54 protein-coding genes (2 of these 54 cut by a window edge) are annotated in these 56,352 nt (G+C 62.7%); 37 read left to right on the forward strand and 17 right to left on the reverse strand.

Going from position 1 to position 56,352, the window contains the following annotated elements; translation table 11 throughout:
- The 3 genes in view from greB to HX851_RS34560 are tightly spaced (at most 35 nt apart) and all read right to left on the reverse strand, a layout consistent with a single transcriptional unit that may run on beyond the window.
- Window positions 1-170 carry the 5' end (the start) of a transcription elongation factor GreB gene (gene greB / locus HX851_RS34550; protein WP_177057605.1) on the reverse strand. 328 nt of this gene lie to the left of the window's left edge, so the window shows 170 of its 498 coding nt (coding positions 1-170); its start codon is at window positions 168-170; its stop codon lies off the left edge, out of view.
- Between the two features lie 35 nt (window positions 171-205).
- Window positions 206-2,710, reverse strand: coding sequence for an ABC transporter permease (locus tag HX851_RS34555; RefSeq protein ID WP_177057604.1), 2,505 nt, complete (start codon window positions 2,708-2,710; stop codon window positions 206-208).
- Complete coding sequence (locus HX851_RS34560; RefSeq protein WP_177057603.1) at window positions 2,710-3,393, reverse strand: ABC transporter ATP-binding protein; 684 nt, start codon at window positions 3,391-3,393, stop codon at window positions 2,710-2,712. The genes HX851_RS34555 and HX851_RS34560 overlap by 1 nt, the downstream gene beginning before the upstream one ends.
- Window positions 3,394-3,403: 10 nt before the next feature.
- Here HX851_RS34560 and HX851_RS34565 point away from each other — a divergent pair, with 10 nt between their 5' ends.
- The 3 genes from HX851_RS34565 (at window position 3,404) to HX851_RS34575 (ending at window position 5,448) form a co-directional block, all read left to right on the forward strand.
- A complete protein-coding gene (locus HX851_RS34565) occupies window positions 3,404-4,009 on the forward strand; it encodes an arylesterase (RefSeq protein ID WP_017128022.1) in 606 nt (201 codons plus the stop codon).
- Window positions 4,010-4,064: 55 nt separating this feature from the next.
- Window positions 4,065-4,358 (forward strand): hypothetical protein, encoded by a 294-nt coding sequence (locus HX851_RS34570; protein ID WP_017128023.1) that lies wholly within the window; start codon window positions 4,065-4,067, stop codon window positions 4,356-4,358.
- Between the two features lie 121 nt (window positions 4,359-4,479).
- A complete protein-coding gene (locus HX851_RS34575; protein ID WP_177057602.1) occupies window positions 4,480-5,448 on the forward strand; it encodes a L,D-transpeptidase family protein in 969 nt (322 codons plus the stop codon).
- 124 nt (window positions 5,449-5,572) lie between these two features.
- Here HX851_RS34575 and oprI read toward each other — a convergent pair whose 3' ends face one another.
- The gene (gene oprI / locus HX851_RS34580) at window positions 5,573-5,824 is read right to left on the reverse strand and encodes an outer membrane lipoprotei OprI (RefSeq protein WP_003172710.1); all 252 of its coding nucleotides are present in this window, start codon (window positions 5,822-5,824) and stop codon (window positions 5,573-5,575) included.
- Window positions 5,825-6,468: 644 nt separating this feature from the next.
- On the opposite strand from oprI, the gene HX851_RS34585 reads away from it, so the two are divergent.
- Window positions 6,469-6,750: a GNAT family N-acetyltransferase gene (locus HX851_RS34585; protein WP_017128025.1), complete on the forward strand. Its 282-nt coding sequence runs from the start codon at window positions 6,469-6,471 to the stop codon at window positions 6,748-6,750.
- Window positions 6,751-6,819: 69 nt separating this feature from the next.
- Here HX851_RS34585 and HX851_RS34590 read toward each other — a convergent pair whose 3' ends face one another.
- Both HX851_RS34590 and HX851_RS34595 read right to left on the reverse strand, forming a co-directional pair.
- On the reverse strand, window positions 6,820-7,896 hold the full coding sequence (locus HX851_RS34590) for a 3-deoxy-7-phosphoheptulonate synthase (RefSeq protein ID WP_177057601.1): 1,077 nt from the start codon (window positions 7,894-7,896) through the stop codon (window positions 6,820-6,822).
- Window positions 7,897-8,021: 125 nt separating this feature from the next.
- Window positions 8,022-8,468 (reverse strand): PilZ domain-containing protein, encoded by a 447-nt coding sequence (locus HX851_RS34595; protein WP_177057600.1) that lies wholly within the window; start codon window positions 8,466-8,468, stop codon window positions 8,022-8,024.
- Between HX851_RS34595 and HX851_RS34600 the strand changes: the two genes are divergently transcribed.
- From HX851_RS34600 to cysB, 6 genes are all read left to right on the forward strand, one after another.
- Entirely contained in the window at window positions 8,467-8,853 is a 387-nt protein-coding gene (locus HX851_RS34600) for a YbbN family protein (protein ID WP_177057599.1), read from the forward strand. The two genes, HX851_RS34595 and HX851_RS34600, sit on opposite strands and share 2 nt — an antisense overlap.
- Entirely contained in the window at window positions 8,850-9,824 is a 975-nt protein-coding gene (locus HX851_RS34605) for a putative 2-dehydropantoate 2-reductase (RefSeq protein ID WP_177057598.1), read from the forward strand. Before HX851_RS34600 ends, HX851_RS34605 begins: the two co-directional genes overlap by 4 nt.
- Window positions 9,821-10,780 (forward strand): putative 2-dehydropantoate 2-reductase, encoded by a 960-nt coding sequence (locus tag HX851_RS34610; protein WP_177057597.1) that lies wholly within the window; start codon window positions 9,821-9,823, stop codon window positions 10,778-10,780. The genes HX851_RS34605 and HX851_RS34610 overlap by 4 nt, the downstream gene beginning before the upstream one ends.
- A gap of 19 nt (window positions 10,781-10,799) precedes the next feature.
- Window positions 10,800-11,711 carry a 5'-nucleotidase gene (locus HX851_RS34615; RefSeq protein ID WP_177057596.1) on the forward strand — a complete coding sequence of 304 codons (912 nt, stop codon included), beginning with the start codon at window positions 10,800-10,802 and terminating at the stop codon, window positions 11,709-11,711.
- 82 nt (window positions 11,712-11,793) lie between these two features.
- Entirely contained in the window at window positions 11,794-12,294 is a 501-nt protein-coding gene (locus HX851_RS34620) for a universal stress protein (protein ID WP_177057595.1), read from the forward strand.
- A 112-nt stretch (window positions 12,295-12,406) separates the two neighbouring features.
- Window positions 12,407-13,381: an HTH-type transcriptional regulator CysB gene (cysB, locus tag HX851_RS34625; protein ID WP_017128033.1), complete on the forward strand. Its 975-nt coding sequence runs from the start codon at window positions 12,407-12,409 to the stop codon at window positions 13,379-13,381.
- A gap of 317 nt (window positions 13,382-13,698) precedes the next feature.
- Here cysB and HX851_RS34630 read toward each other — a convergent pair whose 3' ends face one another.
- Window positions 13,699-14,433: a phosphoadenylyl-sulfate reductase gene (locus HX851_RS34630; RefSeq protein ID WP_177057594.1), complete on the reverse strand. Its 735-nt coding sequence runs from the start codon at window positions 14,431-14,433 to the stop codon at window positions 13,699-13,701.
- Between the two features lie 174 nt (window positions 14,434-14,607).
- On the opposite strand from HX851_RS34630, the gene thrH reads away from it, so the two are divergent.
- Window positions 14,608-15,225 carry a bifunctional phosphoserine phosphatase/homoserine phosphotransferase ThrH gene (gene thrH, locus HX851_RS34635; protein WP_177064236.1) on the forward strand — a complete coding sequence of 206 codons (618 nt, stop codon included), beginning with the start codon at window positions 14,608-14,610 and terminating at the stop codon, window positions 15,223-15,225.
- Between the two features lie 132 nt (window positions 15,226-15,357).
- Here thrH and pabB read toward each other — a convergent pair whose 3' ends face one another.
- The 4 genes from pabB to rloA all read right to left on the reverse strand — a co-directional run bounded on the left by pabB (window position 15,358) and on the right by rloA (window position 20,007).
- Window positions 15,358-16,701, reverse strand: a complete 1,344-nt coding sequence (gene pabB, locus HX851_RS34640; protein ID WP_177064237.1) for an aminodeoxychorismate synthase component I — start codon at window positions 16,699-16,701, stop codon at window positions 15,358-15,360.
- Window positions 16,702-16,943: 242 nt separating this feature from the next.
- Window positions 16,944-17,930 carry an alpha-L-glutamate ligase-like protein gene (locus tag HX851_RS34645; protein ID WP_177064238.1) on the reverse strand — a complete coding sequence of 329 codons (987 nt, stop codon included), beginning with the start codon at window positions 17,928-17,930 and terminating at the stop codon, window positions 16,944-16,946.
- On the reverse strand, window positions 17,930-19,462 hold the full coding sequence (gene rloB / locus HX851_RS34650; protein WP_177057590.1) for an osmotic stress tolerance membrane protein RloB: 1,533 nt from the start codon (window positions 19,460-19,462) through the stop codon (window positions 17,930-17,932). Before rloB ends, HX851_RS34645 begins: the two co-directional genes overlap by 1 nt.
- Window positions 19,463-19,467: 5 nt before the next feature.
- On the reverse strand, window positions 19,468-20,007 hold the full coding sequence (gene rloA, locus HX851_RS34655) for a retropepsin-like aspartic peptidase RloA (RefSeq protein ID WP_177064239.1): 540 nt from the start codon (window positions 20,005-20,007) through the stop codon (window positions 19,468-19,470).
- A gap of 294 nt (window positions 20,008-20,301) precedes the next feature.
- Between rloA and HX851_RS34660 the strand changes: the two genes are divergently transcribed.
- From HX851_RS34660 to prpD, 6 genes are all read left to right on the forward strand, one after another.
- Window positions 20,302-21,024 carry a GntR family transcriptional regulator gene (locus HX851_RS34660; RefSeq protein WP_177057588.1) on the forward strand — a complete coding sequence of 241 codons (723 nt, stop codon included), beginning with the start codon at window positions 20,302-20,304 and terminating at the stop codon, window positions 21,022-21,024.
- A complete protein-coding gene (gene prpB / locus HX851_RS34665; protein ID WP_177057587.1) occupies window positions 21,021-21,920 on the forward strand; it encodes a methylisocitrate lyase in 900 nt (299 codons plus the stop codon). Before HX851_RS34660 ends, prpB begins: the two co-directional genes overlap by 4 nt.
- A 168-nt stretch (window positions 21,921-22,088) precedes the next feature.
- On the forward strand, window positions 22,089-23,216 hold the full coding sequence (prpC, locus tag HX851_RS34670; protein ID WP_177064240.1) for a bifunctional 2-methylcitrate synthase/citrate synthase: 1,128 nt from the start codon (window positions 22,089-22,091) through the stop codon (window positions 23,214-23,216).
- A 203-nt stretch (window positions 23,217-23,419) separates the two neighbouring features.
- Window positions 23,420-26,014, forward strand: coding sequence for a Fe/S-dependent 2-methylisocitrate dehydratase AcnD (gene acnD, locus HX851_RS34675; RefSeq protein WP_177064241.1), 2,595 nt, complete (start codon window positions 23,420-23,422; stop codon window positions 26,012-26,014).
- A gap of 160 nt (window positions 26,015-26,174) precedes the next feature.
- A complete protein-coding gene (gene prpF / locus HX851_RS34680) occupies window positions 26,175-27,365 on the forward strand; it encodes a 2-methylaconitate cis-trans isomerase PrpF (RefSeq protein ID WP_177057584.1) in 1,191 nt (396 codons plus the stop codon).
- A 220-nt stretch (window positions 27,366-27,585) separates the two neighbouring features.
- A complete protein-coding gene (prpD, locus tag HX851_RS34685; RefSeq protein ID WP_177064242.1) occupies window positions 27,586-29,070 on the forward strand; it encodes a 2-methylcitrate dehydratase in 1,485 nt (494 codons plus the stop codon).
- A gap of 159 nt (window positions 29,071-29,229) precedes the next feature.
- On the opposite strand, the gene HX851_RS34690 is transcribed toward prpD, so the two are convergent.
- Window positions 29,230-30,171: a DMT family transporter gene (locus tag HX851_RS34690; RefSeq protein WP_177064243.1), complete on the reverse strand. Its 942-nt coding sequence runs from the start codon at window positions 30,169-30,171 to the stop codon at window positions 29,230-29,232.
- 92 nt (window positions 30,172-30,263) lie between these two features.
- Here HX851_RS34690 and HX851_RS34695 point away from each other — a divergent pair, with 92 nt between their 5' ends.
- Window positions 30,264-31,691 carry an aminotransferase-like domain-containing protein gene (locus HX851_RS34695; RefSeq protein ID WP_501037608.1) on the forward strand — a complete coding sequence of 476 codons (1,428 nt, stop codon included), beginning with the start codon at window positions 30,264-30,266 and terminating at the stop codon, window positions 31,689-31,691.
- Here the strand turns inward: HX851_RS34695 and ppsR are convergent.
- Complete coding sequence (gene ppsR / locus HX851_RS34700) at window positions 31,684-32,502, reverse strand: posphoenolpyruvate synthetase regulatory kinase/phosphorylase PpsR (RefSeq protein ID WP_177057581.1); 819 nt, start codon at window positions 32,500-32,502, stop codon at window positions 31,684-31,686. The two genes, HX851_RS34695 and ppsR, sit on opposite strands and share 8 nt — an antisense overlap.
- A 176-nt stretch (window positions 32,503-32,678) precedes the next feature.
- On the opposite strand from ppsR, the gene ppsA reads away from it, so the two are divergent.
- The 8 genes from ppsA to HX851_RS34740 all read left to right on the forward strand — a co-directional run bounded on the left by ppsA (window position 32,679) and on the right by HX851_RS34740 (window position 40,729).
- A complete protein-coding gene (ppsA, locus tag HX851_RS34705; RefSeq protein WP_177057580.1) occupies window positions 32,679-35,054 on the forward strand; it encodes a phosphoenolpyruvate synthase in 2,376 nt (791 codons plus the stop codon).
- A 104-nt stretch (window positions 35,055-35,158) separates the two neighbouring features.
- Window positions 35,159-36,148 carry an alpha/beta fold hydrolase gene (locus tag HX851_RS34710; protein ID WP_177057579.1) on the forward strand — a complete coding sequence of 330 codons (990 nt, stop codon included), beginning with the start codon at window positions 35,159-35,161 and terminating at the stop codon, window positions 36,146-36,148.
- A gap of 159 nt (window positions 36,149-36,307) precedes the next feature.
- Window positions 36,308-36,799, forward strand: a complete 492-nt coding sequence (rraA, locus tag HX851_RS34715; RefSeq protein ID WP_017128051.1) for a ribonuclease E activity regulator RraA — start codon at window positions 36,308-36,310, stop codon at window positions 36,797-36,799.
- Between the two features lie 29 nt (window positions 36,800-36,828).
- Window positions 36,829-37,824 carry a divalent cation transporter CmaX gene (cmaX, locus tag HX851_RS34720; protein ID WP_177057578.1) on the forward strand — a complete coding sequence of 332 codons (996 nt, stop codon included), beginning with the start codon at window positions 36,829-36,831 and terminating at the stop codon, window positions 37,822-37,824.
- 58 nt (window positions 37,825-37,882) lie between these two features.
- On the forward strand, window positions 37,883-38,134 hold the full coding sequence (locus tag HX851_RS34725; protein WP_370590479.1) for a CrfX protein: 252 nt from the start codon (window positions 37,883-37,885) through the stop codon (window positions 38,132-38,134).
- Between the two features lie 2 nt (window positions 38,135-38,136).
- Window positions 38,137-38,961 carry a mechanosensitive ion channel family protein gene (locus HX851_RS34730; protein ID WP_042936161.1) on the forward strand — a complete coding sequence of 275 codons (825 nt, stop codon included), beginning with the start codon at window positions 38,137-38,139 and terminating at the stop codon, window positions 38,959-38,961.
- A gap of 90 nt (window positions 38,962-39,051) precedes the next feature.
- Window positions 39,052-39,642, forward strand: coding sequence for an RNA polymerase sigma factor SigX (gene sigX / locus HX851_RS34735; RefSeq protein ID WP_176987329.1), 591 nt, complete (start codon window positions 39,052-39,054; stop codon window positions 39,640-39,642).
- Window positions 39,643-39,748: 106 nt separating this feature from the next.
- Window positions 39,749-40,729 carry an OmpA family protein gene (locus HX851_RS34740; protein WP_177057576.1) on the forward strand — a complete coding sequence of 327 codons (981 nt, stop codon included), beginning with the start codon at window positions 39,749-39,751 and terminating at the stop codon, window positions 40,727-40,729.
- Between the two features lie 74 nt (window positions 40,730-40,803).
- On the opposite strand, the gene HX851_RS34745 is transcribed toward HX851_RS34740, so the two are convergent.
- From HX851_RS34745 to HX851_RS34760, 4 genes are all read right to left on the reverse strand, one after another.
- A complete protein-coding gene (locus tag HX851_RS34745; protein ID WP_177057575.1) occupies window positions 40,804-42,474 on the reverse strand; it encodes a bifunctional protein-serine/threonine kinase/phosphatase in 1,671 nt (556 codons plus the stop codon).
- A 6-nt stretch (window positions 42,475-42,480) separates the two neighbouring features.
- A complete protein-coding gene (locus HX851_RS34750) occupies window positions 42,481-43,692 on the reverse strand; it encodes a nitrate/nitrite transporter (RefSeq protein ID WP_177057574.1) in 1,212 nt (403 codons plus the stop codon).
- A gap of 242 nt (window positions 43,693-43,934) precedes the next feature.
- On the reverse strand, window positions 43,935-44,510 hold the full coding sequence (locus HX851_RS34755) for an ANTAR domain-containing response regulator (protein WP_177057573.1): 576 nt from the start codon (window positions 44,508-44,510) through the stop codon (window positions 43,935-43,937).
- A 14-nt stretch (window positions 44,511-44,524) separates the two neighbouring features.
- Window positions 44,525-45,736, reverse strand: coding sequence for a CmpA/NrtA family ABC transporter substrate-binding protein (locus HX851_RS34760; protein ID WP_177064244.1), 1,212 nt, complete (start codon window positions 45,734-45,736; stop codon window positions 44,525-44,527).
- Between the two features lie 297 nt (window positions 45,737-46,033).
- Between HX851_RS34760 and HX851_RS34765 the strand changes: the two genes are divergently transcribed.
- The 11 genes in view from HX851_RS34765 to HX851_RS34815 are tightly spaced (at most 32 nt apart) and all read left to right on the forward strand, a layout consistent with a single transcriptional unit that may run on beyond the window.
- Window positions 46,034-46,708 (forward strand): helix-turn-helix domain-containing protein, encoded by a 675-nt coding sequence (locus HX851_RS34765; protein WP_177064245.1) that lies wholly within the window; start codon window positions 46,034-46,036, stop codon window positions 46,706-46,708.
- Between the two features lie 32 nt (window positions 46,709-46,740).
- Window positions 46,741-48,360: a type III secretion system outer membrane ring subunit SctC gene (sctC, locus tag HX851_RS34770; protein WP_177064350.1), complete on the forward strand. Its 1,620-nt coding sequence runs from the start codon at window positions 46,741-46,743 to the stop codon at window positions 48,358-48,360.
- Window position 48,361: 1 nt separating this feature from the next.
- On the forward strand, window positions 48,362-49,474 hold the full coding sequence (gene sctW / locus HX851_RS34775; protein WP_177064246.1) for a type III secretion system gatekeeper subunit SctW: 1,113 nt from the start codon (window positions 48,362-48,364) through the stop codon (window positions 49,472-49,474).
- 3 nt (window positions 49,475-49,477) lie between these two features.
- The gene (locus tag HX851_RS34780; RefSeq protein WP_177064247.1) at window positions 49,478-51,532 is read left to right on the forward strand and encodes an EscV/YscV/HrcV family type III secretion system export apparatus protein; all 2,055 of its coding nucleotides are present in this window, start codon (window positions 49,478-49,480) and stop codon (window positions 51,530-51,532) included.
- A gap of 12 nt (window positions 51,533-51,544) precedes the next feature.
- Window positions 51,545-51,952 carry an InvB/SpaK family type III secretion system chaperone gene (locus HX851_RS34785; protein ID WP_177057569.1) on the forward strand — a complete coding sequence of 136 codons (408 nt, stop codon included), beginning with the start codon at window positions 51,545-51,547 and terminating at the stop codon, window positions 51,950-51,952.
- Window positions 51,949-53,238: a type III secretion system ATPase SctN gene (gene sctN / locus HX851_RS34790; protein WP_177064248.1), complete on the forward strand. Its 1,290-nt coding sequence runs from the start codon at window positions 51,949-51,951 to the stop codon at window positions 53,236-53,238. Before HX851_RS34785 ends, sctN begins: the two co-directional genes overlap by 4 nt.
- Complete coding sequence (locus tag HX851_RS34795; RefSeq protein WP_177064249.1) at window positions 53,222-53,677, forward strand: SpaM family type III secretion system protein; 456 nt, start codon at window positions 53,222-53,224, stop codon at window positions 53,675-53,677. The genes sctN and HX851_RS34795 overlap by 17 nt, the downstream gene beginning before the upstream one ends.
- Window positions 53,674-54,552: a hypothetical protein gene (locus HX851_RS34800; RefSeq protein ID WP_177064250.1), complete on the forward strand. Its 879-nt coding sequence runs from the start codon at window positions 53,674-53,676 to the stop codon at window positions 54,550-54,552. The genes HX851_RS34795 and HX851_RS34800 overlap by 4 nt, the downstream gene beginning before the upstream one ends.
- Window positions 54,549-55,502, forward strand: a complete 954-nt coding sequence (locus HX851_RS34805; RefSeq protein WP_177064251.1) for a FliM/FliN family flagellar motor switch protein — start codon at window positions 54,549-54,551, stop codon at window positions 55,500-55,502. Before HX851_RS34800 ends, HX851_RS34805 begins: the two co-directional genes overlap by 4 nt.
- Window positions 55,492-56,151 (forward strand): EscR/YscR/HrcR family type III secretion system export apparatus protein, encoded by a 660-nt coding sequence (locus HX851_RS34810; protein WP_177057564.1) that lies wholly within the window; start codon window positions 55,492-55,494, stop codon window positions 56,149-56,151. The genes HX851_RS34805 and HX851_RS34810 overlap by 11 nt, the downstream gene beginning before the upstream one ends.
- Window positions 56,152-56,175: 24 nt before the next feature.
- A protein-coding gene (locus tag HX851_RS34815; RefSeq protein ID WP_177057563.1) for an EscS/YscS/HrcS family type III secretion system export apparatus protein crosses the window boundary here: on the forward strand, window positions 56,176-56,352 show its 5' portion. 78 nt of this gene lie beyond the right edge of the window; 177 of the gene's 255 nt are visible here — the first part of the coding sequence; it begins with the start codon at window positions 56,176-56,178; its stop codon lies off the right edge, out of view.

Consider the following 56,352-nt stretch of genomic DNA (forward strand, 5'->3'; position numbering starts at 1 on the left):
TATTCGGCGTTTTCCGAACGATCGCCCTGGGCGGCCGCCTCGCTGACCGACTGCGTGACCTGCGGCCGCCGCACGTGCCACAGTTCGTGCAGTTCGGCACGCATGCGGGCCTCGCCCTCGGGGGTGATCAGGGCGGTGCCGGCGGTGCGGGGCGGGCGATAACGGCTCATCGTCGATCCATCAGGTGAACAGGGGCGCGAGTCTATCAGCCCTCGCGCAGCACTGTCAGCGGGCTGGCATTCAGCGCCCGGCGGGTGCCGAAGACACCCGCGCCACCGACCATCAGCGCACCGATCAGCGGCAGTAGCAACAGCCACGGATGCGGGTGCCAGGGCAGGTCGAAGGCGAACCGGTACAACACCAGGCTCACCAGCTCTGCGCCCAGCGCCGCGAGCAGGCCGCTGACCGCGCCGAGCAGGCCGAACTCGATCCGCCGGGCCTTGACCAGCAAGCGCCGTTCCGCCCCCAGCGCGCGCAACAGCGCACCCTGGCGAATACGTTCGTCTAGGGTTGCCTGCAAGCCGGAGAACAGCACCGCCATACCCGCCGCCAGGACGAACAGCAGCACGTATTCGACCGCGATGGTGACCTGCGCCAGGATGCTGCGCAGCTGTTCGAGCAGGGCTTCGACCTGCAGGATGGTCACCGCCGGGAAGGCCCGGGACAGTTCGACGATAGCCTTGTCATGCCCCGGTGCCAGATAGAAGCTGGTCAGGTAGGTGGCCGGCAGGTCCTGCAGGGTACCGGGCTGGAAGATCATGAAGAAGTTCGGCTGGAAGTTGTCCCAGTTGATGCTGCGCAGGCTGGTGACCCGCGCCTCGCGGTTGGCGCCACCGACGGTGAACACCAGGTGATCGCCGAGTTTGAGTTTCAGGCTGTCGGCCACCTTGGCTTCCACCGAGACGCCGGGAATATCGCTGCCCGGTTGGCCCGACCACCAGCTGCCGGCCGTCAGGATATTGCCCGGCGGCAGGTCGGCGGCCCAGGTCAGGCTCAGGTCGCGCTGGATCGCACGATCACCGCTGGAGTCCTTGCTGACGATCTCCTGCACCGGTTCGCCGTTGATGCTGATCAGGCGACCCGGCACCACCGGATAAATCGGCGCCGATTGCGCCGACAGCTTGATCAGGTGGTCACGGAAGCCGTCCTTGTCCGCCGGCAGGATATTCAGGGCGAAATAGTTCGGCGCATCCTTGGGCAGCTGATTCTGCCAGGTGTCCAGCAGCTCGCCGCGCAGCAGCGCAATCAGCGCCATGGACAGCAGGATCAGGCCGAAGGCCAGGGACTGACCGGCGGCGGCCAGTGGATGGCGCAGCAACTGGCCCAGCCCCAGGCGCCAGGGCAGCGCCGCCCCGGCCAGTAGCCGACGCAGGCTTTGCAGACCGAGCAGCAGCAGGCCGCCGAGTACCAGCGCGGCAATCACGCCACCGCCGAGCAGGGCAAAGGTCAGTACCAGGTCGAGGCTCAGGCGCCACATGATCAGGCCGAGGGCCAGCAGCGCGGTGCCGTAGACCAGCCAGGTGCTGGCCGGGATCGGCAGCAGGTCGCGGCGCAATACCCGCAGCGGCGGGACCCGGCCCAGCGCGGCCAGTGGCGGCAGGGCGAAACCGGCCAGGGCAACCAGGCCGGTGCCGATTCCGGCGATGGCCGGCATCAGGCCGCCGGGTGGCACGTCGGCGGGCAACAGGTCGTGCAGCAGGTAGAACAGCCCCAATTGGGCCAGCCAGCCGAGCAGGGCGCCGCTGATACTGGCGAGCAGGCCGAGGATCGCCAGTTGCAGGCTGAACAGGGCCATGGTTTCCCGGCGCGACAACCCGAGGCAGCGCAGCAGCGCGCTGGCATCGAAGCGGCGGGCGGCGAAACGGGTCGCACTGAGGGCCACGGCAACCCCGGACAGCAACACTGCCACCAGGCTCGCCATGTTCAGGTAACGCTCGGCCTTGCCCAGGGCGCCGCCGATCTGCTGGTTGCCGTCGCGGGCATCCAGCAGGCGCTGGTTTGCCGCCAGTCCCGGTTTGATCAGGTCGCGATAGGTGGCCAGGGCACTGGCCGAACCGCGCCAGAGTTCCCTGTAGCTGACCCGGCTGCCAGGCTGCACCACGCCGGTGGCTTCCAGGTCGGCGAGGTTGATCAGTACCCGTGGAGTCAGGCTGTAGAAGTTGCCGGCGCGGTCCGGCTCATAGGTGAGCACCCGGGCCAGGCGCACGGTCTTCATGCCGACGTCGATACTGTCGCCGATCTTCAGGTCCAGCGCGGTCATCAGCCGGGCTTCGACCCAGGCCTCGCCGGGCCGTGGCCCACCGCCGGCGGTTTCGGCGCCAAACGGCTCGGCGGCGCTTTTCAGTTCGCCGCGCAGGGGATAGCGGTCATCGGCGGCCTTGATACTCGACAACTGGATGCCGTTGTCGGTGGCGATCACGCTGGAGAACTCGACGATCCGCGCATGTTCCAGGTCCAGGTCCCGGCCGCTCTGGATCTGTTCCGGACGCGCTGTCGAAGTGCCGTCGAGTACCAGGTCGGCGGCGAGGAATTCGGTGGCGCGCAGCATCATCGCGCCGTTCAGCCGGGCGCCGAAATAGCCGATGGCAGTGCTGGCCGCCACGGCGACCAGCAGGGCGAAGAACAATACCCGCAACTCGCCGGCACGGGCGTCGCGCAGGAGCTGGCGAATGGCGAGGCTGAACAGGCGTAACAGCGGCAGGCGTGCCATCAAGGCTCCAGGGGGCCGACCAACTGGCCGGCTTCAAGGCGGATCAGGCGCCGGCAACGGTGGGCCAGGCGTTCGTCATGGGTCACCAGGACCAGGGTGGTGCCGCGTTCCTTGTTCAATTCGAACAACAGGTCGCTGATGCGCTCGCCGGTGTGGCTGTCGAGGTTGCCGGTCGGTTCGTCGGCGAACAGCACATCCGGTTCGGCGGCAAAGGCCCGGGCGATGGCCACCCGTTGCTGCTCGCCACCGGACAGCTGGCGTGGCGAATGGGTCAGGCGCTGGCCCAGGCCGACCCGTTCCAGCAGGTGGCGGGCGCGTTCGCGGGCGTCGCTGCGGCCGTCCAGCTCCAGCGGTAGCATGACGTTTTCCAGGGCGTTGAGGCTGTCGAGCAACTGGAAGCTCTGGAACACGAAGCCGACGTGTTCGGCGCGCACGCGCGCGCGCTGGTCTTCATCCAGGCTGCTCAGGGCACGCCCGGCCAGAATCACTTCACCGCTGCTGGGCAGGTCGAGGCCGGCGAGCAGACCGAGCAGGGTGGATTTGCCGGAACCGGAGGCGCCGACGATGGCGAGGCTGTCGCCCTTGTTCAATGTCAGGCTCAAAGGGTGCAGGATGGTCAGTTCACCTTCCGCGCTGGGAACCACTTTGCTAAGGTTCTGCGCGGTGAGAATGCTTTCGCCCATGGAGAATCCGATGCGAGTGTGGTTTTTGAGTGCCGGCCTGGCCTTGATGTGCATGGCCCAGAACGCGGCGGCGGGTACAGTCCTGATCGTTGGCGATAGTATCAGCGCGGCTTTCGGCCTGGATACCCGTGTCGGTTGGGTGTCGCTGCTGGAAAAGCGCCTCAGGGACGAGGGTTTCCAGGACAAGGTGGTCAATGCCTCCATCAGCGGCGACACCAGTGCCGGAGGCCAGGCGCGGCTGCCGGCGCTGCTTGCAGAGCACAAGCCGGACCTGGTGATTCTCGAACTGGGGGGCAACGATGGCCTGCGCGGGCAACTGCCAACACAATTGAAACAAAATCTTGCATCGATGATCGACCAGTCCCGGGCCAGTGGTGCCAAGGTGCTGCTGCTGGGCATGCAGTTGCCGCCCAACTATGGCGCGCGTTACGTCAAGGCGTTTGCCGAGGTGTATCCGACCTTGGCCCAAGAGAAGAACATCCCGCTGGTGCCGTTTTTCCTCGACGGCGTGGGCGGTCATCCGGAACTGATGCAGGCCGACGGTATCCACCCGGCGCCCGCTGGTCAGGGCAAGTTGCTCGATAACGTCTGGCCGACCCTGAAACCGCTGCTTTGAGCTTTTTTAGCGGCGGTTTTTCGGCTAAGGTGGCGCCCCCGATCTGGAGCCCCCGATGCAGCGTCCCGCCTGGTCCCTATTTGCCTATCAACTGATCGAACCCGACGAACAGCTGGATCTGTTCGCCTGCCAGGAAGTGCGGGTGCATCTGGTCACGCGTCAGTTGGAACTGGGCGGCTCCGCCGATCGCACGCTGTGCGGCACCTTGTTGCCGGCGCAGCCACGCTGGTCGGGGGTGGACAAGTCGATCTTCCGCGACCAGCGCCTGTGCCCGTTGTGCCGGGCGATTCTCGAATCGCAGAAGCGCGGTACGCCGCCGATCTGGCCGGAATTGCGTTTCGAACTGTAAAACCTGCCTGTCTGCCAGCTGAAGCGCTGCTAATGTCCTCGGGGACGACCTCCCGCTGCGGGGCGGCGTCGGTGTACAATCGCCCTTTATTTCTCCGTTGATCATGCGAAGGATTTCCCGGATGTTGTCGCGCTTTCCTGCCTTCACCCGTTGCCTGTCCCTTGCCGCCCTGTGTGCGGCGGGTCCCGTTAGCGCGCTGGAATTGCCGCTGCCACCACCGGGCGAGGATATCGTCGGCCAGGTCCAGGTGATCAAGGCCAAGTATGAAGATACCTTTGCCGACCTGGGCACCACCTACGACCTGGGGTATTCGGAGATGGTCGCGGCCAACCCGGGTGTCGATGCCTGGTTGCCGGGAGCGGGCACTGATATCGTCCTGCCGACCCGATTCATCCTGCCGCCGGGCCCGCGCGAAGGCATCGTGATCAACCTGGCCGAGTATCGCCTGTACTACTTCCCGAAAGGCCGGGACGTGGTCTATACCTTCCCGCTGGGGATCGGGCGCGAGGGCTGGGGCTCGCCGATCGCCCACACCACTATCACCGCCAAGACGCCGAACCCGACCTGGACACCCCCGGCCTCGATCAAGGCCGAACACGCCGCCAACGGCGACCCGCTGCCCAATGTGGTACCGGCCGGTCCCGACAACCCCCTGGGGCCGTTCAAGTTCACCCTGGGCACGCCGGGCTACCTGATCCACGGGTCGAACATGAAGTTCGGTATCGGCACCCGGACCAGCCACGGCTGCTTCCGCATGTTCAACAACAACGTGCTGGAGATGGCCGGCATGGTGCCTGTCGGTACCTCGGTGCGGATCATCAACGAGGCCTACAAGTTCGGCATCAGTGGCGGCAAGGTCTACCTGGAGGCGCACACGCCGCTGGATGACAACGGCAACCCGTCGGTGGTCGACAAGCACACCGCGGTGATCAACGCCCTGCTCAAGCGTGATGATCTGGCGAAGAACCTGCGGGTGAACTGGGACGAGGTGCGTGACGTGGTTGCCGCCGAAGATGGCCTGCCGACCGAAATCGCCGTCCCGGGTGCGGCACCGCTGGTATCGAACGCACCGATCGACCTGCAGCAGTAACGGTTTCAATCGACCCGCCCCGGTGCTTGCGCCGAGGCGGGTTTTTTATGCGCGGTGGAAAACACACGGGCATAAAAAAGCCGATCCAAACAGGGATCGGCTTGATAACAGCCCCGAGGGACTATTACTTGCGGCTTGCTTTTTCAAGCATGCGCAGAGCGCGCTCGTTAGCTTCGTCAGCAGTCTGTTGTGCTTTTTGAGCAGCAGCCAGAGCTTCATCAGCTTTACGGTAGGCTTCGTCAGCACGAGCCTGGGAGCGAGCAGCGGCGTCTTCAGTAGCAGTCAGACGAGCTTCGGTTTCTTTGGATACGCTGCTGCAACCGGTAGCCAGAACAGCGGCCAGGGCCAGAGCCGAGAATTTCAGAACGTTGTTCATCGTGTTCCCCTTCAAGGACTTTCTATTAATGACCATAACCCCAGAGTGAGGAAATAGCCGGCGTACATACTACCCATTACTTGTAGTAAGTAAACTGACGTAACGCAAGAAGCAAAAAAAATTCTTGATGCTGAATATTTTTCAGCTAACTTTTCATGATCCTGTCTAAAAAGTATGCAGCTGTAGACCCCGTTCTGAGCGCTTTGTGCGATCTTCAAGTGCACTAGTGTGCCATCACCAGCGAGTGTCCAGTGTGCATCTAAGAGTCGTTCTAACTGTAGCGGATGACTCTTGCTCTCTACCGTCGGCGTGGCGGGGGAGGCTCTTTTGCTAAATGAAAAGTGACTTTAACCAAGGGCGCTCGTCATAACAGCACAACATTCCGGCAATCTTCAGCCCGTGTTCAGGTTTTCCACCAAAAGGGTGTGTTCGGCCGCGCTATCATCGAGACGGTGATAGACCACGTGACGAGCGTGTCTTGAGCATTTGGGCCAAGGGTGCCTACTATTTGATACGTGCTCGGTTTTTCAGGGAGCGGTCGGCTTTTCTCGTTGTCCAAATCGGCACGGGGTGGCGTAGTGGTTCCTTCGCCGGAAAAAGATCGGTAAGGTAGGGTCGAATACCAAGACCCGCGAGGAGTAGTGATGAGCGAGGCGTTGTCCATCCACCATGACCAGGCTGGTCATCAGTTCGAGACCAATGTGGACGGTCATCGTGCCTACCTGACCTATATGGACCTGGGTAAGCAGACCCTGGATATCTATCGTACGTTCGTGCCCAACGCGTTGCGTGGCCGTGGCATTGCGGCGGCCCTGACCGAACAGGCGCTCGAGTACGCCGATCGCATGGGTTATACGGTGATTCCTTCCTGCTCCTATGTAGAACGCTACATGGAACGTCATCAGCGGCACGCCGCGAAGATCTGAGTCAATCGAACACCTGCAAAAACGCCGGGCATTGCCCGGCGTTTTTGTGTGCGGGGGATTAACCCGCCATCAGGTGCGTACGCGCTTGGGCAGTACATCCTTGAGCTTGGCATGCATGCTGCGCAAGGTTTTCTCGGTGCTTTCCCAGTCGATGCAGGCATCGGTGATCGACACGCCGTACTGCAGATCGGCAAGGTCTTTCGGGATAGCCTGGCAGCCCCAGTTCAGGTGACTTTCGACCATGAGGCCGATGATCGACTGGTTGCCTTCGAGGATCTGGTTGGCGACGTTCTCCATGACCAGCGGCTGCAGGGCCGGGTCCTTGTTGGAGTTGGCATGGCTGCAGTCGACCATGATGTTGGCCTTGATCTTGGCCTTGGCCAGCGCCTGTTCGCAGACCGCGACACTCACCGAGTCATAGTTCGGCTTGCCGTTGCCGCCGCGCAGTACCACGTGGCCGTAGGCATTGCCCTTGGTGGTGACGATCGACACGCCACCTTCCTGGTTGATGCCAAGGAAACGGTGTGGGCTGGAAACCGACTGCAGGGCGTTGATCGCCACGGTCAGGCCGCCGTCGGTGCCGTTCTTGAAGCCGACCGCCGAGGACAGGCCGGAAGCCATTTCGCGGTGGGTCTGCGATTCGGTGGTACGCGCGCCGATGGCCGACCAGCTGATCAGGTCCTGCAGGTACTGCGGCGAGATCGGGTCAAGGGCCTCGGTGGCGGTGGGCAGGCCCATTTCAGCCAGGTCCAGGAGCAATTGGCGACCGATATGCAGGCCGTCCTGGATCTTGAAGGAGTCATCCAGGTATGGGTCGTTGATCAGGCCTTTCCAGCCGACCGTGGTCCGCGGCTTCTCGAAATAGACACGCATCACCAGGTACAGGCTGTCGGAGACTTCGGCGGCCAGCACCTTGAGGCGCTCGGCGTACTCGTGGGCGGCCTTGATATCGTGGATCGAGCAGGGCCCGATCACGACGAACAGGCGATGGTCCGTGCCATCGAGAATATTGCGAATCACCTCGCGGCCCTTGGTCACGGTGCGCAGGGCAGCCTCGCTCAAGGGAATGTCACGCTTGAGCTGATCAGGCGTGATCAGCGTCTCGTTGGAGGCGACGTTAAGGTCGTTGATCGGTAAATCAGCCATCGTGTTACTCGTCAGGTCACAGGTGCCGGCCGCCAGCCCCGCGCGGCGGAGCACAGCGATTGAGCGTGTCGGGGAGCGGAACCTTAGCGCGTTAGACCGTGGCCGGGCAATGGGCAGCGGCCTGTTTAATCCAGTAAAGCCCTTATAAATGGCTGTTCGAGGCTGGCGTGGGAAAAATCGTTGGCATGCTGCTGCACCCATTCCTGGGCAATCGCCTCGATATTCTGCGGCTGGGCATTCTGCTGTTCGCGTACCTTCCGGTAGCGTTCGATCTGGCAGAGCTGTTCGCTCATGCGGGCGCCGAACAGCGTCTGTTCGTCGACAAAGGCGATGCCCACCAGAAACGCATGCTTGCGTTTCAGGCACCAGGCCACGTAGCCGGAGTAACATGCGGCTTCGCCCAGGCTCGGAATGCACATTTCCAGGGCCGAGCCGTGCCGCCAGGCTCGCGGCGACGGGCAGGCAATGCCGCCGAGGCTGAGGGTTCGCAGCCGATGGCGGGAAATGCAGGAATGCTCGAGCAAGGTCAGTTTCACTGGAACGTCTACGGGATGAGGTAGAAAACGCACCATGACAAACGACTCCCTGTGTCGATCACCGCAAAAACCTTCCCCCAGTATAGTGAAGGGGCTGGAGTTGTCCGATTTTGACGCGGATCGGAATTTATTGGCCCTGCCAGGTGTTTCCCTGGTTATCTTCACCAGTGTCGGCTGCGCTTCCTGCCGTTTCGCCCGGGAGGTGTTGCCGGGCCTGGGACTGGCGGTGGAACGCCTGTGCTGGATCGATGCCGGTGACAACGGCGGGCTGGTCCAGCGCTATGAAGTGTTTCACCTGCCGGCACTGTTCGTGGTCAGGGATGGTGAGTTTTACGGAGCGCTACGTTCCCGGCTGATCTTGAACGAACTTGCCGAGGGCCTGGAACAGGCACTGGCAGGCATTCCAGAGGAGTTGCCATGACAGAGCAAGTGGCTTCCCCGCGCATCGGCATTATCGGTACGGGGGCCATCGGTACTTTTTACGGGGTGATGCTGGCTCGCGCCGGTTTCGATGTGCACTTTCTGTTGCGCAGTGAATTCCAGCAGGTGGCTGCCCATGGCCTGTTCCTCGACAGCCTGATCCACGGCCGCTTGATCCTCAATCCGGTCCAGGCCTATGTCGCCGCCCAGGACCTGCCGCCGTGCGACTGGCTGTTGATCTGTACGAAGGCACTGGACGATCCGCGCTTGCTGGCGTCGGTGGTCGAGATCGCCGCTCCCGGCGCGAGCATCCTGCTGATGCAGAACGGCCTGGAGGTCGAAGAGCAACTGCGCCAGGCGCTGCCCGACGAACTGCACCTGCTCGGCGGCCTCTGCCTGAACTGCGTGCACCGCGAATCCCCGGGGGTGGTGGTGCATCAGGCCATGGGCGGGGTCAACATTGCCTATCACAGTGGTCCGGCGGCGGATGAGCCGGCACGTCGAGCCGTCGTGGAAGCGGCCGCGGGGCTGTTCCGTCAGGCCGGGCTGGAATCTTGGGTCATCGATGACCTGCAGCAGGCGCGCTGGCAGAAACTGGTGCTCAATATCGCCACCAACGGCTTGTCGGTGCTGCTCGACAGCGGTACCGAACGGATGATGGCCGATCCCGACAGCCGGGCCCTGGTGCAGGGCCTGATGGAGGAAGTGGCCGAGGCCGCCGGCGCGTGCGGCTACCCGTTGCCGCCAGGCTTTATCGAGCAGTTGATGTACATGGCGGCCAGGGTCCCGGATTACTATCCGAGCATGTATCACGATTATCGGTGCCGTCGGCCCATGGAGCTGGAGGCGATCTACGCCCGCCCGCTGGCCGCCGCGCAACAAGCCAGGTGTGCAATGCCGAGGACGCAGACACTGCTCCAGGCATTGAGTTTTCTCGAATCACGACAGCTTTCCTCAAAGGAGTCGCCATGACAGTTTCAGTGACCAGGCCGCGTGTCGGCATTATCGGGACCGGCGCCATCGGCGGGTTCTACGGCGTGATGCTGGCGCGTGCCGGCTTCGACGTGCACTTTCTGTTGCGCAGCGAATTCTCGGCGGTGGCTGACGGTGGCCTGCACATCGACAGCGCCGTCCACGGCCAACTGCACCTGGATCCGGTCCAGGCCTACGCTTCGGCCGACGATATGCCGCCCTGCGACTGGTTGCTGGTGGGCGCCAAGACCACCAGCAATACCAGCCTCGCCCCGCTGATCGCCCAGGCCGCCGCGCCGGGCGCCAGGGTGTTGCTGCTGCAGAACGGCCTGGACGTCGAGGAAGACCTGCGGCCGTTATTGCCCGATTCGCTGCATCTGCTCGGCGGCCTGTGTTTCATCTGCGTACACCGCAGCGGTCCCGGGGCTGTCGTGCACCAGGCCCTCGGCGCGGTAAACATCGGTTATCACAGCGGTCCGTTGCACGATGATGAAAGCGCTCGCCAGGCGTTGGTCGAGGAGGGCGCGCAGCTGTTCCGCCAGGCCGGCATCGAGTCCCAGGCCATGGCCAACCTGCCGCAGGCGCGCTGGCAGAAGCTGGTATGGAACGTACCCTACAACGGCTTATCGGTGTTGCTGCGGGCCAGTACCACACCCTTGATGAACGATGCCAGCAGCCGCGAGCTGATCCAGGCGCTGATGGCGGAAGTGGTGCAGGGGGCAGAGGCCTGCGGTCATGTCCTGCCCGCCGGTTACGCCGAGCACCTGTTCAAGGTCACGGAGAAGATGCCGGATTACTGGCCGAGCATGTACCACGATTTCGTGCACAAACGCCCGCTGGAACTGGATGCGGTGTATGCCCGGCCACTGGCGGCGGCTCGTGAAGCCGGGTGCGAGCTGCCGAAGATCCGCGCGCTCTACCAGGCCCTGGATTTCATCGACGCGCACAACGGCTGAAACAGTCAGGAGGGACGACATGGCAAAGGGCTTGGGTGACAAGCTGGTGTTGGCGATTTCCTCGCGGGCGCTGTTCGACCTCAGTGAAAGTCACAAGGTCTATCTGGCGCAGGGGGTCGAGGCCTATCGCAAATACCAGATCGAGCATGAGGAAGAAATCCTCGAACCGGGCGATGCCTTTCCCCTGGTGAAGAAACTCCTGAGCCTGAATGCCAGCCTTGGTCGCGCCCGGGTCGAGGTGGTGCTGGTGTCGCGCAACAGCGCGGACACCGGCTTGCGGGTCTTCAACTCGATCCAGCACTACGCCCTGGATATTTCCCGGGCGGCGTTTGTCGGTGGCCGCAGTCCTTATCCGTACCTCGCGGCTTTTGGTTGCCACCTGTTCCTGTCGACCCATGCCGAGGATGTGCGCAGTGCCCTTGACGCCGGTTTCGCCGCGGCGACCATTCTTTCCGGCGGTGCCCGACGGGCCGCCAGCGGCGAACTGCGAATCGCCTTCGACGGCGATGCGGTGCTGTTTTCCGATGAGTCGGAGCGGGTCTATCAGTTGGGTGGGTTGGAGGCGTTCCAGGCCAGCGAGCGCGAATCGGCGCGTGAGCCGTTGCGCGGCGGTCCGTTCAAGGGCTTCCTGGCGGCGCTCAATCTGCTACAGCGCGAGTTCCCGGACGAGACCTGTCCGATCCGTACCGCCCTGGTCACGGCGCGTTCCGCACCCGCCCATGAACGAGTGATCCGCACGTTGCGCGAGTGGGATATCCGCCTCGACGAATCGCTGTTCCTCGGAGGCCTGGAAAAGTCCGCGTTCCTCGAAGCCTTCGCCGCCGATGTGTTTTTCGACGACCAGGCCGGGCATTGCGAGAAGGCCCGCGAAGTGGTCGCGACCGGGCATGTCCCCCATGGCATCAGCAACGAACAGCGGCTGCCGGAATAGCCCGACCAGCAGGGCGCCGAACTCTTCGGCGCGCTGCTAAGCTCAATCCATCTCCGCCACCCTGGCAATCGAGGAGGCCCCCATGATTCGTTCGATGCTGTATGCCACCGACCTCGGCCTGTATGCGCCTTATGTCATGCAGCATGCACTGGGGCTGGCACGAACGTTCAAGGCTGACTTATATGTAGTGCATGCTGTCGAACCCATGGGGTTGTTCGCGGAGTCGGTGTTGCAGAGTTACCTGGACGAGCAGGCATTGAACGAATTGCACAGCCAGGGTCTTAACACCGTGATGGCCAATATCGAGCAACGGGTATTGGACAGTTTTCGCGAGGAGTTGGGGGAAGGACAGCAGGACCTGGCGATGATCCAGTCGGTCCAGGTGATCCAGGGGGATCCTTCACACGTCATTCTTGCGCAGGCGCAAAAGCTGTCGGTCGATCTGTTGATTGTCGGCAGTCACAGCCATGGCACCGGAGCCGAGGCACACTTGGGGCGTACCGCCGCGCGGGTCCTGCAGTTGTCCCAGGTGCCGGTCTATCTCGTGCCGCTGTTGCAGCGTCGTCGGCACAGCGATAGCTGAGCCGGAAATTCGACGAATTGACAAAAAAGTTCTAGATTTATTCTTCAAACCATTCATATAGTTATATATCGCCGCTGCTGCCTGTGGCGTCTACCTGCTTTGAGGGATACATATGAAGCTTCAACAACTGCGCTACATCTGGGAAGTGGCGCACCACGACCTCAACGTCTCCGCGACTGCCCAAAGCCTCTACACCTCACAGCCGGGTATCAGCAAACAGATCCGCCTGCTCGAAGACGAGTTGGGCGTCGAGGTTTTCGCCCGCAGCGGCAAGCACCTGACCCGCGTCACGCCTGCCGGTGAACGTATCATCACCACCGCCGGCGAGATCCTGCGCAAGGTCGAGAGTATCAAGCAGATCGCCCAGGAATTCTCCAACGAGAAGAAGGGCACCCTGTCGATCGCCACCACCCACACCCAGGCGCGTTATGCCTTGCCGCCGGTGATCAGCAATTTCATCAAGCAGTACCCGGACGTTGCCCTGCACATGCACCAGGGGTCGCCGATGCAAATCGCCGAGATGGCCGCCGACGGCACCGTGGATTTCGCGATTGCCACCGAGGCGCTGGAACTGTTCGGTGACCTGGTGATGATGCCGTGCTACCGCTGGAACCGCTGCGTGGTGGTGCCCCAGGGACATCCGTTGACCAAGCTGCCGAAGCTGACCCTGGAAACCCTGGCCGAATACCCGATCGTCACCTATGTGTTCGGTTTCACCGGGCGCTCCAAGCTGGACGAGGCCTTCAGCCATCGCGGCCTGACCCCGAAGGTGGTGTTCACCGCCGCCGACGCCGACGTGATCAAGACTTATGTGCGCCTGGGCCTGGGTGTCGGAATCGTGGCGAAAATGGCGGTCGACACGGTGCTCGACAAGGACCTGGTGGTACTCGATGCCAGCGAACTGTTCGAGTCCAGCGTGACCAAGATCGGTTTCCGTCGCGGCACCTTCCTGCGCGGCTTCATGTGCGACTTCATCGAGAAGTTCGCACCGCACCTGACCCGTGAAGTCATGGCCAAGGCCATCCAGTGCCACAACAAGCAGGAACTCGAAGAGCTGTTCGACGGCGTCGAGTTGCCGGTGCACTGAGTCACCCGGATATGAAAAAGCCCCGACTGGTTCGGGGCTTTTTCATGGGTGCTGGATACGAACTTGAAAGCGACGCCTGACCTGTAGGAGCCTGGCTTGCCAGCGATGGCGATCTCGCGGACGTCATCGCTGGCAAGCCAGGCTCCTACAAGGATCGCGCAAGGATCATGTTCGGCCTTCAGTTTTTTGATCGTTCCCACGCGCTGCGTGGGAACGCCTCTCTGGACGCTCCGCGTCCGCTCTTGTGACGCAGTGCATCACGGGCTGCATGCCTTTGCTGCGCGTGGGAACGATCATCCAAGGATCATGTTCGACTTTCAGTTCTTGGCGATCAGGTTGCCGGCATGCAGGCCACATTCTTTCTGGGTGGCTTCTTCCCACCACCAGCGACCTTCGCGCTCGTGCTGGTTGGGCAGTACCGGGCGGGTGCAGGGTTCGCACCCGATGCTGATGAAGCCGCGCTCGTGCAGGCTGTTGTACGGCAGCTCGAGCATGCGGATGTAGCCCCAGATTTCCTCGCTGCTCATCTGCGCCAGCGGGTTGAATTTGTACAGGGTACGTTCCGGTGTCGAGAAGGCGCTGTCGATTTCCAGCACCGCCACCTGGCTGCGGGTGCCCGGGCTCTGGTCGCGACGCTGGCCGGTGGCCCAGGCCGTCACGCCGGACAGCTTGCGCCGCAGCGGCTCGATCTTGCGGATGCCGCAGCACTCGCCATGGCCGTCCTTGTAGAAGCTGAACAGGCCTTTCTCCTTGACGAAGGGTTCGAGCTTGCTGTGATCGGGGGACACCAGCTCGATATCGATCTTGTAGAACTCGCGGACCTGATCGATAAAGCGATAGGTCTCCGGATGCAGGCGACCGGTGTCGAGGCTGAAGACCTTGACGTTCTTGTTCAGCTTCCAGGCCATGTCCACCAGCACCACGTCCTCGGCACCGCTGAAAGATATCCACAGGTCGTCGCCAAACTGGGCGAAGGCCAGCTTGAGGATGTCCTGGGCGGATTTGTTGGCGTATGTCGCGGCGAGTTCAGCGACGTCGAACGGTTGGCTCATCAGGCGGTTCCTACAGTCAGTGGCGCTTTGCGCTCATATAGAAGGCAATAGTAACAAAATCCTGCGGACACGGTCCGCCCGCGCTGCGTTGCGGTGCCGGGAGCGAGTCGCTAGAGTGCCGGTTGCGTTGCCCTGCTCGCGCAACTGGCTCTTCGCCCAATCAAGGAGTGTGCTGTGGAAATTGCCTGTCTCGACCTGGAAGGTGTGCTGGTCCCGGAAATCTGGATCGCCTTTGCTGAACAAACCGGTATTGAATCGCTCAGGGCCACCACCCGGGATATTCCCGACTACGACGTCCTGATGAAGCAGCGCCTGCGGATCCTCGACGAGCACGGCCTCAAGCTTGCGGATATCCAGGAAGTGATCGGCACCCTCAAGCCGCTGGACGGCGCGGTGGAGTTCGTCAACTGGCTGCGCGAGCGGTTCCAGGTGGTGATCCTCTCGGACACCTTCTATGAGTTTTCCCAGCCGTTGATGCGCCAGCTGGGGTTCCCGACCTTGTTGTGCCACCGCTTGATCACCGATGACAGCGGGCGGGTGGTGAACTACCAGCTGCGCCAGAAAGACCCCAAGCGGCAGTCGGTGCTGGCATTCAAGAGCCTGTACTACCGGGTGATCGCCGCCGGTGATTCGTACAATGACACCAGCATGCTCGGCGAGGCGGACGTGGGTATCCTGTTCCATGCGCCGGACAATGTGATCCGCGAATTCCCGCAGTTCCCGGCGGTGCACAGTTTTGCCGATTTGAAGCAGGAGTTCCTCAAGGCGTCGAACCGCGCCCTGAATCTCTAGGATCGTTAGGATCGTTCCCACGCTCCGCGTGGTAACGCCTCTCTGGACGCTCTGCGTCCGCTCTTGTGACGCAGAGCGTCACGGACTGCATTCCCACGCGGAGCGTGGGAACGATCAATCAATCGGTGTGTGCTAGAGGTTTTGCAGGGTATCCAGCAACACCTTCACCTTGGTGATCGATTCCTGGTACTCGGCCTGCCAGTCGGAGTCGGCGACAATCCCGCCGCCGCCCCAGCAACAGACCTGGCCGTCCTTGACCAGCAGGCTGCGGATGGCGATCGAGCTGTCCATCTCGCCGCGTACGTCCAGGTACAGCAACGAGCCGCAGTACAGCGCGCGGCGTGTCGGCTCGAGTTCGTCGATGATCTGCATGGCGCGAATCTTCGGCGCGCCGGTGATCGAGCCGCCGGGGAAGCTGCCGGCAATCAGGTCCAGGGCATCCTGGCCGTCGGCCAGTTCAGCGGTCACGCTGCTGACCAGGTGGTGCACATTCGGGTAGCTCTCCAGGCTGAACAGCTCCGGCACCCGCACGCTGCCGATCCGACAGGTACGACCGAGGTCATTGCGCAGCAGGTCGACGATCATCAGGTTTTCCGCGCGGTCCTTGGCGCTGGCCAGCAGCTCGGCGGCATTGGCCGCGTCCTCGGCGGCGTCCTTGCCCCGTGGCCGCGTGCCCTTGATCGGCCGGGTCTCCACCTGGCCGGCACTGACCCGGACAAAACGCTCCGGTGACAGGCTCAGCACCGCGCCGTGGTCGGGCAGGCTCTGGAAGCCGGAGAACGGTGTCGGGCAGGCGGCACGCAGGGCCCTGTAGGCGACCCACGGATCGCCCTGGCAGGTGGCGCGAAAACGCTGGGCGAAATTCACCTGATAGCAGTCGCCCGCCTGGATGTACCGCTGGATACGCTCGAAGGCCTGGCGATAGGTCTCGGCGTCGAGGTCCGCGGCCATCGGTGTGGTCAGCTGGAAGCTGTCGTGCTCATCCGCCGGGGTGTGGCTGAACAGGTCGATCAGGCGTTCGCGCTCGGCCGCTGCCACGCTGGGGTGGAAGACCAGTTGGCTGCTGCCTTGCTGGTGGTCGCTGATCAGTGCCCAGGCGTACAGGCCAAAGCGCGCCTCGGGCAATTGCAGGTCGTCCCGGGCGTGGCTGGGCAGCGCTTCGAGATGACGACCGAAATCGTAGCTGAGATAACCGATCAGCCCGCCGACGAACGGCAACTCATAAGGCGCGGGCAGGGCCGCTTCGCCCAGGCGGTTCAGGTTGTCCCGCAGGCGGTGCAGGAAAGCCGCCCCCGGCTCATTCGGCAGCACCGCCAGTTGCTCCAGCGGCCAGGCACTGAGCAGGTCATAACGCCCGCGTTCGGCAGCCGGGCGGCCGCTGTCGAGCAGCACCGCGCCGGGGGCATGGCGAATCGCCGCGAAGTAACGGGCGGGATCGGCGGAATAGGGCAGCGGGTGTACGGAGCAGGTCAACATGCGGGGCGGATCAGCCTTTGGCGCGCGGACGGCGATTGTAGTCCCCTGCAGGCGTCGCTCCTAGAGGGGTGTCGGTGATGGGCATCTCGATGGCCACACATTTTTTGGGGAAGGGCTTATGTGGCTTTGTGGAAGGGCATGATGTGGCAATGCTGCTGGTGTAGGAGCGGGCTTGCCCGCGAAGCTCTTGGCGTCCTCAGGGACGCCTTCGCGGGCAAGCCCGCTCCCACAAAGTCATGGGTTCAGGCATCCTTCGGCGGCACATGGCCGAACATGTCCTGGACGAAACGCACCCGCTCTTGCGGGGTCTCGCTGATGCCGGCGGCGGCCAGCCGTTCCAGGTGCGCTTCCACGGCATGGGCGCGGGTGGTCAGGCCGCAGTCGTTGGCAATCTGGATATTCAGCCCCGGCCGGGCGTTGAGTTCGAGGATCAGCGGGCCCTTGTCCTGGTCCAGGACCATGTCCACGCCGATATAGCCCAGGCCACACAACTCGTAGCAACCGGCGGCCAGCTTCATGAAGCCGTCCCAGTTCGGCAGTTGCACGCCATCCACCGCGTTGGTGGTGTCCGGGTGCTTGCGGATGATGTTGTTCAGCCAGGTGCCACGCAGGGTCAGGCCGGTCGCCAGGTCCACGCCGACGCCGATGGCGCCCTGGTGCAGGTTGGCCTTGCCGTTGGACTGGCGGGTCGGCAGGCGCAGCATCGCCATCACCGGATAGCCCATCAGCACGATGATGCGGATGTCCGGCACGCCTTCGTAGCTGATGCTCTTGAAGATCTGGTCGGGGGTCACCCGGTATTCGATCAGCGCGCGATCGCGGTGGCCGCCCAGGGAATAGAGCCCGGTGAGGATGCTGGACACCTGGTGCTCGATTTCCTCATGGCTGATGATCCGCCCGGAAATCGTCCGGTAGCGTCCTTCGAAGCGATCGGCGATCACCAGGATGCCGTCGCCGCCGGCGCCCTGGGCCGGCTTGATGACGAAGTCGCTGCGCCCGCCGATGATCTCGCCGAGCTTGTCGATGTCCTTTTCCGTGGAGATCACGCCGTACATTTCCGGTACATGGATACCGGCCTTGATCGCCCGTTCCTTGGTGATGATCTTGTCATCGACGATCGGGTACAGGCTGCGCTTGTTGTACTTGAGCACATAGTCGGCGTTGCGCCGGTTGATCCCCATGATGCCCTTGGCTTCCAGGGCCTTCCAGGTTTTCCACAGGCCGAACATCAGGCGTCTTCCTTGAGGAAGGCCTTGAAGCGCACCAGTTCGGTCAGGCGATACCCGCGGTAGCGACCCATGGCCAGCATGAAGCCCACCAGGATCAGCAGGATCGCCGGGAAGGTGAAGACGAAGTACACCAGTTCCGGCACGCTCATGATCAGGTGTGCCAGGGAGGCGGCGAACAGAGTGCCGATCGCGACTTTCATCGCATGGCTACCGCCACGCTCTTCCCAGGTAATGGACAGGCGCTCGATGGTCATGGTCAGGATCACCATCGGGAACAGCGCCACCGACAGGCCGCGCTCCAGGCCGAGCTTGTGGCTGAACAGGCTGATGGCGGCGATCAGCACCACGACAAAGGTCAGCACCACCGACAGCCGCGGCAGCATCTGCAGCTTCAGGTGTTCCAGGTAGGAGCGCAGCGACAGGCCGAGGGCGGTGATGATGGTGAACAGAATGATGCCGAAGCCCAGTTGGGTTTCGCGGAAGGCCAGGGCGATCAGCACCGGGGTGAAGGTGCCGAGGGTCTGCAGGCCGATCAGGTTGCGCAGGATCAGGATCACCAGCACGCCGATCGGGATCATCACCATGATCATGAAGGTCTGCTGGGTTTGCAGCGGCAGGCCGTAGAGCGAGTATTCGAGGAAGTTGGCGTCGGAGTTCTCGTCGGTCAGCTTGGCCAGGCGGATGGCGTTCATCTCGCTGTTGTTCAGGCTGAAATTGACGCTGGCCTTCTTGCCGCCTTCGACGGTGATCAGGTTGTCGTCGCCGGTCCACCACAGCAGGCGGTCGCTGGGTAGGCCCTGTTCGCCGGTGTCCGGGTTGAAGTACAGCCAGTCGTTGCCGTTGAAGCTGCGCAACCACAGTTCCGGGGTCTGCGGCTGGTCGGCCACCAGGCGGATGGTGTGGACCTTTTCCAGTGGTACGTGGGCGATGGACAGCAGCAACTCGATGATCTGTGCCTTGTGCGGCGTCGACGGATCGCCCGCCAGCAGCAGCTTGACGTTGTCGTCGTTGAGGTTGTTGACCCGCTTGATGGTCTCGCCGATGAAGGTCTCGACATCCGCCGAGTGCTGGCGGATCGGCGCGAGCAGGGCTTCGGCGGCGATCTTTTCCGGGCCTTCGATGGCCATGCTGTCGCGGAAGGTCGGGCCTTTGACCTTGGGTTTTTCGCCGGTGTAGCGCTTGGTCAGCACCAGGCGGTAATACAGGGTCTGCTTGCCGCTGACCCGCCGTGCCGACCACGTGACCTTGCGGTTGCCGTCGGTACGATTGACGCTCACGCCATAGTTGTTGGAAATGAAGCTCTCATTGAGGCTGACGTAGTCGCGGCTCAGCGGCGGCACGAACATCTGGATCTTCACCGGGTCCTTGCTCGCGGCGACGAACTCGACCTTGGCGTCGATGTTCCACAGGTCGTCCGTGGCATCCTCGGTGACCGGAATCCCCAGCACGAAGATCTGATAGGCCGTGACTGAAATACCCAGCGCCACCAGGACGGCGATGAGGATTTTCAGATGGAGGGTAAGAGAACGCATGCGAATTACTCGGCGGTTTGAGCGTCGGCGATGCAGGCGGGTTTGCCGGCAGCGTATTTAAGGCTGGGATCGACCAGCGCGTCGAAGCGCTTGAGCGCCTCGGAGCCGATCAGAAGCGGGTATTGGAATGCACTTCGGTCGGTCAAGTTCACTTCAATACTGCGTAAAGCCGTGCCCATGCAAACATTCAGGGCAATCACCGGGCGGGCGGTATAGGCCTTGTCCTCGTCCGGGTCGTAGTCGCCGGAGCGACGCTTGATCTTGCTGACACGGGCCAGCGGCAGTTCGATGGGGTGCGAATGGGCGGCATCGATGGCCAGGTAGAAGCGTACCCAGCTTTCGCCGTCGCGCTTGAAGCGTTTGATGTCACGGGCGCTGAGAGAGGCGGTCTTGGCCCCGGTGTCGAGCTTGGCCGCGACTTCCAGGTCGATCCCGACCAGGTTGGCGTACTCGTTCAGGCCGTACACGGTCTTCTCGGTGGCGAGGCCGAGGCCGGGCAGACCGAGCAGGAACAGAAGCAGTAGGGGGAAAGGCTTGAGTCTCATAAATCCTGGCGCGTATCGGGCAATCTTGATTCAAGGTGACTGGCAATACAGCGCAAGCTTCCTCGTGCGTCTGTCAGATGAATATGACAGGCATGGCATCGTCTGATGCGCGCGGCATTCTAGCATGCTGGTTTCATGGCGCCAGCGCCGGGGGCGCTTGCTGTGGGCTGCCTCTGTTGTACCCCGCGGTTTACTGTCGGTCTTAGACTATTGTCGACAATACCAATTAATTCTTTGACTGATACGCCTGTATTGGCTAGTTTTGGCGTCATTGATTTCAAAGGTGTCGACAATATGCTGGATGAGCTGGAGCCAGTCGTGACTGTTCAGGAAGATTCGGAGACGCTGTCCGAGAACGTCTTCCGGCGCATCCAGGCGGCTATCGTCAAGGGCGATATCGCCCCCGGCAGCAAGATTTCCGAGCCGGAACTGGCGCGCACCTATGGCATCAGCCGTGGCCCGCTGCGCGAGGCCATCCATCGCCTGGAAGGCCAGCGCCTGCTGGTGCGCGTGCCCCATGTAGGGGCGCGGGTGGTGTCCCTGAGCCATGCCGAGCTGGTCGAACTCTATGAGATCCGCGAGTCCCTCGAAGGCATGGCCTGCCGCCTGGCGGCCGAGCGCATGACCAGCGAAGAGATCGAAGAACTGCGCCAGGTGCTGCACACCCACGAACGCGATGCGGCGTTCCAGGCGGGAGTCGGTTATTACCAACAGGAAGGCGACTTTGATTTCCATTACCGGATCATCCAGGGCGCCGGCAACCGTACCCTGACCCAGATGCTGTGCGGCGAGCTGTACCAGTTGGTGCGCATGTACCGCATCCAGTTTTCCGCGACGCCCAACCGGCCGCGCCAGGCCTTTGCCGAACACCACCGGATTCTCGATGCCATTGCCGATCGCGACGGCGAACTGGCCGAGTTGTTGATGCGTCGCCATATCGGCGCATCGAAACGCAATATTGCGCGTCACTACCAGGACAGCGCGAAACCGACAGCCACTCCACGAGGTGAGTCATGAGTCAGGGTTCCAACAAAAACACGCCCGGTCAGCGTTTCCGCGATGCGGTCGCCAGCGAGCATCCGTTGCAGGTGGTCGGTGCGATCAACGCCAACCATGCGCTGCTGGCCAGGCGCGCCGGTTTCAAGGCGATCTACCTGTCGGGCGGCGGCGTGGCCGCCGGTTCCCTCGGCGTGCCGGACCTGGGCATCACCGGCCTGGATGACGTGCTGACCGATGTCCGGCGCATCACCGATGTCTGCGACCTGCCGCTGCTGGTGGATGTCGACACCGGCTTCGGTTCCTCGGCGTTCAACGTCGCCCGTACCGTCAGGTCGATGAGCAAGTTCGGCGCGGCGGCGATCCATATCGAGGACCAGGTCGGCGCCAAGCGCTGCGGTCACCGGCCGAACAAGGAAATCGTCTCCCAGCAGGAAATGGTCGACCGCATCAAGGCCGCCGTCGATGCCCGCACCGATGACAGTTTCGTGATCATGGCGCGCACCGATGCGCTGGCCGTGGAAGGGCTGGAGTCTGCCCTGGATCGTGCTGCCGCCTGCATCGAGGCCGGCGCCGACATGATTTTCCCGGAAGCCATCACCGAGCTGGACATGTACAAGCTGTTCGCCAACCGGGTGAAAGCGCCGATCCTGGCCAATATCACCGAGTTCGGCGCGACGCCGCTGTACACCGTCGAGCAACTGGCGGGCGCCGATGTGTCTCTGGTGCTGTACCCGCTGTCGGCTTTCCGCGCCATGAACAAGGCGGCGGAAAACGTCTACACGGCGATTCGCCGCGACGGCACCCAGGCCAATGTGATCGATACCATGCAGACCCGCATGGAGCTCTATGATCGTATCGACTACCACACCTTCGAGCAGAAGCTCGATGCGCTGTTTGCCCAGAAGAAGGGCTGAGCCACCGCACTATTGGCGGTAGAACGCAGACCCGTGTAGGAGCCGGCTTGCCGGCGATGAGGCCTGTGAGTCTTGCATCGCCTGACCTGCCGCCATCGCCGGCAAGCCGGCTCCTACAGGATTAATGTGGTGCCAGGTTCCGAATAAATTCAAGAATTGGAGAGAGCAATGGCTGAAGCAAAAGTACTGAGTGGCGCCGGCCTGCGTGGCCAGGTGGCCGGGCAGACGGCCTTGTCCACCGTGGGCCAGGCCGGTGCCGGCCTGACCTATCGCGGTTATGACGTGCGTGAACTGGCCGCCGACGCGCGCTTTGAAGAAGTCGCCTACCTGCTGCTATACGGCGATCTGCCGAGCCAGGCCCAACTGAGCGCCTATATGGACAAGCTGCGCACCCTGCGCGACTTGCCCCAGGCCCTGAAGGAAGTGCTGGAGCGGATCCCCGCCGACGCCCATCCGATGGACGTGATGCGCACCGGCTGCTCGTTCCTCGGCAATATCGAGCCCGAAGGCGACTTCTCCCGCCAGCACGAAGCCACCGACCGGCTGCTGGCCGCGTTCCCGGCGATCATGTGCTACTGGTATCGTTTCAGCCACGAAGGCCTGCGCATCGACTGCGTGACCGACGAGGCTTCCATCGGCGGGCATTTCCTCCACCTGCTGCACGGCAAGGCGCCGAGCGAGCTGCACCGCAAGGTGATGGACGTGTCGTTGATCCTCTACGCGGAGCACGAGTTCAACGCCTCGACTTTCACCGCGCGGGTCTGTGCCTCGACCCTGTCCGACCTGTTCTCCTGTGTCACCGCGGCCATCGGTTCCCTGCGCGGGCCGCTGCACGGCGGCGCGAACGAGGCGGCCATGGAAATGATCGAGCGTTTCGGCTCGCCGCAGGAGGCCGTCGAAGGCACTCTCGGCATGTTGGCGCGCAAGGACAAGATCATGGGCTTCGGCCATGCGATCTACAAAGACAACGATCCGCGCAATGAGGTGATCAAGGGCTGGTCGAAAAAGCTTGCCGACGAGGTCGGCGACACCGTGCTGTTCCCGGTTTCCGAAGCCATCGACAAGACCATGTGGGAACAGAAGAAGCTGTTCCCCAACGCCGATTTCTACCATGCCTCGGCGTACCACTTCATGGGTATCCCGACCAAGCTGTTCACGCCGATCTTCGTCTGCTCGCGCCTGACCGGCTGGGCGGCGCACGTGTTCGAGCAGCGTGCCAACAACCGCATCATCCGTCCGAGCGCCGAATACACCGGCGTCGAGCAGCGCAAGTTCGTGCCAATCGAACAACGCTGAATGGCGAGGGCTGACACAGGGGTCTGAAGTTCACCAGGATTCCTGTGGGAGCGGGCTTGCCCGCGATGACCGAGTCACATCCGACAGTGATGTCGACTGACCTGGCGCTGTCGCGGGCGAGCCCGCTCCCACAGTGGGTTGTGTTCACTTCAGGTCTGGTGCCAGGCCCCACCCTTTGTAACTACCGTGATCGAGTCCTGACGATGAACACTCAATACCGTAAACCGCTGCCCGGCAGCCATCTGGATTTCTTCGACGCCCGTGCGGCAGTCGATGCCATCCAGCCCGGGGCCTACGACAGCCTGCCCTACACATCCCGGGTGCTCGCCGAAAACCTGGTGCGGCGCTGCGACCCGGCGACGCTCACCGATTCCCTCAGGCAACTGATCGAACGCAAGCGCGACCTGGATTTTCCCTGGTTCCCGGCCCGTGTGGTCTGCCATGACATTCTCGGCCAGACCGCCCTGGTGGACCTCGCCGGCCTGCGTGACGCCATCGCTTCCCAGGGGGGGGATCCGGCCCAGGTCAACCCGGTGGTGCCGACCCAACTGATCGTCGACCATTCCCTGGCCGTGGAGTGCGGCGGTTTCGATCCGGATGCCTTCACCAAGAACCGCGCCATCGAAGACCGTCGCAACGAAGACCGCTTCCACTTTATCGACTGGACCAAGAAGGCTTTCAAGAACGTCGATGTGATCCCGCCGGGCAACGGCATCATGCACCAGATCAACCTGGAGAAAATGTCCCCGGTGATCCAGGCGCGTGACGGCGTGGCCTTTCCCGATACCTGTGTCGGCACCGACAGTCACACGCCTCACGTCGATGCACTGGGGGTGATCGCCATCGGTGTCGGCGGCCTCGAAGCCGAGAGCGTGATGCTTGGCCGCGCGTCGTGGATGCGCCTGCCGGAAAGCGTCGGCGTCGAACTGACCGGCAAGCTGCAACCGGGCATCACCGCCACCGACATGGTGCTGGCGCTGACCGAGTTCCTGCGCAAGCAGAAAGTCGTCGGTGCGTGGCTGGAGTTCTTCGGCGAGGGCGCTTCGGCGCTGACCCTGGGCGACCGCGCGACCATCTCCAACATGGCTCCGGAGTACGGCGCCACGGCGGCGATGTTCTATATCGACCGGCAGACTATCGACTACCTGAAACTCACCGGTCGTGAAGACGCCCAGGTGCAACTGGTCGAGAGCTACGCCAAGCTGACCGGCCTGTGGGCCGACAGCCTCAAGGATGCGCGGTACGAGCGCGACCTGCAGTTCGACCTGTCTTCGGTGGTGCGCAACATGGCCGGTCCCAGCAACCCGCACGCCCGTGTCGCCACCAGCGACCTGGCGGCCAAGGGCATTGCCGGCCAGTGGAGCGATGTACCGGGGCAGATGCCCGACGGCGCGGTGATCATCGCCGCCATCACCAGTTGCACCAATACCAGCAACCCGCGCAACGTGATCGCCGCGGGCCTGCTGGCGCGCAACGCGAACAGACTCGGCCTGACCCGTAAACCATGGGTCAAGTCGTCGCTGGCGCCGGGCTCCAAGACCGTGGCGCTGTACCTGGACGAAGCCGGGTTGACCGACGAACTGGAGCAACTGGGCTTTGGCGTGGTGGCGTTTGCCTGTACCACCTGCAACGGCATGTCCGGTGCGCTGGACCCGGTGATCCAGCAGGAAATCATCGACCGCGATCTCTATGCCACCGCCGTGCTGTCCGGCAACCGCAACTTCGACGGTCGTATCCATCCGTACGCCAGGCAGGCTTTCCTCGCATCGCCGCCGCTGGTGGTGGCCTATGCGATTGCCGGCACCATCCGCTTCGATATCGAGAAGGACGTGCTCGGCCTGGACGCCGAAGGCAAGGAAATCCGCCTCAAGGACCTCTGGCCGAGCGACGAGGAAATCGACGCGGTGGTCAAGGCTTCGGTGAAGCCGGAGCAGTTCCGCCAGGTCTATATCCCGATGTTCGCCATCCACGAAGACACCGGGCCCAAGGTCACGCCGCTGTACGACTGGCGGCCGACGAGCACCTATATCCGCCGTCCGCCTTACTGGGAAGGCGCCCTGGCCGGTGCGCGGCCGCTCAAGGGCATGCGTCCTCTGGCGGTGCTGCCGGACAACATCACCACTGATCACCTGTCGCCGTCCAACGCCATCATGCGGGGCAGCGCGGCCGGCGAGTACCTGGCGAAAATGGGTTTGCCGGAAGAGGACTTCAACTCCTACGCCACCCATCGCGGCGACCATCTCACCGCGCAGCGCGCGACCTTCGCCAACCCGAAGCTGTTCAACGAAATGGTCGTGGAAAACGGCAAGGTCAAGCAGGGTTCCCTGGCGCGGGTCGAGCCTGAAGGCCAGGTCATGCGCATGTGGGAAGCCATCGAAACCTACCTGGAACGCAAGCAGCCGCTGATCATCATTGCCGGTGCCGACTACGGCCAGGGTTCGTCCCGTGACTGGGCGGCCAAGGGCGTGCGCCTGGCCGGGGTCGAGGCGATCGCCGCCGAAGGCTTCGAGCGCATTCATCGCACCAACCTGGTGGGCATGGGCGTGTTGCCGCTGGAGTTCCTGCCGGGCACCGATCGCAAGACCCTGGGTATCGACGGTACCGAGACCTTCGATGTGCTCGGCGAGCGCACACCGCGGGCGATCCTGACCCTGGTGATCCAGCGCCGGAACGGCGAGCGTGTCGACGTGCCGGTGACCTGCCGCCTGGATACCGCCGAAGAGGTCTCGATCTACGAGGCCGGCGGTGTCCTGCAGCGTTTTGCCCAGGACTTCCTCCAATCGGCCACGGCCGGCTAGACAAAACAGGGTGATCGTTCCCACGCTCTGCGTGGGAACGCAGCCCGTGACGCTCCGCGTCACTTGCAGAGCGGACGCGGAGCGTCCCATGAGGCGTTCCCACGCTGGAGCGTGGGAACGATCGATCAAGTATATGTATTCAGACTTCGCAGGAGCTTTCATGGCCCATGCAGCGCAAATCAGGATTCCCGCCACCTATATGCGTGGCGGTACCAGCAAAGGGGTGTTCTTCAACCTCGAGGACCTGCCAGAAGCGGCACAACTGCCCGGCGCGGCGCGGGATGCGTTGCTGCTGCGGGTGATCGGCAGCCCCGATCCCTATGAGAAACAGATCGACGGCATGGGCGGGGCGACCTCCAGCACCAGCAAGACGGTGATCCTGTCCAGGAGCATCAAGGCCGGCCACGATGTCGACTATCTGTTCGGCCAGGTCTCCATCGACAAGCCGTTTATCGACTGGAGCGGCAACTGCGGCAACCTGTCGGCGGCGGTCGGTTCGTTCGCCATCAGCACCGGCCTGGTGGATGCCGCGCGCATTCCGCGCAATGGCATGGCGGTGGTGCGGATCTGGCAGGTGAATATCGGCAAGACCATCATTGCCCATGTACCGATTACCGAGGGTCAGGTCCAGGAAACCGGCGATTTCGAACTCGACGGCGTGACCTTTCCCGCCGCTGAAGTGCAACTCGAGTTCATGGACCCGGCGGCCGAGGAAGAGGGCGCGGGCGGTTCGATGTTTCCCACCGGCAATCTGGTGGATGACCTCGAAGTACCGGGTGTCGGCACCTTCAAGGCGACCCTTATCAACGCCGGCATCCCGACCATCTTCGTCAACGCGGCGGATATCGGCTATACCGGCAGTGAACTACAGGGCGATATCAACGGCGACCCCAAGGCCCTGGCGATGTTCGAGACGATCCGCGCCTACGGTGCGTTGCGCATGGGCCTGATCGCCCATCTCGACGAGGCGGCCAAGCGTCAGCACACGCCGAAGGTGGCCTTTGTCGCGCCGCCGGCGAGCTATACCGCGTCAAGTGGCAAGCCGGTGGCGGCGGGTGACCTCGACCTGCTGGTGCGGGCGTTGTCCATGGGCAAGCTGCACCACGCGATGATGGGCACGGCGGCCGTGGCCATCGGCACGGCGGCGGCTATTCCCGGCACCCTGGTCAACCTGGCGGCGGGCGGTGGCGCGCGCGGTTCGGTGCGCTTCGGGCATCCGTCGGGCGCCCTGCGTGTCGGTGCCGAAGCGACCCTGGTCGACGGTGAGTGGAGCGTGGTCAAGGCCATCATGAGTCGCAGTGCGCGGGTGCTGATGGAAGGCTGGGTGCGTGTGCCCGGCGATGCCTTCTGAGGGCTCGGGATTTTGTGGTGAAGCACAAAACTTGTGGGAGCCGGCTTGCCGGCGATGATGGCCGATCAGGCAATGCAGGGCTCGCGGGCCCCATCGCCAGCAAGCCGGCTCCTACATGAAAGCGCACCGCCCGGAATAATAAATCGTTTGATAAACCGTTATCAGTCTTGAACCCGAGGCCCGAACCGACCCCATGCACCGCTAGCGGAGTGAATCGAAGATGAGCGCCAACGTTGATCTGAACAACCGTCCCGACTACGACCAGGTCCTGCAGGACATCGCCGACTACGTGCTCGATTACCGCATCGAGTCCGCGCAGGCGCTGGATACCGCACGCAACTGCCTGATGGATACCCTCGGCTGCGGCATGCTTGCCCTGCGCTTTCCCGAGTGCACCAAGCACCTGGGGCCGTTGGTGGAGGGCACGGTGGTGCCGTTCGGCGCCCGTGTGCCGGGAACCGGTTTTCGCCTGGACCCGGTCAAGGCCGCCTGGGATATCGGCTGTATCGTCCGCTGGCTCGACTATAACGACACCTGGCTGGCAGCCGAGTGGGGCCACCCTTCGGATAACCTCGGCGGGATTCTCGCGGTGGCCGATCATCTGTCACAGAAGCGCCTGGCCAACGGCGAGGCGCCGCTGACCGTGCGCACGGTGCTGGAAGCGATGATCATGGCCCACGAGATCCAGGGGGTGATCGCCCTGGAAAACTCGTTCAACCGGGTCGGTCTCGATCATGTGCTGCTGGTGAAAGTCGCTTCCACGGCGGTCACCGCCAGATTGATGGGCGCCAGTCGTGAGCAGTTGCTGGCGGCGCTGTCCCATGCCTTTGTCGATGGCCAGGCATTGCGTACCTATCGTCATGCGCCGAATGCCGGTTCACGCAAATCCTGGGCGGCAGGGGATGCCACCAGCCGAGGCGTACGCCTTGCGGATATCGCCCTGCGTGGGGAAATGGGCATTCCCGGGGTATTGAGCGCGCCGCAATGGGGTTTCTACGACGTGCTGTTCAGCCACACCAACAAGGACCTGGCGCTCAAGCCCGAGGACAAGCGCGCTTTCAGCCTGTCCCGGGAATACGGCAGCTATGTCATGGAAAACGTGCTGTTCAAGATCAGCTTCCCGGCCGAGTTCCATGCCCAGACCGCCTGCGAGGCGGCGGTGACCCTGCATCCGCTGGTCAGGAACCGCTTGCACGAGATCGACCGGATCGTCATCACCACCCATGAATCGGCGATCCGCATCATTTCCAAGGTCGGCCCGTTGGCCAATGCCGCGGACCGTGACCACTGCCTCCAGTACATGACGGCGGTGCCGCTGGCTTTCGGCAATCTGGTGGCCGAGCACTACGAGGATGATTTCCACGTGGCCCATCCGATCATCGATGTGCTGCGCGAGAAGATGCTGATAGTCGAAGAGCCGCGCTACACCCGCGAATATCTGGAGGCCGACAAACGCTCGATCGCCAATGCCGTGCAGGTGTTCTTCAAGGATGGCAGTGCCACCGAACAGGTGGTGGTGGAGTACCCGATCGGCCATCGCCGCCGCCGGGCCGAGGGCATCCCGTTGCTGGAGGACAAGTTCAGGGCCAACCTGGCGACGCGCTTCACCGCCCAGCGCAGCAACGAAATCCTTGCCCTGTGCAAGGACCCGGCACGCCTGGAGGCAACGCCGGTGCAGCGTTTTGTCGAGCTGTTCGTGATCTAGACGCCGGCTTGATCATGCGGTGTCCATACCGACCTCATCGCCGGCAAGCCAGCTCCCACAACGACCGTGTACGCCCTGGGAAGTCCGGGTGTACGCCGTACCGTAGGAGCCGGCTTGCCGGCGATGGGGCCCTGGAGAGCGCCGCAAGGCCCGAGGGCGTCACCGGGCCGCCAGGTATTTCTCCAGCGGCAACTTGGTGATCGCAAAGCCGACCAGCAGGGTCGCCGAATACAGCATCAGGTCCCGGGATACCGGCAGGTCTTCGTACCAGGCGCCGATCAGCACGGCGAACACCGGGAAGATGATGAAGACGAACGACAGGATCACCGGGCTCAGCCGCTTGAGCAGCAGGAAATAGACGAGAAAGCCGCCGACCGACGCCACCAGCCCCAGGTAGAACAGCGCACCCCACGAACGTGGGGTGATCTCGCTGAACTGCGGCGACTCGAGCCCCAGCCCCGCGACAAACAGCATCAGGCCGGCAATGCCGATGGGCAGGGTGTTGTAGGTGATCACGCTGATGGCCTGGCCCTTCTGCTTGGTGATCACGTAGCACAAGGCGTGCATCACCGCTGTCGCCAGGATCGCCAGCACCCCGAACAACTCGGCGTGATCCAGGCGCAGGCCCTGGCTGCGCAGGATCATGAACAGGCTGGCAAACCCCACGACAATTCCGAAGACCTGGGACAGATAGATCTTTTCCCGCAGGAACAGCGCCGAGAAAATCAGGATGAACACCGGCATGCAACTGAACAGCAGTGCGGTCAGACCCGAGGAAACATGCTGTTCACCGTAGTTCAGCAGGTAATACGGCAGGCTGAAGTAGCAGAGGGTGACGAACACGAAGAAGCCGCGGCGTTCCCGGGGAAAATACAGGGGCTCACGGCGCCAGGCGGCAAAGCCGAGGAACAGCGGGAAGGCGATCAGGAAGCGCAGTCCGGCGGCAGTCAACGGCGGCACGCTTTCCACGGCGATCTTGATCCCCAGCCAGGTGGTGCCCCAGCACAGACAGACAATCAGGAACAACACGCTGGTCAGCAGGGCGGTGAGATAGCGGCGCTGTTCGACCCGGGGCAAGGCAAGGTTGGCTGAAATTGACATGGTGTCATTCCTGCAAAAAATAGCGTGAATAAACCTTTCAATCGGCTAATATGGCCCATTGATTGGGTGAATTCACAGTATTGAGGTCGCCAGTGGCTGTCAAAAACTATAACGACATGGTGTCAATGTTGCGCTCCGGACTGCTGGACGGCCAGGGCCTCAAGTACAAGCGCATCAGTGATGTGATCGAGCGGGGCATCGAAGAAGGTGTCATTGCACCCGGCACCAAGCTGCCGCCCCATCGGCGCCTGTCCGACCAACTGGGTGTGACGGTGGCTACCGTCAGTCGCGCCTATGGTGAGCTGGAACGCCTGGGGCGGGTGGTGGCGCGGATCGGCGACGGCACCTTTGTCCGTGATCGTGCCCGCGAGCAGCAGCGCGACCGTGGTTTTCGCCATCCCAGCGAGGGCGTCCACGAGTATTTCGACATGAGCCGCAACACGCATATTCCCGGTGCCGAGGCGGAGTGCTTTGCCCGCAGCCTGCAGGCCCTGGCGAGTGATCCGCAGGTGATCGCCGCGTTGGCCAATTATGCACCGGAGGTCGGCTTCGAACGGCATCGCCAGGCGGGTGCCCAATGGTTGAGCCATGGCGGGTTTGTCGCCAGTGCGCAGCAGGTGGTTTGCGTCAACGGCGGCCAGCACGGCTTGCTCAGTGCGTTGCTCGGGTTGTTGAAGTCGGGGGACACGCTGGTCACGGAAAATCTGAGCTATCCGGGCCTGATCAGTGCGGCGCGGTTGCTGGGGATTCGCCTGATCGGCGCCGAAATGGATGCCGAGGGGCTGCTGCCGCAGGCGGTCGAAGAGGCATGCCGCGCTCATCGGATTTCAGCCTTGTACTGCACGCCGACCTTGCAGAACCCGATCGCCAGTGTGCAATCGTCCGAGCGACGCCAGGCGCTGGTCGAGGTCTGTCGTCGGCACAACCTGCTGATTATCGAAGATGAGACCCATGGTGTGCTGGTCCAGGACCGGCCGGAGCCGCTGAGCTTCTTCGCCCCGGAGCGCACTATCCTGATCGGCAGCCTGAGCAAGGCGGTGGCCGCCGGACTGCGGGTCGGCTATGTGCATGGGCCGCAGGCGCTGATCGGGCGACTGGCCGGTGGCCTGCGTGCCAGTTGCTGGATGGCGACGCCATTGATGCACGAACTGGCGGCACAATGGATCGAAGACGGCGATGCCCAGGCGCTGCTGGCGCGGCAGGTGCTGGAGGTCAGTCGGCGCAAGGCGCTGGTCGAGGGGTTGCTGGCCGGGCTGGAGTATCGCACTCACCGCAATAGCCCGCATTTCTGGATCAGCGTCCCGCAATCCCTGCGCGCCTCGGAAGTGGAGTCGGCACTCAAGGAGCGGGGTTACCTGATCGCCACGGCGGAGGTCTTTGCCGTTGGCCATAGCGCGGCGGCGCAGTGCGTGCGAGCCAGTGTGTGCAACACCACGGGGGACGACCGGCAGTTGCAGGCCGGGTTCGAAACCCTGGCCCAGGTGCTGGGGCAGGAACAGGTGTCTGGCAAGGTTATTTGAAGCGCCGCTCCACGCCTTTTTCCACGAGGATCTTCGCCGAGATCTCTTCCACGGAAAAATGCGTGGAATTGATATGCGGGATATTTTCCCGGCGGAACAGGTTTTCCACTTCGCGCACTTCGAATTCGCACTGGGCGTAGCTCGAATAGCGGCTGTTGGGCTTGCGTTCGTTGCGGATCGCGGTCAGGCGGTCCGGGTCGATGGTCAGGCCGAACAGCTTGTGCTGGTGAGCGCGCAGGGCGGCCGGCAGTTGCAGGCGCTCCATGTCGTCCTCGGTCAGCGGGTAGTTGGCCGCGCGGATACCGAATTGCATCGCCATGTACAGGCAGGTCGGGGTCTTGCCGCAGCGCGACACGCCCACCAGGATCAGGTCGGCCTTGTCGTAGTAGTGGGTGCGGGCGCCGTCGTCGTTGTCGAGGGCGAAGTTCACCGCCTCGATGCGTTCCATGTAGTTGGAGTTGCCGCCGATGGAATGCGACTTGCCCACCGAGTAGGACGAGTGCTCGCTCAGTTCCTGCTCCAGCGGGGCGAGAAAGGTGGAAAAGATGTCGATCATGAAACCATTGGACGTTGCGAGGATCTCACGAATGTCCTGGTTGACGATGGTATCGAAGATGATCGGGCGAAATCCGTCCATTTCGGCGGCCTTGTTGATTTTCTGGACCATGGCCCGGGCTTTTTCAACGCTGTCGATATAAGGCTGCGTGGATTTGGCGAATGTGATGTTTTCGAATTGCGCCAACAGGCTTTGACCCAGGGTTTCGGCGGTGATGCCGGTGCCATCGGAGATAAAGAAAGCAGATCGTTTCATTTGCACCTTGGGCCTTAAGCTGATGACGATTCTTGGATATGATAGGCGCGATTTGCCAGTCTGGAATGGCTGGCATTCTCACTTATTTTCCAGGTCCAGGCCACATGGCGGATCAACCTGCCCATTAGAGCAGACCGCTCCTGAGCTTTTCCAACACAGTTAGTGGAGAGATCACCTTGGTAGAGTACGTAGTTTCCCTCGATAAGCTCGGCGTCCATGATGTAGAGCACGTAGGGGGCAAGAACGCATCCCTGGGCGAGATGATCAGTAACCTCGCGGGCGCCGGTGTGTCGGTCCCCGGCGGCTTTGCCACTACGGCTCAGGCGTATCGTGATTTTCTCGAACTCAGTGGCCTGAACGACCAGATCCACGCGGCGCTGGATGCGCTGGATGTGGACGACGTCAATGCCCTGGCGAAAACCGGCGCGCAGATCCGCCAGTGGATCATGGAGGCCGAGTTCCCCGAGAAGCTCAACGCCGAGATCCGTACCGCCTTCGCCACGCTGTCGGCGGGCAACCCGGACATGGCCGTGGCCGTGCGTTCCTCGGCCACCGCCGAAGACCTGCCGGACGCGTCCTTCGCCGGCCAGCAGGAAACCTTCCTGAACATCCGCGGCGTGGAAAACGTCATTCGTGCGGCCAAGGAAGTATTCGCCTCGTTGTTCAACGACCGTGCGATTTCCTACCGCGTGCACCAGGGCTTCGACCACAAGCTGGTGGCCCTGTCCGCCGGTGTGCAGCGCATGGTGCGTTCGGAAACCGGAACCGCCGGTGTGATGTTCACCCTCGACACCGAGTCGGGCTTCCGTGACGTGGTGTTCATTACCGGCGCCTACGGCCTGGGTGAAACCGTGGTCCAGGGCGCGGTGAACCCGGACGAGTTCTACGTCCACAAGGGCACCCTCGAAGCCGGTCGTCCGGCCATCCTGCGCCGCAACCTGGGCAGCAAGGCGATCAAGATGATCTACGGCGACGAGGCCAAGGCCGGTCGCTCGGTCAAGACCGTCGATGTCGACAAGGCCGACCGCGCGCGTTTCTGCCTGAGCGATGCCGAAGTCAGCGAGCTGGCCAAGCAGGCGATGATCATCGAGAAGCACTACAAGTGCCCGATGGACATCGAGTGGGCCAAGGACGGTGACGACGGCAAGCTGTACATCGTCCAGGCCCGTCCGGAAACCGTGAAGAGCCGTACCCAGGCCAACGTCATGGAGCGCTACCTGCTCAAGGAAACCGGCACCGTGCTGGTGGAAGGCCGTGCCATCGGCCAGCGCATCGGCGCCGGCAAGGTGCGGATCATCAAGGACGTCTCCGAGATGGACAAGGTCCAGGCCGGTGACGTGCTGGTCTCCGACATGACCGACCCGGACTGGGAACCGGTGATGAAGCGCGCCAGCGCCATCGTCACCAACCGTGGCGGGCGTACCTGTCACGCGGCGATCATCGCCCGTGAGCTGGGGATTCCCGCGGTCGTGGGTTGCGGCAATGCCACCGAACTGTTGAAAGACGGCCAGGGCGTGACCGTTTCCTGTGCCGAAGGCGATACCGGTTATATCTTCGAAGGCGAACTGGGCTTCGATATCAAGAAGAACTCCGTCGATGCCATGCCGGAGCTGCCGTTCAAGATCATGATGAACGTCGGCAACCCGGATCGTGCCTTCGACTTCGCGCAGTTGCCGAATGCCGGTGTGGGCCTGGCCCGCCTGGAGTTCATCATCAACCGCATGATCGGCGTGCACCCCAAGGCGCTGCTGAACTACGCCGGGCTGCCCCTGGAAATCAAGGAAAGTGTCGACAAGCGCATTGCCGGCTACGACGATCCGGTCGGCTTCTATGTCGAGAAGCTGGTCGAAGGCATCAGCACCCTGGCCGCCGCGTTCTGGCCGAAAAAGGTCATCGTGCGCCTGTCGGACTTCAAGTCCAACGAATATGCCAACCTGATCGGCGGCAAGCTCTACGAACCGGAAGAAGAAAACCCGATGCTGGGCTTCCGCGGTGCCTCGCGCTACATCAGCGAGTCGTTCCGCGATTGCTTCGAACTCGAGTGCCGTGCGCTCAAGCGCGTGCGCAATGAAATGGGCCTGACCAACGTCGAGATCATGGTGCCGTTCGTCCGTACCCTCGGCGAAGCTAGCCAGGTGGTCGATCTGCTGGCCGCCAACGGCCTGGCCCGCGGCCAGGACGGCCTGCGCGTGATCATGATGTGCGAACTGCCGTCCAACGCGATCCTGGCCGATGAGTTCCTCGAGTATTTCGACGGTTTTTCCATCGGTTCCAACGACCTGACCCAGCTGACCCTGGGCCTGGACCGCGATTCCGGGATCATCGCGCACCTGTTCGACGAGCGAAATCCCGCGGTCAAGAAGCTGCTGTCCAACGCCATCCAGGCGTGCAACAAGGCCGGCAAGTACATCGGCATCTGCGGCCAGGGGCCTTCCGATCACCCGGACCTGGCGCGCTGGTTGATGGAGCAGGGCATCGAAAGCGTGTCCCTGAACCCCGATAGCGTGCTGGAAACCTGGTTCTTCCTGGCTGAAGGCCAGGCCCAGGCCTGATTCACGTGAAATGAAATGCCTGCCGGCTTTTGAGCCGGCAGGCATTTTTGTGTGTATATAGGGCGAAGCCAGACAGGAGTCGCCCTTTTTTGTGCAAGAGCATTATGCAAAGCAGCAGCAATCTTTTTCCGGTGGCTTTGCTCAGCGCCGAGCGTCGTGGCGATCTGAGCGAAGACGTCTATCGTTTGAAACCGGGCAACAGTCCCGATGGCACGGTCGAACTGGCGGTCACCCGCCTGGGCCTGGCCGATGAGCCCGAAGTGCGTGGCGTGCCGGTCATTCTCCTGCATGGCAGTTTTTCCAACCGACGTTTCTGGTATTCCCCCAAGGGCATCGGCCTGGGCGCCTATCTGGCGCGTGCCGGGTTCGATGTGTGGATCGCGGAAATGCGCGGTCATGGGTTGTCCGTACGCAATCAGGACTATCGCAATAACCGCGTGGCCGATTACGCGCGCTACGATCTGCCGGCCCTCGGCGCCTTTGTCCGCGAGCAGAGCGGGCAGGTTCCCCACTGGATCGGCCATTCCCTGGGCGGCACGACCCTGGCGGCGGCTCTCGGCGGTCAGTACCTGGGGGCGCCGGCGGCGGCTTCAGTAGCGCTTTTCGGCTGCCAGGTCAGTCGTACCTATTGGCCGTTGAAGATTCCACCGGTGGAGTGGAGCGGGCGTTTGCTGCTCAAGCGCTTCGCCCACCTGTCCGGTTCGCGGCTCAAGCGGGGCCCGGAAGACGAGCCGATCGGCCTGGCCCTGGAAAGCATGCGCTGGCACGGTCTGTTCGGGCGTTTCGGCGACAAGGACCGCAATTGGTGGGATGGCCTGGCGGAAGTCGACGTACCAGTGCTGGCGGTGAGTGCCGCCGGTGATCACCAGGATCCGGACTGGGCCTGCCGCAAGCTGTTCGAGCAGATCGGCTCGCCACTCAAGCGCTTTATCTGCCTGGGGCGCAAGGCCGGATTCGGCTCGGATTTCGGTCATGTCGAGATGCTGGTCAGCAAGCCGGCGCAAGCCGAAGTCTGGCCGCTGGTGGCCGACTGGCTGGGTGATCAGGCGTCTTTTCTGCAGCCTGAGTCAGCCGAGGTTCAGCAAGCGCTCTAAGAAGGGCATTCCGCTTCGAAGTGGTAGCGGCTAAGATATGACGCATTGAGCGTTTCTGGTCATTGTCTAAACATTCGCCCGGGCGGAGCGTTTCTTCAAGCAAGCCGCCCTGGATTGTCGGTACACCGATCGTGTTCTCTCACCTACAGGAGTTTATCCATGAACCATTACGTCACTCCCGACCTGTGCGATGCCTATCCGGAGCTGGTGCAGGTGCTTGAACCGATGTTCAGCAACTTTGGTGGTCGAGACTCCTTTGGTGGCGAGATCGTGACCATCAAGTGCTTCGAGGACAACTCCCTGGTCAAGGATCAGGTCGAGCTCAAGGGCGCCGGCAAGGTGCTGGTGGTGGACGGTGGTGGTTCGCTGCGGCGGGCCTTGCTCGGCGACCTGCTCGCCGAAAAGGCCGCGAAGAACGGCTGGGAAGGGTTGGTGATCTACGGCTGTATCCGCGATGTCGACGTGATCGCGCAAACCGACCTGGGCGTGCAGGCCCTGGCCAGCCACCCGATGAAGACCGACAAGCGCGGCATCGGTGACCTGAACGTGCCCGTGACCTTTGCCGGCGTCACTTTCCGCCCGGGTGAATATGTCTATGCGGACAACAACGGGGTGATCGTCTCGCCCAGCCCGTTGCAGATGCCTGAGTAATTTTTCGAAATAAAATCACAGGGGTAAGGATGTTCGAGGAAGACAACGCGCAATGGGGGCTGGTCCATGCCCTGGTTCTCGATGGAAAGGGTGGTGCGCGCTCGATTGCTCGGACGGAGCTGGACGATCTGCAATTGCGGCCCGAGGAAAGTCTCTGGTTGCACTGGGATCGCAGCCATCCGCAAACCCGTACCTGGTTGCGTGCCTCCAGTGGCCTGAGCGAATTCAGCTGCGACCTGCTGCTGGAGGAAAACACCCGCCCACGCCTGCTGCCGTTGCCGGAGAGTGAATTGCTGCTGTTTTTGCGCGGCGTCAACCTCAACCCCGGTGCCGAGCCCGAGGACATGGTCTCGGTGCGGATCTTCGCCTCGGCCCAGCGGGTGATTTCCCTGCGCTTGCGACCCTTGCGCGCGACCGATGAGCTGCTGGTCCGGCTGGAGGAGGGCAAGGGGCCGAAAACCGCCTCGGAACTGATCCTCTACATGGCGCAATACCTGACGCTGAAAGTCCAGGATCTGGTCAGCGACCTCTCGGAAGTGGTCGATGACGAGGAAGAAAAAATAGATGCCGACGAACGGTATAGTCCCGAACATGGGGCGATTGTGCAGATACGTCGTCGAGCTGCCGGGCTGAAACGTTTCCTGGCCCCGCAGCGGGATATCTTCGGCCAGCTGACGCGTATCAAGTTGCCCTGGTTTGCCGGTGATGACGCCGATTACTGGAACGAACTGAACAACAGCCTGACCCGCTATCTCGAGGAGCTCGAATTGACCCGGGAGCGCGTGGGGCTTGTGCTGGAGGCCGAGGACCGGCGTCTGAGCGTGCGCATGAACAAGACCATGTATCGCTTCGGGATCATCACCGGGATCTTCCTGCCCATGAGCTTTCTCACCGGTTTGCTGGGGATCAATGTCGGTGGGATTCCCTGGTCCCAGGACCCCTATGGATTTGCCATCGCCTGCCTGTTGATCGTCGCCGTGGCGCTCGGGCAATGGTGGTTGTTTCGTCGTTTGCGCTGGCTGTGAAACATGTTTGATGTGACCCGGAAAATTCTGACCGCGTCTTTCCAAGACATTCCGAGAGGTGCGTATGCACGATCCGTTTGAACAGTCTCTGCGCGACATGCTCAAGGCCTCGCCGTCCACCCGTGACGACGATGCGTGCCTGGGGCGTGTCCTGAAAACCGCCAACCGCCAGGTCGGCGCGGGTGATCTCTTCAGTCTGCTGGGGCGTTGGCTGCAAGCGCTGATGATTGCCCTGAACAATGGATCGGCCCATGTCATGCCGGTTTCTCGTCGTACCCCTACTGCTCGCTCTGCGGATAAGGCTGATTGAATATGGAACTTGATCTCTGGACTCGGAGTCTGGTGGCGGCGATGACAGCGTTGTGGACGAAGGTTGCGAACTTCATTCCGAACCTGTTTGGCGCCCTGGTCGTGGTGCTGTTGGGTTTCGTGGTGGCCAAGCTGCTCGATACCCTGCTGTCCAAATTGCTTGCCAAACTGGGGCTGGATCGCCTCATGGGGGGCACCGGGCTGACCAAGTTGTTGAGTCGCGCGGGCATCCAGGTACCGATCTCGACCCTGATCGGCAAGATTGTCTATTGGTTCATTTTGCTGATTTTCCTGGTTTCTGCCGCCGAATCCCTTGGACTTGAGCGAGTTTCGGCTACGCTCGACATGCTGGCGCTGTATTTGCCGAAGGTATTCGGTGCGGCCCTGGTGCTGCTGGTGGGGGTATTGCTGGCGCAACTGGTCAATGGCCTGGTGCGCGGTGCCGCCGAAGGCGTGGGCCTGGACTACGCCAGTGGCCTGGGGCGGGTTGCCCAGGGGCTGGTGGTGATCATCAGCATTTCGGTGGCGATCAGCCAGTTGGAGGTCAAGACCGACCTGCTGAACCATGTGATCGTGATTGTGCTGATTACCGTTGGTCTGGCCGTTGCCTTGGCCATGGGCCTGGGCAGTCGGGAGATCGCCGGGCAGATTCTTGCGGGAATCTATGTGCGTGAGTTGTATCAGGTTGGGCAACAAGTGCGAGTTGGCGAGGTCGAAGGCCAGATCGAAGAGATCGGCACGGTTAAAACCACATTGCTGACCGATGAGGGTGAGCTAGTCTCTCTCTCCAATCGGATCCTGCTGGAACAGCATGTGAGTAGCCGCTAATCCGGCAAACCCTGCTAATGTATGCCGCCGCAAAAAGCCCGCAAGCCTGGGCTGCGGCGGACATTGACCTGACTGTCGGCACGACTCGTTTTGAATAAAACCCAATCGCTATCCATGCGCTACGACCCCCGCGAGCTCTCCGATGAGGAGCTTGTTGCGCGTTCGCATGCGGAGCTTTTTCACGTGACGCGCGCCTACGAAGAGTTGATGCGTCGCTATCAACGAACTTTGTTCAGCGTTTGTTCAAGGTATTTAGGGAACGATCGTGATGCTGACGATGTCTGTCAGGAAGTGATGTTGAAGGTGTTGTATGGCCTCAAGAACTTTGAGGGTAAATCGAAGTTCAAGACATGGCTCTATAGCATCACGTACAACGAGTGCATTACGCAGTATCGCAAAGAACGGCGAAAGCGTCGCTTGATGGACGCCTTGAGTCTGGATCCGCTTGAGGAGGCGTCTGAAGAGAAGGCGCCGGTACCTGAGGAAAAGGCCGGACTTGATCGCTGGTTGGTGCATGTGAACCCGATCGACCGGGAAATCCTGGTGCTACGTTTTGTCGCAGAGCTGGAGTTTCAGGAGATCGCGGACATCATGCATATGGGTTTGAGTGCTACGAAAATGCGCTACAAAAGGGCTCTAGATAAATTGCGTGAGAAATTTGCGGGTATTGCTGAAACTTAGTTCAACGCAAATATCTCTTACGTTCAGGCAAGTTCTGCTAGACTTGTCGCCGAGTTGTCCCCCGGTTTGGGGACTGATTCACAATCACCAGATGGGGATTTAACGGATGAAACTGAAAAACACCTTGGGCGTTGCCGTTGGTACACTTGTTGCCGCAACTTCGTTCGGCGCTCTGGCACAAGGCCAAGGCGCAGTCGAGGGTGAGCTGTTCTACAGCAAGAAGTTCAACGACAGCGTCAACCACGTAGAAGACGGCCGTAGCCCAGGCGCTTCGATCGGCTACTTCATCACCGACGACGTTTCGGTCAATGCCACCTACGGCAAACTGGACTACACCCGTTCGAACGACGGCACTGGCAACCAGAAGATCCGTGGTGATCAGTTCGGTCTGAAAAGCCAGTACCACTTCGGTACCGTTGGCGATGCCATCCGTCCATACGTTGAAGGTGGCGTTGCTCACGGCAGCCAGACCAACGTTGCTGCTGACGGCCACACCGGTCGCGACCAGTCGACTTTCCTGACCACCGGCGCTGGCGCCAAGTGGTACATCACCGACAACCTGTACGCTCGTGCCGGCGTTGAAGCTGACTACAAGCTGGACAACGGCAAGTGGGACTACCAGGCTCTGGTTGGCCTGGGCGTGAACTTCGGTGGTAGCGGCGGCAAGGTTGCTCCAGCACCTGCTCCAGCGCCAGTTGCCGAAGAGCCAGCACCGGTTGCAGAAGCTCCAGTGGCTGAAGTGGTCAAGGTTGAGCTGGACGTGAAATTCGACTTCGACAAGTCGGTAGTCAAGCCTAACAGCTACGGCGACGTGAAAAACCTCGCTGACTTCATGAAGCAATACCCAGCTACCAACGTTGAAGTTGCCGGTCACACCGACAGCGTCGGTCCGGACAAGTACAACCAGAAGCTGTCGCAGCGTCGTGCTGATGCTGTCAAGCAAGTACTGGTCAAGGACGGCGTTAATCCAGGCCGCATCACTGCAGTGGGTTACGGCGAATCCCGCCCAGTGGCTGACAACGCCACTGAAGCTGGTCGTGCTGTCAACCGTCGCGTAGAAGCTGCTGTTGAAGCCCAAGCTAAGTAATTAGCCTGGTCGTACGGAAAAGCCCGGCTCAGGCCGGGCTTTTCTTTGCCTGCGATTTGCTCGATATCTGTTGTTCAGGGTTTTAGCGACCACACCAGAATGCCCAGGTTGATCAGCAGCGATACCAGCGCCACCGTGCGCCAGACTTTCAAGGGTTCGCGTTCCAGCAATGGTCGGGGGCGAACGCTCATCACACCGCGCTCGGACTTCTCCAGGGCCAGCAGCCATTCCTCGGCCGTCTCGTAGCGTTGTCCGGGGTCGACCGCGACGGCGCGGTTCAGGCTCTGCGCCAGCCAGTCGGGAAGATCGGGGCGATAACGCCCGGCACTCACCGGTGCGCCAAAGCGCGGGCGTTGGAAGGCTTCGATTTCACCATGGGGATAGTGCCCTGTCAGCAGATAGAACAGGCTGACACCGACGCTGTAGAGGTCCTGGCGAATGTCCGGAGCCTGCCCGTCGAACGCCTCCGGAGCGATGTAGCTGGGTGTGCCCGGCAGTTCCTGGCTCGGTTCCTCGCTCAGACCCGGGCAATAGGCCAAGCCGAAATCCAGCAGGCGCAGTTCACCGTCTGAGCCCAGGTGGAGGTTTTCCGGCTTGATGTCGCGATGGAGGATATTGCGCCGGTGCAGCATGCCCACCGCCTGCAACGTGCGCCGTGCCAGTTCCTGCCATTGTGCCAGCGGCAGCGGCCCGATCTGCTGGAACAGCTCGGCGAGGGTCAGCCCCGGGTATTCGCGCATCAGGTAATACAGGTGCTGGCGTTGTGGTGCCGGATGCACCTCGGGGAAGCAGCGGCCGGCGACCCGGCGCAGAAACCATTCTTCCTGAAGCAGGTCCTGTCCGGCGTGGGGTTCCGCATGGCGGCTTTGCGGCAGGGTCTTGAGCAGCCAGGGCTGTTGCTGGGCATCGCGGACGCGATAGAGGATCGATTGCCGGGTCTGTCCGAGGACGCTTTCGACCTGCCAGTTTTCGAACGACTGTCCGGGTTTCAGCGGGGGCGGCAGGGGCCATTGCTGCAGTTGGATCAGGGTATCGCCGAGGCTGTTCTCTCCCGGCTGGTCGACCCGCACCAGCAGGGCGCTGGCGTTGTCCTGGCTGCCGGCCAGGTGGGCGGCGCTGACCAGGGTCATCACGGCGCTTTCGAGCTCCGGTTGTTCGCGCAGGATAGCCGCGATCGCCGGGTCGCCGAGGGTGGCCCATACCCCGTCGCTGAGCAACAGGAAACTCTCGCCCTGGCGTACTTCACCATCGAGGTAGTCGACCACCAGGTGCTGATCCAGGCCCATGGCCCGCTTGAGTACGTGCTGCATGTCCGGTTGTTCCCAGACATGCTCCTGGCTGATGCGTTGCAACTGCCCGGCATACCAGCGATAGACCCGGCAATCGCCGACATGGGCCAGGGTAAAGCGGCGGCCACGCAGGACCAAGGCGCTCAAGGTGGTGAGCAGCGGTTGGCCGCCGCCATTGGCTTGCAACCAGCGGTTCTGCGCCAGCAGCAGCCGGTCCAGCGCCTGGGCGACGCCCCAGGTCTGCGGTGTGGCGTAATAGTCGAGGGCCAGCGCCTGCAGGGTCGACTGCGCAGCCAGGGCGCCATCGGCGCACTGGCTGACACCGTCGGCTATCGCGAACAGATAGCCCTTGCTGGCCGCCAGCTCCGGCGCGGGAGTGACCAGGCGCAAGGCGTCCTGGTTTTCCGCGCGCGGGCCGGTGGCCGTGGCCTGGGCAAAACTCAGTTGCAGGCCCACGGCGCCTCAGACCCGTGCGGCGGTGACGGCGGCCGAGCCCCAGGTGGTTCTCCAGCGACGCTTGACCCCGTGCAGGCCGAACCAGGCCAGGACACCGAGGCTGGCGAACAACCACAAGGCCATCTGATAGCTGCCGGTGCTCTGCTTGATCGCACCCATGCCGGCCGCCAGGGCAAAACCGCCGATGCCGCCGGCCATACCGATCAGCCCGGTCATCACGCCGATTTCCAGGCGAAAGCGCTGCGGCACCAGCTGGAACACCGCGCCGTTACCGGCACCCAGGCCGAGCATCGCCAGGACGAACAGGGCCAGGGCGGCATAGGAACTGGGTAGATTGAAGCCGACCGCGGCAATGCAGATCGCCGCCACCGTGTACATGCCGAGCAAGGTGCGTATGCCGCCGAAGCGGTCGGCCAGCGCGCCACCCAGGGGCCGCATCAGGCTGCCGCCAAACACGCAGGCGGCGGTGTAGTAGCCGGCGGTCACCGGGCTCAGGGCGTACTGGTCGTTGAAGTAGCCGGGCAGGGCGCTGGCCAGGCCGATGAAACCACCGAAGGTCACGCTGTAGAAAAACATGAACCACCAGCTGTCGCGATCACCCAGGGCTTTCATGTAGTCGGCCATGGATTTGGCCTTGGGCCGTTGCGGGGCGTTGCGTGCCAGCCAGGCAAACACGACCAGGGTGATCACCAGGGGAATCAGGGCGAAACCGAAGACATTGCTCCAGCCGAAGGAGGCCGCGAGCAGAGGTGCGATCAGGGCGGCGAACACGGTCCCCGAGTTACCGGCTCCGGCGATGCCCATGGCCTTGCCCTGGTGCTGTGGCGGATACCATTGCGAGGCCAGGGGCAGGGCGACGGCGAACGAAGCGCCGGCCATGCCGAGGAACAGTCCCAGCAGCAGGGCCTGTTCGTAACTGTGGATACCCAGTTTCCAAGCCCCGAACAGCGCCACGATAACGATGACCTGGCCGATGATCCCGGCGGTCTTGGGTGACAGCCGATCGGCCAGCAAACCCATCAGGAAGCGCAGGAATGCCCCGGCCAGGATAGGCGTCGCCACCACCAGCCCGCGTTGCTGGGTGGTCAGGTGCAGGTCGGCGGCGATTTGCACCGCCAGGGGGCCGAGCAGGTACCAGACCATGAAACTCAGGTCGAAATACAGAAAGGCCGAAAACAGTGTCGGGGTATGGCCGGACTTCCAGAAACTTGCATTCATGACGCACCTCAGCGGTAAGAGTCTCAGGGGAGGGGCTATTGCAAGGGGCATCGGGTGGTGCGCCTGTACGGCTGCACCACCGGCCCGCGTTTGCGGAGCCAAAACGCAAAAAACGTCGCTACCCGCTCTGCTTGCGCGAAGGGGGGGCGACGTCTTTGTCGTACAGTGGGGCAACCGCCGTTGGTTACCTGCGGGATTTACTTAGCAAGAGGCGGGCCAGAGTTGCCCTCGGTGCCGTCGGCTCAGCCGAGCAGCTCGCTCATGGCAATGATCTGCTCGGCGACCTGGATCAGCTTCTGCTGCCGGCTCATGGCCTGGCGCCGCATCAGCGTATAGGCCTCTTCTTCCTTGCAGTTCTTCATTTTCATCAGCAGGCCCTTGGCCTGCTCGATGCGCTTGCGCTCCGCCAGTTGCTGGTCCCGTGCCTGCAACTGGGCACGCAAGGCCTGGTCGCTCTCGAAACGGGCCATGGCGACATCGAGGATCGGTTGCAGGCGCTGGGCCTGGATACCTTCGACGATATAGGCGCTGACGCCGGACTTGATGGCCTGGCGCATTACGTCGGGATCATGTTCGTCGGTGAACATCACGATGGGCCGGGGCTGGTCGCGGGTGACCAGCACGACCTGTTCCATGACATCGCGGCTGGGGGACTCGGTGTCGATCAGGATGACGTCCGGGCGCACGCTTTCGACGCGAGCCGGCAGGTCGATGGTCAGTCCCGATTCGTCGATGACCTCGAAGCCCGCCTCGATCAGGGCGGCCCTGAGCCGTCCGACTTTCTTTGCCGTGTCGTTGATCAGCAGGATACGCAACATGTTCGGTTCTCCTGTCAGCGGCGGGCGAGCGCGGCCGGCTCGTCGTGCAGGGCATGCAGCGTGAAGCCGCGGGCGTAGGCGGCCGGGTCGGAGCCGTCCCAGGTCTTGCCGTCGATCAACTGGCTGCTGCGCATCACCTCGGGGCCATGCTCGATGCCCAGGGCTTCTGCTGCCTGGCGATAGAGTGCCAGTTGCTGTACCTGGCGGGCGACGCCGAGATAGTCGGGATCCTCGCGCAACAGGCCCCAGCGGCGGAATTGGGTCATGAACCACATGCCGTCTGACAGGTACGGCAGGTTCACTTCGCCAGTGCCGTGGAAGCGCAAGGCGTGGGGATCCTGCCAGCGATGGCCGAGGCCGTCTTCATAGTCGCCGAGCAGGCGTGGCTGGATATGTTCCACCGGCGCATCGAGGTAGTCGCTGCCGCTGAGCAACTGGGCGGTGCTGCGGCGGTTCTCCGGACTCTGTTCGATAAAGCGGCTGGCTTCGAGGACGGCCATCACCAGGGCCCGGGCGGTGTTGGGGTATTGCTCGACAAAGGCGCGGGTGCAGCCAAGGACTTTTTCCGGATGATCGGGCCAGATCGCCTGGCTGGTGGCGAGGGTAAAGCCCAGGCCTTGCTTGACCGCGCTGTCGCACCAGGGCTCGCCGACACAGAAGCCGTCGATGCGCCCGGCCTGCAGGTGGGCGACCATCTGTGGCGGCGGCACCACCACACTGTTGACGTCCTGCAGCGGATGAATGCCCTGGCTGGCCAGCCAATAGTACAGCCACATGGCGTGGGTGCCGGTGGGGAACGTCTGGGCGAAGGTGAGCTTTGCCTTGTTTTGGTGCGCGTGCCGGTCCAGTGCCTCAGGGCTGGTCACGCCCGCCGCTTGCAGGGCCGACGACAGGTTGATGCTCTGGCCGTTCTGGTTCAGGCCCATCAGGACCGCCATGTCGGTAGCCGGGCTGCCACCGATGCCCAGGTGCACCGCATAGACCAGTCCGTAAAGACTGTGGGCGGCGTCCAGTTCGCCGCTGACCAGCTTGTCGCGCAGGCTGGCCCAGGACGGCTGGCGCTTGAGATTCAGGGTCAGGCCATAGGGTTGGGCAAAGCCCTGGGTGGCGGCGACCACCAGCGAGGCGCAATCGCTCAGGGGCATGAAGCCCAGGTCGAGGGCATTCTTTTCCGGTGCATCGCTGCCATTGACCCAGGCCAGGGGATTGGCTGGAAATTCGTTCATCGGCTTTTCACTCTTCATAAAAAAACGCCGCACCCGGTCCGTGGCTGATCGCCAGACGGGTTGCGACGTCTTTGTCTTTGCACCCGAACCGCCGTTGGTGAGGGTTTCCACAGATGTAGCAAGGCATATGCCAGTGTCCCCGGTCGCGCCGACGGTTCATCAGCTTCTCATCATGATCTGTCGCGGCGGTCACGCCATGATCGCTGACGATTCATCGACAGACAGGTGGGATGCAGGGTGCAGGCTGACGAACGCTTCGCGATAACGTGTCCGGGGGTTCTATCCGCAGAGCGGGTCTTGCATGTGCGGGCCGGCGACGCCGGCGTATGTCTGTGCCGCGATGACCTGACGGTTGGCTGGTACCTGCCCGCCGGATGGCAGGGCCTGGTGGTCGGACGTGGGGCGATGAAAGTCGTCTCCGGCGGATTGCTCTGCGAGACCTTGTCCGGGACCTGCCTGATGAAGTTACAGGTGTTCATCGACATGGGCTGCGGTCTCAGCCAGCGCCGTCCCTGCGCCGCATCCTGGGCCGCCTTGCCGGTGACCGCCACGGTCACCGCCAGCAAGGAGGGCCTGGAGCGTTGGTATATCGAGTGTGCGTTGCGCGGTGATGCTGACTATCAGCGGTTTGCCGGGGTGGTGCGGCAAAGCGCGAGCTATTGGCTGGTGCTGTTTCTGCTGGAGCAGGGCACCGCCAGTGAAAAGCTGATCGGCCTGGCACGGCGTTATGGTGTCTCGGTCTCGCATTTTCGTCGTCTGTGTCACCAGGCACTGGGCGGGGCGGCGAAGCCGGAGCTGCGCGACTGGCGCACGGCCAAGGCGCTGTTGCGAATGATCCGTGGCGGCGGTTCACTCACCGATGTGGCGCTGGAGTACGGTTATGCCTCCTCTTCGCATTTCTCCAAGGAGGTTCGCGAGTTGCTGGGCGTTGCGCCGAGCCGGCTGCTCGATCTCATGGAGCAGCGCGGTTGAGAATTCACGCCTCGCGGCGCTGGCTCGGGGCAATGCTCCTGGCCTGCCTGGCGATCCCGCCGGCTGCTGCCGTACAGGAGAAAAGCGCAGGCTACGTGGCCCGCGAGGAAGGTCTGCGCAGCTTCTTTTCCGCCTTGTCGGCGCCTCTGGGCAAACCGATCATCGTCAGCAAGGCGGCCGCCAGCAAACGCATCAGTGGCGAGTTCCCGCTGCATTCGGCGCGCCAGACCTTCGACCGCATCGTCGCGCAGATGGGGCTGATCTGGTACAGCGACGGACAGGCCATCTACCTGTATGACGCTGCCGAGGTGAAAAGCTCGGTGGTGGCGCTACGGGTGATCAGCGTCGAGACCCTGAAGCAGTTCCTGCGCCAGTCGGGCCTGGAGGACTCGCGTTATCCCTTGCGCAATGACGGGCGCCGGACCTTTTATGTTTCCGGCCCGCCGATCTATGTCGACCTGGTCATGCAGGCGGCGCAGTTGATGGACAACCAGCCTTCCGAGCTGTTGCTCGGTCAGCAACGGATCGGCGTGATCCACCTGCTCAACACCTTTGTCGGCGACCGCAACTACGAGCAACGCGAGCAGAAGATCTCGATCCCCGGCATGGCCACGGTGATCGAGAGCCTGCTCAAGGGCGAGCAGAGCGGTGTCGAGCCGCGGGTCGAGGTCTCGACCGTGGCCGGCAATCCGTTGCGGATGCCGCAGTTTCCCCTCGAAGGCCTGGCCACGCCGATCTCCCCGGACGATCCCACCGCCCCGCGGGTGCTGGCGCGGGAAACCGCCGCCGGGAATATTCGCGTGGTGGCCTATCCGGATACCAACAGCCTGCTGGTCAAGGGCCTGCCGGAACAGGTGCGTTTCATCGAGAATCTGGTAGCCGCGCTGGATGTGCCCAAGCGTCATGTCGAGCTGTCGCTGTGGATCATCGACTTGAACAAGGACGAATTGAACCAGCTTGGGGTGAGCTGGCAAGGCGGGATCGATGTCGGTGGCCAGTTGGGCGTTTCCCTCAACGGCGGCTCGGCGACGACCCTGGATGGGGTGTCCTTCATGGCCCGGGTCATGGCCCTGGCGCAACAGAACCGGGCCAATGTGGTAGCGCGGCCGGTAATTCTGACGCAGGAGAATGTACCGGCGCTCTTCGACAACAACCGCACCTTCTACACGCAGTTGCTGGGGGAGCGCAGTGTCGATCTGCAAAGCGTGACCTACGGCACGCTGATCAGCGTACTGCCGCGTTTTGCCATCGCCGATGAAATCGAGATTTCGCTGAATATCGAGGACGGCAGCGAAGTGGAGCATGGCGCGGACGACGGCAAGGTGCAGCCGCTGCCGACGGTCGGCCGTACCCGCATCAGTACCGTCGCCCGTGTGCCCCAGGGCAAGAGCCTGCTGGTCGGCGGTTTCACCCGTGACGATTATCGCGAGCAGGTGGCGCGCATTCCGCTGCTGGGCTCGATTCCGCTGATCGGCGGGTTGTTCCGCTACCGGGTCAGCAGTTCGGCCAACACGGCGCGGGTGTTCCTGATCCAGCCCAAGGAAATCCTCGGGGCCTTGCAGGAGAGCACCCGGGACCTGGGCAAGGGCCTGATGACCGTGGAACAGCAGGACGCCGTGCGCCGGGCCTTCATGCGGGCGGCGGAGTACTGACATGGCGTTCATCAACCCCGCCTTGAGCCGTGCGTCCATGGCCCGTCTCGACCTGGCCCGGCAGGAGGCGCAAGCACCGCCCGATGTCGACGCGGCTGACCAGGATGCCAGCCCGGCCGGGTTGCTCCAGCGTTTTATCCAGAACAGCGACGAGATGTCGGCGGCCCTGACGCAGTTTCGCAATCGCCGCCTGTTCGAACTCAAGACCGACAGCCGGCCCGAGAGTTTCGAGTCGGTGCTCGATGACGACGTGGTGCCCAAGGCCCGCCAGGTGCTGGCGCTGTGCAAGGTCGCGGACAAACCGGTCGAATGGCTGTTGCAGATGGCCCGCGGCCTGTTCCCCGATGACAGCGACCTGGTGCTGGTGCTGCGCGAGCTGATACGGCGCAGGCAATTGGAAGGCCCTGTACGCCAGCGGCTGGAGAGCCTGCTGGAACAGGTGATTGCCCAGGCTTCACCGAAGCGTCTGAAGGCTGGTATCAACAGCGCCCTGAAGGCCCGGCTGTTCGGTCGCGCGATGGCCTTGCGAGCCGGATTCCTGCGGCAGGCCTATCGGGATTTCCTGGAAAGCGATGCCGGTGCGGCCAGTTGCTACGAAGACTGGGTGGCATTGTTCGGGCCGAACCGTCGGGCAGCGGTGCTGGCCTTTATCGAGGCCGCCTTGCTGACGGATATCGATGCCCAGGACCCCAGTTGCTCGCGCAGCGAGTTCGGCTCGTTGCTGGTCCGGTTAGCCGACCTGAAACGCCTGCGCTCGGCGGACGCGATGTTTGTCGGTGGGCTGTTGAACGATGCGCTGGTCCGCCGGTACAACCCGGAGGAACTCGATTGGCTGGTGTTCTTCTTCGGTGTGCTGAAGCACCCCGGTGAACTCGACCAGCTGTTGTCCGGTGTCCTCGGGGAGCAGGTGTTGCTGGCGTTGCATCGCGAGCGTTCGATGCTGCTGCAGGCGGTCCGGCGGATGTGCCTGCAGTTGCCCGCCGAGCTGTTTGTCGAGAACGCTGCCGCAGAGCAATTGGCCGGGCAGTTCGCCACCCTGGCCGATATTGCCTACGCCCATGAGCAGATCGAACAGCGGTGCGGCATGGCGTCCGCCTATTGGCCGGAGGAGTAGGCCATGCTCGATCAGCTCCTGCGCAGTGTCTCGGCCCGCCCTGAACTGCTGATCCTGTCGTTGATGGTAATGATCATCGCGATGTTGATCATTCCCTTGCCAACGCCCCTGGTCGACTTCCTGATCGGCCTGAATATCGTGATTTCACTGTTGATCTTCATGGGCTCGTTCTACATCGAGAGCATTCTCGCTTTCTCGACGTTCCCGGCCTTGTTGCTGTTGACCACGTTGTTCCGGCTGGCGTTGTCCATCAGTACCAGTCGCCTGATCCTGACCCAGGCGGATGCCGGCGAGATCATCGCCTCGTTCGGCGAGTTCGTGATCGGCGAAAACCTGGTGGTGGGTTTCGTCATCTTCGCGATTGTCACCGTCGTCCAGTTCATCGTCATCACCAAGGGGTCGGAGCGGGTGGCCGAAGTCGCGGCGCGGTTTTCCCTGGATGGCATGCCGGGCAAGCAGATGAGTATCGATGGCGATCTCAAGGCCGGGGCCATCGACGCCGCGCAGGCGCGCGAGAAACGCAGCGTGCTGGAGCGGGAGAGTCAGCTCTATGGTTCCTTCGACGGTGCGATGAAGTTCATCAAGGGCGATGCCATCGCCGGGATCATCATCATCTTCGTCAACTTCCTGGGTGGGATCGCCATCGGCGTCGGGCAGTTGGGCATGGATTTCTCGAGGGCCCTGTCGACCTACACCCTGTTGACCATCGGCGATGGCCTGGTCGCGCAGATCCCGGCGCTGCTGATCGCTATCGGTGCCGGCTTCATCGTCACCCGGGTCAACGGCGACGAGGCCAACCTGGGACGCAACATGCTCACGCAGATGTTCGGCAATCCTTTCGTGATCGGCGTGACCGCATTGCTGGCGGTGGCAGTCGGTACTCTCCCGGGGTTTCCGCTGCCGACCTTCGTGCTGATTGCCGGCGCCTTGGCCCTGGTGGTGTTCATGGGCTGGCGCAAGACCCGTGTATCGGCGCCGCAGTCACGGGAGGCCGCAGCGGAAACGCTGGCGGACAGCGTGGCGGAGAGCGAACTGGGGATGCTCGACAGCGTCGACGATATTGCCACCGAGACGGTCGCCCTGATGTTCCTGGTACCCGCGCAACGGCTGCAGGCGTTGCGCACAGCCAGGCTTGCCGAGCGTTTTCGCAGCCAGTTTTTCATCGACTACGGGCTGAAGATCCCGCTGCCGCAATTGCGCGGTTCCGAGACATTGCCCGGACATCAGGTCGTGGTGCTGATCAACGAGGTACGGGCCGACCAGTTCGATATCCATTTCGACCACTGGCGGGTACTCGACTATTCGCCGGAGCTGGCCGCCATGGGCTTGTCGCTGGTGCGCGGGCGTGACAGCAACCAGCTCGAAAGTGTCTGGATCGGTGCCGAGGGCAAGGCCACGGCAACGAACCTGGGCTACCAGTTGCGCGCGGCCTACGACGAATGCTACCGCTGCCTGGTGACCTTGCTGGCACGCAATATCAACGAGTTTTTCGGCGTGCAGGAAACCAAGGCGCTGCTCGATGAAATGGAAGGGCGCTACCCGGACCTGCTCAAGGAAGTCTATCGCCACGTCACTGTGCAGAAGATCGCCGAAGTTCTGCAACGCCTGGTGGGCGAACGCATCTCCGTGCGCAACATGAAGCTGATTCTCGAATCCCTGGCCCACTGGGCCTCCCGCGAAAAGGACACGATCGCCCTGGTCGAGCACGTGCGTGGCGGCCTGGGGCGCTACATCAGCAACAAGTTCGCCCATGGCAACGATCTGCGGGTGCTGCTGTTGTCACCGGAATTCGAAGAGGTGGTGCGTGGCGGTATCCGCCAGACCTCCGGCGGCAGCTTTCTCAACCTGGAACCGGCGCAGTCCGAAGACCTGATCGATCGCCTGAGCCTGGGCCTCGAAAGCCTGCACGTACCGCAGAAAGACCTGGTGCTGCTGTGTTCGGTGGACGTGCGGCGCTATATCAAAAAGCTGGTCGAGGGGCGTTTTCGCGAACTGGATGTCATGTCCTTCGGCGAGCTCAGCGAGACCATTTCAGTGAACGTCATCAAGACGCTATAAGGAGAAATACCCATGCGGGATATGGATATTGCCGAACGCTTGCGCGGTGCGCTGCTGTACAGCGGCTGCACTCAGGCGCAACTGGGACAGTTCGACAGCCACAGTACGATCGAAATGGAGATGATCGAACAGCCGAACATCAGCCTCAACGTCATCGATGACGATGTCTGGCTGTGGAGTGTCGTCGCGCAGATGACGCCCGCCACGTTCGGTTATCACGCCGGGAACCTGATGCAGTTCCTGCTCAAGGGTAATGCCCACGCCCGCACCGGACAATTGCAGTTGTTCGAGAGCGACGGGCAACTGGAAGTACGGCTGATGCTCGGCGAGCAGGCGCTGACCAGCGACCGGGCCTTTGCCGAGGCACTCGATGGCTTCATGGAGGCCATCGAGGAGCTCGGCGGCATCATCCGTCAATGAATGTGCTGCGGCTCGAACGGCGCGGTGCCCATCCGCGCCGCCTGAGCGGGCCACTGATCGAGGCGGCGCTGGAGGGCGTGTCGATTGGCGAGATCTGCGAGATCCGCCGGCACTGGACATCGGCCGAGCTGCTGGCCAAGGCCCAGGTGATCGGCTTCAGGCCCGATACGGTGGTGCTCAGTCTCCTCGGGGAAGCGCGCGGGCTGTCGCGCGAGTCGATGATCGTGCCGACCGGCGCTGCGCTGCGCTTGTATTGCAGCGCCGAGATGCTCGGCAGTGTGGTCGATCCGCGCGGCACCATCGTCGAGCGCCTGGCGCCGGCGCCGGGGTTCCACGGCCGGGATTATCCGGTGGATGCCGATCCGCCCTCCTATCAACAACGGCGTCCGGTGGTCGAGCCGCTGATGACCGGCATCCGTGTCATAGACGGTCTGCTGACCGTCGGTATCGGCCAGCGCCTGGGCATTTTTGCCAGCGCCGGGTCAGGCAAGACCTCGCTGCTCAACATGCTGATCAACCATACCGATGCCGATGTCTTTGTCATCGGCCTGATCGGCGAGCGCGGGCGTGAGGTGACCGAGTTCATCGAGCATCTGCGCCAGTCGCATAAGCGTTCGAGTTGCGTGGTGGTCTATGCCACTTCCGATGTGTCGTCGGTGGATCGTTGCAACGCGGCGCTGCAAGCCACGGCCATCGCCGAGTATTTCCGCGACCAGGGGCAGTGCGTGGTGTTGCTGCTCGACTCGCTGACCCGCTACGCCCGCGCCCGCCGTGACCTGGCCCTGGCGGCCGGCGAGGTGCCGGCGCGCCGGGGCTATCCGGCCTCGGTATTCGATGCGTTGCCGCGTTTGCTGGAGCGTCCCGGCCTTACGGCGCTGGGCAGTATCACCGCCTGCTACACCGTGTTGCTCGAGAGCGATGACGAACCGGACCCGATCGCCGAGGAGATCCGTTCGATTCTCGACGGACATATCTACCTGAGCCGCGGCCTGGCCGCCAAGGGGCATTTCCCGGCCATCGACGTGCTGCGCAGTGCCAGCCGGGTGGCGCATCAGGTGACTGGCGCAGAGGCTCGGCAGTTGGCGGCCAGGGCTCGTGAGGTGCTGGCGCGGTTGGAGGCGTTGCAGGTTTTCCTCGATCTCGGCGAGTACACCCCGGGTATCGATCCGACCAACGATCGCGCCATGGCCTGTCGGGATGGGCTGAATGCCTGGCTGCGCCAGGGTGCCGACGAGATGAGCCGGCCGGATGAAACCCGGGGGAGCCTGCATGAGCTCATTGGCTGATATCGACCGCCTGTTGGGCATGAGTGCCTGGCGCCAGCACCGGGGCGAGCGGGAGTTGCAGGCGGCCCGGCAGCGCCTGGTCCTGGTACAGCGGGAACTGGCGGCAATGGATGAACATGAGGGTTCGTTGCGGGCATTGCTCGGCAGTCATCGTGCCGAGAACCGTGTGCTCGATCACTGGCAGTTGCTCGAGACGCTGCGGCGACAGGCCGTGATTCGCCGGCAGATCCAGTTGCTGGCGCTCGAACGCGGCCCCCTGCATGAGCAACGGGTACAGCTGGATCAGGTGGTACACCAGGCGCAGCAGGGACTGCTGCGGTTGCGCCGCAAGCATGTGAAGTATGTCGGCTTGCGCCAGCGCCTCGGGCGCGAATACCGGCTTGCGCATCTGCGCCGCGATGAGGGTGAAATAGAGGATCTGACTGGAATGAAAGGATGAACGGTATTTCCCGCGTATCGCCGGCCCTTGAGGTTGTGGCGGATTGTCAGGATGAAACGCCGGACAAGATCGAGCAGCGTCTCGAAGTCGTCGAGGATGAAGTGATTGGTGCGGGGGCCGCGACGTTGCTGGCGCTGCTTCAGCGAATGGAGCTGCCGGAGGGTGGTCTGGGCAGGGTGAGTGCGAGTCCAGGCGACTCGCAGAGGATAGAGACCAGCGCCGGTTCGGCCGATGCGCCGGAAGAATCGCCCGGGGAAAGAGCGGGGTCAGGTACTGCGCAGGTAGAGGGACCATTGAAAAAGGGCGATGTCGATGGGCGGCGGACACTCGCGGTTGTGCCTGGAGAAGAGCGGGGCGGATGGGAGAAAAGCATGGGTGACGTAGCGGGGCAATCCCGCGATGGCCTGGACGGCAGGCCGCAGGTGATGTCTGCCAGCGACGAAAGGCCGCAGGCTGGACGCGACGAGGACGTTTCGTCTGTGAACCCGAAGGCTGGAGAGTCTGTCCCCGGGACCGAGCTTTTGCCGGGTAGCCTGCCGGCCAGATTGGAGGTCCAGGCCTTGGCCGTACCGGTCCAGTCCGAAAGGGCGGGCGTCGAACGGGAGTCGACACCTGACCCGCATGACAGTGCGCCGCCTGATTCGCTTGATCAGGATGACGAGGGTGGCGGACAACCTTTCCTGCAGGTGCCCTTCAGCAATGACCGTGCCCGTGGCGAGGTGCTGGTCACCCGCGCAGGTGCCGGAGCGTCCGGCTTGCTGATTCGCGCGAGTGACCGGCAAGTGTTCGAACAGCTTCAGGTTGATTTCGACCAGAGCCGGCAACCGCACTGGTGGTTGGGCGAGGCGCCGAATGATGGCGACCGGCGGTCTTGAGCCGACTATCTGTCCCCGTGACAGGGCGGTCCCTGGGGCTGCGCCGGATCGACCCGCTGTGCTATGCGCAGCAACGTGCGATCAAGCGTTGGCAGTGCGCGGGATATCAGGCCGAACTAAGCTCGCCAGTTGCTCCCGGCGACTACCTGGGCTTTTGCGCCGAGGGGCGGGGTGGCGGCTGGCAGGGACTGGTCGAGGCTCGGGAGTGGCTCGACGGCATTTTCCCGCAGCTGCGTTCGTTACTGAGAAAACCGTGTTCCCTCGGGCTTGTCGCGGAGTTGTTCCAGACGGTGCCACAGCCCTTGTGCATCACTCTGGACGAGTTGCGCTACGAGCGCCTGTCAGCAGTCGCGCTTGTCACTGCGCCTGTGTTGGAAAGTCGTCCCTTGCCACGGATTGCCACGGAGCAGGGGGCGCTGTGGGTAGTTCGTCTGCCCGACGAAGTTCCACCTGCGCAAACTTTGCTGTCGAGCCCCTGGTTGTCGAGCCTGCCGCAGTGCGTGCGGGCGATCCTCGGCTACAGCGAGTTGAGCGGCGCTGCCTTGCGTACCCTCGCCGTGGGCGATGTGCTGCGCATCAGCAGGCCTGCGTGGCAATGGCATCTCGCGGGCCAGCCGGTCGGCGAGTTCACCTTTATCGAAGAAGGCTTGTATATGACCTTGTCACCCGCCGAACCCGATACGCCGCCAGAGCATGGCTTCGACCCCGGACCAGCGCTCGGGCGGCTGCCCGTATGCCTGGAGTTCATCCTTTCGGAGCAACGGATCAGCCTGGCCGAGCTGGCGGCGCTGATTGAAGGGCAGGTCCTGGCACTCGATCCGGCAGTGCTGGGCGATATCGAAGTACGGGCCAACGGCCGGGCGGTCGCCCGGGGCGAACTGGTGCATCTGGGTGAGGACCTGGGCGTGGAGTTGCGCCAGGTCGGTCAAGGCGGTCGCGATGAACAATGACGTATCGCTGATCGCCTTGCTGGCGTTCGCTTCGTTGCTGCCGTTCCTGGTGGCGGCGGGCACCTGCTACATCAAGTTCTCGATCGTCTTCGTGATCGTGCGCAATGCCCTGGGCTTGCAGCAGGTGCCGTCGAACATGAGCCTCAATGCCATCGCCCTATTGCTGGCGCTGTTTGTCATGACCCCGGTGGTGCAGCAGGGGTATGGCTACTACAAGGACAACCAGGTGCGTTTCGACAGCGTCGAGGCGGTCATCGAATTCAGCGAAAACGGCCTGGGCGGCTACAAGGACTACTTGCGCCGCTACACCGATCCCGAACTCGCGTTCTTCTTCGAGCGCGCCCAGCAGGTCGATGCCGACGGCGCGGGCTCGCTATCCCGGGAGGAGGTCGAGCCGTCGCTGTTCGCGCTGCTGCCGGCCTACGCCCTGAGTGAAATCAAGAGCGCGTTCAAGATCGGCTTCTACCTCTATCTGCCCTTCGTCATTGTCGACCTGGTGATCTCCAGCATCCTGCTGGCGCTGGGCATGATGATGATGAGCCCGGTGATCATTTCCGTGCCGATCAAGTTGGTGTTGTTTGTCGCCCTGGATGGCTGGGCGCTGCTGTCCACCGGGCTGGTCAGGCAATACCTGACGTTGCTGGAGTGAGACGGCCGGCATGAGGAGCATGACATGAATGACCTGGTGTATGCGGGCAACAAGACCCTGTACCTGATCCTGCTGATGGTGGCCTGGCCGATCATTGTTGCGACCCTGGTCGGCCTGCTGGTCGGCCTGATCCAGACGGTGACCCAGTTGCAGGAGCAGACCCTGCCGTTCGGTTTCAAGCTGCTGGCGGTCTCCGCCTGC

Source organism: Pseudomonas gingeri (assembly GCF_013385635.1).
Taxonomy (GTDB): domain Bacteria; phylum Pseudomonadota; class Gammaproteobacteria; order Pseudomonadales; family Pseudomonadaceae; genus Aquipseudomonas; species Aquipseudomonas gingeri_A.

Coding starts and splice junctions, on each gene's coding strand:
- HX851_RS34555 (WP_177057604.1), bottom strand. CDS start 2,710: ATGGCACGCCTGCCGCTGTTACGCCTGTTCAGCCTCGCCATTCGCCAG.
- HX851_RS34560 (WP_177057603.1), bottom strand. CDS start 3,393: ATGGGCGAAAGCATTCTCACCGCGCAGAACCTTAGCAAAGTGGTTCCC.
- HX851_RS34565 (WP_017128022.1), top strand. CDS start 3,404: ATGCGAGTGTGGTTTTTGAGTGCCGGCCTGGCCTTGATGTGCATGGCC.
- HX851_RS34570 (WP_017128023.1), top strand. CDS start 4,065: ATGCAGCGTCCCGCCTGGTCCCTATTTGCCTATCAACTGATCGAACCC.
- HX851_RS34575 (WP_177057602.1), top strand. CDS start 4,480: ATGTTGTCGCGCTTTCCTGCCTTCACCCGTTGCCTGTCCCTTGCCGCC.
- oprI (WP_003172710.1), bottom strand. CDS start 5,824: ATGAACAACGTTCTGAAATTCTCGGCTCTGGCCCTGGCCGCTGTTCTG.
- HX851_RS34585 (WP_017128025.1), top strand. CDS start 6,469: ATGAGCGAGGCGTTGTCCATCCACCATGACCAGGCTGGTCATCAGTTC.
- HX851_RS34590 (WP_177057601.1), bottom strand. CDS start 7,896: ATGGCTGATTTACCGATCAACGACCTTAACGTCGCCTCCAACGAGACG.
- HX851_RS34600 (WP_177057599.1), top strand. CDS start 8,467: ATGACAAACGACTCCCTGTGTCGATCACCGCAAAAACCTTCCCCCAGT.
- HX851_RS34595 (WP_177057600.1), bottom strand. CDS start 8,468: ATGGTGCGTTTTCTACCTCATCCCGTAGACGTTCCAGTGAAACTGACC.
- HX851_RS34605 (WP_177057598.1), top strand. CDS start 8,850: ATGACAGAGCAAGTGGCTTCCCCGCGCATCGGCATTATCGGTACGGGG.
- HX851_RS34610 (WP_177057597.1), top strand. CDS start 9,821: ATGACAGTTTCAGTGACCAGGCCGCGTGTCGGCATTATCGGGACCGGC.
- HX851_RS34615 (WP_177057596.1), top strand. CDS start 10,800: ATGGCAAAGGGCTTGGGTGACAAGCTGGTGTTGGCGATTTCCTCGCGG.
- HX851_RS34620 (WP_177057595.1), top strand. CDS start 11,794: ATGATTCGTTCGATGCTGTATGCCACCGACCTCGGCCTGTATGCGCCT.
- cysB (WP_017128033.1), top strand. CDS start 12,407: ATGAAGCTTCAACAACTGCGCTACATCTGGGAAGTGGCGCACCACGAC.
- HX851_RS34630 (WP_177057594.1), bottom strand. CDS start 14,433: ATGAGCCAACCGTTCGACGTCGCTGAACTCGCCGCGACATACGCCAAC.
- pabB (WP_177064237.1), bottom strand. CDS start 16,701: ATGTTGACCTGCTCCGTACACCCGCTGCCCTATTCCGCCGATCCCGCC.
- HX851_RS34645 (WP_177064238.1), bottom strand. CDS start 17,930: ATGTTCGGCCTGTGGAAAACCTGGAAGGCCCTGGAAGCCAAGGGCATC.
- rloB (WP_177057590.1), bottom strand. CDS start 19,462: ATGCGTTCTCTTACCCTCCATCTGAAAATCCTCATCGCCGTCCTGGTG.
- rloA (WP_177064239.1), bottom strand. CDS start 20,007: ATGAGACTCAAGCCTTTCCCCCTACTGCTTCTGTTCCTGCTCGGTCTG.
- HX851_RS34660 (WP_177057588.1), top strand. CDS start 20,302: ATGCTGGATGAGCTGGAGCCAGTCGTGACTGTTCAGGAAGATTCGGAG.
- prpB (WP_177057587.1), top strand. CDS start 21,021: ATGAGTCAGGGTTCCAACAAAAACACGCCCGGTCAGCGTTTCCGCGAT.
- prpC (WP_177064240.1), top strand. CDS start 22,089: ATGGCTGAAGCAAAAGTACTGAGTGGCGCCGGCCTGCGTGGCCAGGTG.
- acnD (WP_177064241.1), top strand. CDS start 23,420: ATGAACACTCAATACCGTAAACCGCTGCCCGGCAGCCATCTGGATTTC.
- prpF (WP_177057584.1), top strand. CDS start 26,175: ATGGCCCATGCAGCGCAAATCAGGATTCCCGCCACCTATATGCGTGGC.
- prpD (WP_177064242.1), top strand. CDS start 27,586: ATGAGCGCCAACGTTGATCTGAACAACCGTCCCGACTACGACCAGGTC.
- HX851_RS34690 (WP_177064243.1), bottom strand. CDS start 30,171: ATGTCAATTTCAGCCAACCTTGCCTTGCCCCGGGTCGAACAGCGCCGC.
- ppsR (WP_177057581.1), bottom strand. CDS start 32,502: ATGAAACGATCTGCTTTCTTTATCTCCGATGGCACCGGCATCACCGCC.
- HX851_RS34710 (WP_177057579.1), top strand. CDS start 35,159: ATGCAAAGCAGCAGCAATCTTTTTCCGGTGGCTTTGCTCAGCGCCGAG.
- rraA (WP_017128051.1), top strand. CDS start 36,308: ATGAACCATTACGTCACTCCCGACCTGTGCGATGCCTATCCGGAGCTG.
- cmaX (WP_177057578.1), top strand. CDS start 36,829: ATGTTCGAGGAAGACAACGCGCAATGGGGGCTGGTCCATGCCCTGGTT.
- HX851_RS34730 (WP_042936161.1), top strand. CDS start 38,137: ATGGAACTTGATCTCTGGACTCGGAGTCTGGTGGCGGCGATGACAGCG.
- HX851_RS34740 (WP_177057576.1), top strand. CDS start 39,749: ATGAAACTGAAAAACACCTTGGGCGTTGCCGTTGGTACACTTGTTGCC.
- HX851_RS34750 (WP_177057574.1), bottom strand. CDS start 43,692: ATGAATGCAAGTTTCTGGAAGTCCGGCCATACCCCGACACTGTTTTCG.
- HX851_RS34755 (WP_177057573.1), bottom strand. CDS start 44,510: ATGTTGCGTATCCTGCTGATCAACGACACGGCAAAGAAAGTCGGACGG.
- HX851_RS34760 (WP_177064244.1), bottom strand. CDS start 45,736: ATGAACGAATTTCCAGCCAATCCCCTGGCCTGGGTCAATGGCAGCGAT.
- sctC (WP_177064350.1), top strand. CDS start 46,741: ATGCTCCTGGCCTGCCTGGCGATCCCGCCGGCTGCTGCCGTACAGGAG.
- sctW (WP_177064246.1), top strand. CDS start 48,362: ATGGCGTTCATCAACCCCGCCTTGAGCCGTGCGTCCATGGCCCGTCTC.
- HX851_RS34780 (WP_177064247.1), top strand. CDS start 49,478: ATGCTCGATCAGCTCCTGCGCAGTGTCTCGGCCCGCCCTGAACTGCTG.
- HX851_RS34785 (WP_177057569.1), top strand. CDS start 51,545: ATGCGGGATATGGATATTGCCGAACGCTTGCGCGGTGCGCTGCTGTAC.
- sctN (WP_177064248.1), top strand. CDS start 51,949: ATGAATGTGCTGCGGCTCGAACGGCGCGGTGCCCATCCGCGCCGCCTG.
- HX851_RS34795 (WP_177064249.1), top strand. CDS start 53,222: ATGAGCTCATTGGCTGATATCGACCGCCTGTTGGGCATGAGTGCCTGG.
- HX851_RS34800 (WP_177064250.1), top strand. CDS start 53,674: ATGAACGGTATTTCCCGCGTATCGCCGGCCCTTGAGGTTGTGGCGGAT.
- HX851_RS34810 (WP_177057564.1), top strand. CDS start 55,492: ATGAACAATGACGTATCGCTGATCGCCTTGCTGGCGTTCGCTTCGTTG.